Annotated in this window: 34 protein-coding genes, 2 tRNA genes and 1 riboswitch; of the genes, 17 read left to right on the top strand and 19 right to left on the bottom strand. The window is 73.8% G+C overall.

Annotated elements, in window-relative coordinates; all coding sequences use genetic code 11:
* Window positions 1-86 precede the first annotated feature (86 nt).
* Complete coding sequence (locus tag BIV57_RS07635) at window positions 87-2,165, bottom strand: asparagine synthase-related protein (protein ID WP_071655902.1); 2,079 nt, start codon at window positions 2,163-2,165, stop codon at window positions 87-89.
* A 900-nt stretch (window positions 2,166-3,065) separates the two neighbouring features.
* Here BIV57_RS07635 and BIV57_RS07630 point away from each other — a divergent pair.
* The 4 genes from BIV57_RS07630 (at window position 3,066) to BIV57_RS07615 (ending at window position 7,922) form a co-directional block, all read left to right on the top strand.
* On the top strand, window positions 3,066-4,430 hold the full coding sequence (locus BIV57_RS07630; protein WP_107409501.1) for an NsdA family TPR-like regulatory protein: 1,365 nt from the start codon (window positions 3,066-3,068) through the stop codon (window positions 4,428-4,430).
* Between the two features lie 33 nt (window positions 4,431-4,463).
* Window positions 4,464-5,699 (top strand): L-2-hydroxyglutarate oxidase, encoded by a 1,236-nt coding sequence (gene lhgO, locus BIV57_RS07625; protein WP_071655900.1) that lies wholly within the window; start codon window positions 4,464-4,466, stop codon window positions 5,697-5,699.
* A gap of 12 nt (window positions 5,700-5,711) precedes the next feature.
* Entirely contained in the window at window positions 5,712-6,425 is a 714-nt protein-coding gene (gene trmB / locus BIV57_RS07620) for a tRNA (guanosine(46)-N7)-methyltransferase TrmB (protein WP_071655899.1), read from the top strand.
* A 258-nt stretch (window positions 6,426-6,683) separates the two neighbouring features.
* Window positions 6,684-7,922 carry a PrsW family intramembrane metalloprotease gene (locus BIV57_RS07615; RefSeq protein ID WP_175548690.1) on the top strand — a complete coding sequence of 413 codons (1,239 nt, stop codon included), beginning with the start codon at window positions 6,684-6,686 and terminating at the stop codon, window positions 7,920-7,922.
* Between the two features lie 112 nt (window positions 7,923-8,034).
* On the opposite strand, the gene BIV57_RS07610 is transcribed toward BIV57_RS07615, so the two are convergent.
* Window positions 8,035-8,823: a M23 family metallopeptidase gene (locus BIV57_RS07610; RefSeq protein ID WP_245797473.1), complete on the bottom strand. Its 789-nt coding sequence runs from the start codon at window positions 8,821-8,823 to the stop codon at window positions 8,035-8,037.
* A gap of 66 nt (window positions 8,824-8,889) precedes the next feature.
* A riboswitch (cyclic di-AMP (ydaO/yuaA leader) is annotated at window positions 8,890-9,038 on the bottom strand.
* Between the two features lie 361 nt (window positions 9,039-9,399).
* Here BIV57_RS07610 and BIV57_RS07605 point away from each other — a divergent pair.
* From BIV57_RS07605 to BIV57_RS07595, 3 genes are all read left to right on the top strand, one after another.
* Window positions 9,400-11,559 carry a carbon starvation CstA family protein gene (locus BIV57_RS07605; RefSeq protein WP_071655897.1) on the top strand — a complete coding sequence of 720 codons (2,160 nt, stop codon included), beginning with the start codon at window positions 9,400-9,402 and terminating at the stop codon, window positions 11,557-11,559.
* A gap of 87 nt (window positions 11,560-11,646) precedes the next feature.
* Window positions 11,647-12,825 (top strand): pyridoxal phosphate-dependent aminotransferase, encoded by a 1,179-nt coding sequence (locus tag BIV57_RS07600; protein WP_071655896.1) that lies wholly within the window; start codon window positions 11,647-11,649, stop codon window positions 12,823-12,825.
* Between the two features lie 117 nt (window positions 12,826-12,942).
* Entirely contained in the window at window positions 12,943-15,873 is a 2,931-nt protein-coding gene (locus BIV57_RS07595) for an AfsR/SARP family transcriptional regulator (protein WP_071655895.1), read from the top strand.
* 75 nt (window positions 15,874-15,948) lie between these two features.
* Here the strand turns inward: BIV57_RS07595 and BIV57_RS24980 are convergent, their stop codons facing one another.
* Together BIV57_RS24980 and BIV57_RS07590 are read right to left on the bottom strand one after the other, a co-directional pair.
* Window positions 15,949-16,104, bottom strand: coding sequence for a hypothetical protein (locus tag BIV57_RS24980; protein WP_175548689.1), 156 nt, complete (start codon window positions 16,102-16,104; stop codon window positions 15,949-15,951).
* Between the two features lie 102 nt (window positions 16,105-16,206).
* Complete coding sequence (locus tag BIV57_RS07590) at window positions 16,207-17,979, bottom strand: SpoIIE family protein phosphatase (RefSeq protein ID WP_079170112.1); 1,773 nt, start codon at window positions 17,977-17,979, stop codon at window positions 16,207-16,209.
* A gap of 157 nt (window positions 17,980-18,136) precedes the next feature.
* On the opposite strand from BIV57_RS07590, the gene BIV57_RS07585 reads away from it, so the two are divergent.
* Window positions 18,137-18,751, top strand: coding sequence for a nucleoside deaminase (locus BIV57_RS07585; RefSeq protein ID WP_071655894.1), 615 nt, complete (start codon window positions 18,137-18,139; stop codon window positions 18,749-18,751).
* A gap of 150 nt (window positions 18,752-18,901) precedes the next feature.
* Here BIV57_RS07585 and BIV57_RS07580 read toward each other — a convergent pair whose 3' ends face one another.
* From BIV57_RS07580 to BIV57_RS07540, 9 genes are all read right to left on the bottom strand, one after another.
* Window positions 18,902-20,743, bottom strand: a complete 1,842-nt coding sequence (locus BIV57_RS07580) for a hypothetical protein (RefSeq protein WP_071655893.1) — start codon at window positions 20,741-20,743, stop codon at window positions 18,902-18,904.
* A 43-nt stretch (window positions 20,744-20,786) separates the two neighbouring features.
* Window positions 20,787-21,245: a MerR family transcriptional regulator gene (locus tag BIV57_RS07575; protein WP_071655892.1), complete on the bottom strand. Its 459-nt coding sequence runs from the start codon at window positions 21,243-21,245 to the stop codon at window positions 20,787-20,789.
* A gap of 18 nt (window positions 21,246-21,263) precedes the next feature.
* A complete protein-coding gene (locus BIV57_RS07570) occupies window positions 21,264-22,319 on the bottom strand; it encodes an MDR family NADP-dependent oxidoreductase (RefSeq protein ID WP_175548688.1) in 1,056 nt (351 codons plus the stop codon).
* 135 nt (window positions 22,320-22,454) lie between these two features.
* Entirely contained in the window at window positions 22,455-23,498 is a 1,044-nt protein-coding gene (locus BIV57_RS07565; RefSeq protein WP_071655891.1) for a hypothetical protein, read from the bottom strand.
* 127 nt (window positions 23,499-23,625) lie between these two features.
* On the bottom strand, window positions 23,626-24,420 hold the full coding sequence (locus tag BIV57_RS07560) for a hypothetical protein (protein ID WP_139275505.1): 795 nt from the start codon (window positions 24,418-24,420) through the stop codon (window positions 23,626-23,628).
* A 213-nt stretch (window positions 24,421-24,633) separates the two neighbouring features.
* Window positions 24,634-24,706, bottom strand: a tRNA-Lys gene (locus tag BIV57_RS07555).
* A gap of 73 nt (window positions 24,707-24,779) precedes the next feature.
* The gene (tatA, locus tag BIV57_RS07550; RefSeq protein ID WP_071655889.1) at window positions 24,780-25,058 is read right to left on the bottom strand and encodes a Sec-independent protein translocase subunit TatA; all 279 of its coding nucleotides are present in this window, start codon (window positions 25,056-25,058) and stop codon (window positions 24,780-24,782) included.
* A gap of 167 nt (window positions 25,059-25,225) precedes the next feature.
* On the bottom strand, window positions 25,226-26,002 hold the full coding sequence (locus BIV57_RS07545) for an ABC transporter permease (protein ID WP_071655888.1): 777 nt from the start codon (window positions 26,000-26,002) through the stop codon (window positions 25,226-25,228).
* Window positions 25,999-26,853: an ABC transporter ATP-binding protein gene (locus BIV57_RS07540; protein WP_071655887.1), complete on the bottom strand. Its 855-nt coding sequence runs from the start codon at window positions 26,851-26,853 to the stop codon at window positions 25,999-26,001. The genes BIV57_RS07545 and BIV57_RS07540 overlap by 4 nt, the downstream gene beginning before the upstream one ends.
* 68 nt (window positions 26,854-26,921) lie before the next feature.
* Here BIV57_RS07540 and BIV57_RS07535 point away from each other — a divergent pair, with 68 nt between their 5' ends.
* On the top strand, window positions 26,922-27,602 hold the full coding sequence (locus BIV57_RS07535) for a TetR/AcrR family transcriptional regulator (protein WP_245797472.1): 681 nt from the start codon (window positions 26,922-26,924) through the stop codon (window positions 27,600-27,602).
* A gap of 85 nt (window positions 27,603-27,687) precedes the next feature.
* Here the strand turns inward: BIV57_RS07535 and BIV57_RS07530 are convergent, their stop codons facing one another.
* The 5 genes from BIV57_RS07530 to BIV57_RS07510 all read right to left on the bottom strand — a co-directional run bounded on the left by BIV57_RS07530 (window position 27,688) and on the right by BIV57_RS07510 (window position 34,881).
* Window positions 27,688-29,895: a DEAD/DEAH box helicase gene (locus BIV57_RS07530; protein WP_079170110.1), complete on the bottom strand. Its 2,208-nt coding sequence runs from the start codon at window positions 29,893-29,895 to the stop codon at window positions 27,688-27,690.
* Window positions 29,896-30,158: 263 nt separating this feature from the next.
* Entirely contained in the window at window positions 30,159-30,710 is a 552-nt protein-coding gene (locus tag BIV57_RS24975; RefSeq protein ID WP_175548687.1) for a hypothetical protein, read from the bottom strand.
* Between the two features lie 88 nt (window positions 30,711-30,798).
* Entirely contained in the window at window positions 30,799-31,149 is a 351-nt protein-coding gene (locus tag BIV57_RS07520) for a metallopeptidase family protein (RefSeq protein ID WP_071655885.1), read from the bottom strand.
* A gap of 79 nt (window positions 31,150-31,228) precedes the next feature.
* A complete protein-coding gene (locus BIV57_RS07515) occupies window positions 31,229-32,950 on the bottom strand; it encodes an ABC transporter family substrate-binding protein (protein WP_071655884.1) in 1,722 nt (573 codons plus the stop codon).
* Between the two features lie 239 nt (window positions 32,951-33,189).
* On the bottom strand, window positions 33,190-34,881 hold the full coding sequence (locus BIV57_RS07510) for an ABC transporter family substrate-binding protein (RefSeq protein ID WP_071655883.1): 1,692 nt from the start codon (window positions 34,879-34,881) through the stop codon (window positions 33,190-33,192).
* 223 nt (window positions 34,882-35,104) lie between these two features.
* Between BIV57_RS07510 and BIV57_RS07505 the strand changes: the two genes are divergently transcribed.
* From BIV57_RS07505 to BIV57_RS07475, 7 genes are all read left to right on the top strand, one after another.
* The gene (locus BIV57_RS07505) at window positions 35,105-36,088 is read left to right on the top strand and encodes an ABC transporter permease (RefSeq protein ID WP_071655882.1); all 984 of its coding nucleotides are present in this window, start codon (window positions 35,105-35,107) and stop codon (window positions 36,086-36,088) included.
* Window positions 36,089-36,169: 81 nt separating this feature from the next.
* Window positions 36,170-37,186, top strand: a complete 1,017-nt coding sequence (locus BIV57_RS07500) for an ABC transporter permease (RefSeq protein WP_079170108.1) — start codon at window positions 36,170-36,172, stop codon at window positions 37,184-37,186.
* Window positions 37,183-39,336: an ABC transporter ATP-binding protein gene (locus BIV57_RS07495; RefSeq protein WP_245797471.1), complete on the top strand. Its 2,154-nt coding sequence runs from the start codon at window positions 37,183-37,185 to the stop codon at window positions 39,334-39,336. The genes BIV57_RS07500 and BIV57_RS07495 overlap by 4 nt, the downstream gene beginning before the upstream one ends.
* Before the next feature lie 96 nt (window positions 39,337-39,432).
* Window positions 39,433-39,505 (top strand) — tRNA-Glu (locus BIV57_RS07490).
* 326 nt (window positions 39,506-39,831) lie between these two features.
* Window positions 39,832-41,265: an ATP-binding protein gene (locus tag BIV57_RS07485; RefSeq protein WP_071655881.1), complete on the top strand. Its 1,434-nt coding sequence runs from the start codon at window positions 39,832-39,834 to the stop codon at window positions 41,263-41,265.
* 131 nt (window positions 41,266-41,396) lie between these two features.
* Window positions 41,397-41,714 (top strand): hypothetical protein, encoded by a 318-nt coding sequence (locus tag BIV57_RS07480; RefSeq protein ID WP_071655880.1) that lies wholly within the window; start codon window positions 41,397-41,399, stop codon window positions 41,712-41,714.
* 31 nt (window positions 41,715-41,745) lie between these two features.
* Complete coding sequence (locus BIV57_RS07475) at window positions 41,746-42,936, top strand: hypothetical protein (RefSeq protein WP_071655879.1); 1,191 nt, start codon at window positions 41,746-41,748, stop codon at window positions 42,934-42,936.
* Window positions 42,937-43,506: 570 nt separating this feature from the next.
* Here the strand turns inward: BIV57_RS07475 and BIV57_RS07470 are convergent.
* Window positions 43,507-44,163 (bottom strand): mycothiol-dependent nitroreductase Rv2466c family protein, encoded by a 657-nt coding sequence (locus BIV57_RS07470; protein ID WP_175548691.1) that lies wholly within the window; start codon window positions 44,161-44,163, stop codon window positions 43,507-43,509.
* Here BIV57_RS07470 and BIV57_RS07465 point away from each other — a divergent pair.
* A complete protein-coding gene (locus BIV57_RS07465; RefSeq protein WP_245797470.1) occupies window positions 44,162-44,668 on the top strand; it encodes a MarR family winged helix-turn-helix transcriptional regulator in 507 nt (168 codons plus the stop codon). The two genes, BIV57_RS07470 and BIV57_RS07465, sit on opposite strands and share 2 nt — an antisense overlap.
* The last annotated feature ends 205 nt before the right edge of the window (window positions 44,669-44,873 follow it).

Here is a 44,873-nt window from a genome sequence, read left to right as displayed (position 1 = left end):
CGCACGACGCGGGGTTCGCCGCCCCGAACCCCGGCACCCCGCCCCCTCCGCGGCGCGGGACGCCGTCGGCTAGTGCCGGGACGGCGCTAGAACGCCGTCACGGCCATCCGCCGCGGCGGGCCCGTCCCCGTCCAGCAGGACCCGCGCCGCGACAGCAGCCTGCGCAGCCACACCTCGACGGCGATCAGCTCCGCGAGCCCCTCCGCCGGCACGTCCTCCCCGTCCGCCGCCGCCCGCAGCGCGGCCCGCACCGGACGCGGGTCGACGAGCCCGGCCTTCTCCAGCACCGACGCCGCGAACATCTCGTGCAGCTCCTCGGCGGCCACCCGCAGCCCGGTGCGCATCGCCAGCGCGGTGTCCGGCCGCGAGGACGCCCCGAAACCTTCCGGCAGGCCCCGAACCCCGCAGGCGTCCAGCACCGCGCGCAGCAGCTCGGGCCGTGCGCCCGGCTGCACCCGCACCGTCTCGGGGATCTCCCGGCAGGCGCGCACCACCACGTTGTCCAGGAAGGGCGCGTGCAGCCGCTGGCCCGTCACCTCCGCGGCCTGCTCCAGGGCGCGGTACTCCTCGGCGGCCCGGCCCAGCGCCTGCCAGCTGCGGTGCCGTCCGGGGCGGTCGGGCGGGTCGGGGACGCGGGCCGCGTGGTCCAGCGAGCCGGCGATGTCGGCGAGCACCTCGCCGGTCAGCCAGCGCGCCGCCGGGCCGGGGGTGCACCAGGCGAAGGAGGCGCGGGCGAAGGCCTTGCGCGGGCCGCCCGCGCCGGCGGCGCCCGAACCGCCGTTGCCCGTCCCGCCCTTGGCGAGCAGCGCGGCGAGGTCCTCCAGGCCGTGGCGGTAGGGGGTGTGCGCGGCGCGGGAGACGGACCGCCACAGCAGGGCGCTGCCCAGCAGCTGCTGGCCGCCGCCGACCCGGGCCAGCGCCCGCAGCGGCTTGACCATCGCCCGGCGGCGGCGGTCGAGGTAGAGGTCGACGAGGCGCGCGGGGTGCCCGTCCAGGGCCTGGCGGGCGCCGTGGCCGGTGAGGTGGTCGTCGCCGCCGGCCTCGCTCGCCGCGGCGAGCCGGTGGCGCTCGCGTCCCGCGTGGACGAGGGCGGGTGACGGCTCGTCGGTGAGCGGGCCGTCCTCCAGGCCGGTGAAGGGCAGCGCGTCGGCGCCGCCGGGCACCACCACGTGCTCCAGCCGGCGGTCGGCGGCCATGGTGCGGGCGAGTTGGAGCTCGCGCTCGGTGCCGGGGCCGCCGGGGGTGGCGGTGTCGGTGAAGGTGACGGCGAGCAGCGGCGGGGCGGTGCGTCCGCCGGGGAGGCCGCCGGGGCGTCCGGCGGCGAGCAGGGCGAGGGCGGCGGACGCGGTGCCGCCGGAGAGGTCGGCGCCCGGCCGGTGCAGTTCGCCCAACTCGGCGAAGCCGCGGGCCTGGACGGCCTCCTGGAGGGCCTCGCGGAGCCCGTCCAGCGCCTGGGCGCGGCTGGGCTCGGGGGCGGGGCCGGCCATGTGCGAGCGGCGCTGCTCCAGGGACGGGACGTCCGGCTTGCCGTCCCGGACGACGAGGGCGTGCCCGGGCGGGACGCGCAGCACGCCGCGGTAGGGGGTGGTGAGGGCGGGGCGCCCCTGCCCCTGTGCGCCGGCGTCGATGACCTCGGGGGACTCGGGGCAGGCGAGGCGGGCGGCGAGGTGGCCCAGGTCGAGGTCGGACTCGAGGAGGTCGGCGAGCGGCAGGCCGGCGGTGGCGTAGGCGGTGCCGCCGGCCCAGGGGGCGTGGAAGACGGGGCGGGCGCCGACCAGGTCGCCGACGACGGCGGTGCGGCGGCCGGCGCGGATGACGACGGTGTAGCTGCCGGGCCAGGCGGCGAGGTGGCCCAGCGCGCCGGCGGCGGCGCGGACGAGGGCGCCGCGCAGCTGGTCGTCGGAGGCGGGGCAGCGGCCGAGGACGGCGAGGCGGGCGATGCCGTCGCCGACGGGGCCGGCGTCCCCGGCGGACGCCGGGAGGTGGGCGGGGCGCGGCGGCCGGGGCAGGGTGACGGTGCGGATCTCGTCGTCGCGCCAGTCGCCGACGGCCCACAGGGGGTCGGGCGCGGACCATATCTGGCGGGCGCCGACGGGGTGCACGGCGGGCGTGTCGTGCGGGCCGTAGCCCGCGCGGGTGCCGCTCCAGCCGACGAGCCAGCGCATCTGCGTGTGTCCCCTCTTGGTGCGTCAACGGCGTTGCGCCGCAGGGAACATGCTGCCATTACCCGTCACACTTCGCGTGCACGCCGTCGCCGCCCATGCGCGGCCGCCGGGCCCGCGCGACGCCGGCGGTCCGCACCGTCAGCCACCGCCCCGTCCCCGAACGGCCGCGGCCACAGGCCCTGGCAGGCGGCTGACGGGCCGTTGCACACCGTCCGCGCAGCGGCGTCGCCACGAGCCACCACGAGCCGGACCGGCGAGACGGCACCATGGCGTCGCCTCGGACCGCCCCCGGTCGAGCCGCGTGGCGGGGGACGGAGCGGCGAGACGGCGCAACGCGGGCCCGGACGCGGGCCCGGACGCGCACGCGGCGCGCACGCTGACGCCGGGCGTGTCGAGCAGCCGTGTCCGCACGACGAAGCCGCCAGGTGGGCCCGCGGCCGGAGCCGCTCCGCCGGAGCCGCTGCGCGGGGCCCGCGCCGCAGAGCGATAGGCGGCCCGGGGGCGTCCGCTCGCCCCCGGGCCGTTTCCGCCGCCCGCGGGGAATGAGACGGCGGAGAACCCCCGGCCCACCGTGCCCTCGAACGGTGGGCCGACCCACGGTGCGATGCAACTACCGCCGCGGGCGGCCGAGAAGGTCGCACGGACCGGCGCACGACGACACGCCCCGTCGCACGACCGCCGCCCGGCGGGTCGTCGCGGACCGGCCACCGACGGGGGGCATTGTCGACGTTTTCCGCCATCCGGAACGAATCCTCTTAACCGCTGGGATGCATCGAACTACGCTGGGTATCTAAGGATGTGGGCGCAGGGTGCTGCCCAACTTCCGTCCCGGCACCTGCTTCTGGGGGTGGCACAGGCGTGAGCGGTCGGACCAGGAGCCCCAACGAGAAGCTCGGCGCGATGCTAGCGGTGGCCGGCATCAGCAATGCCGGGCTGGCCCGCCGCGTCAACGACCTCGGCCGGCAGCGGGGGCTGACGCTGCGTTACGACAAGACGTCGGTGGCGCGCTGGGTCACCAAGGGCATGGTGCCCCAGGGCGCCGTGCCGCATCTGATCGCCGCGGCGATCGGCGGCAAGCTGGGCCGGCCGGTCCCGCTGCACGAGATCGGCCTCGGCGACGCGGACCCCGCGCCGGAGCTGGGCCTCGCCTTCCCGCGGGACGTGGAGGCGGCCATAAGGTCCGCGACCGACCTGTGGCGGGTCGATCTGGGCGAGCGCGGCTCCGCGGGCGGCGGCCGGTACTGGCAGTCGCTGGCCGGCGCGTTCTCGGTGGCCGCGTACGCGACACCGGTGTCGCGCTGGCTGATCACGCCCGCGGACGGCGCGGTGGCGCGCACCCTCCAGGACCCGTCCACCCGCCGGGTGGGCCACGCGGACGCGCAGAAGCTGCGCGAGGCCGCGGAGGACGCCCGGCACTGGGACAGCAAGTACGGCGGCGGCGACTGGCGCGCCGGCCTGGTCCCGGAGTGCCTGCGCAACGAGGCCGCGCCGCTGCTCACCGGCTCCTACAGCGACGAGGTGGGCCGCGCGCTCTTCCAGGCGACGTCCGAACTCTCCCGCCTCGCCGGGTACATGGCGTTCGATGTCGGCCAGCACGAGGCCGCGCAGCGCTACTACATCCAGGCGCTGCGGCTGGCCCGCGCGGCGGCGGACGTGCCGCTGGGCGGCTACGTCCTGGCGTCGATGAGCCTGCAGGCCACCTATCGGGGCTTCTCCGAGGAGGGCATCGACCTGGCGCAGGCCGCCATCGAGCGCAACCGCGCGGTGGCGACGGCCCGCACCATGGGCTTCTTCCACCTGATGGAGGCGCGGGCGCACGCCCGGGCCGGCGACGAGGCGCTCTGCGGGCAGTCGCTGGCGAAGGCGGAGACGTTCCTGGAGCGGTCGCGTCCCGGCGACGAGGACCCGCACTGGATCGACTTCTTCAACGTGGACCGCTTCGCCGCGGACGCGGCCGAGTGCTACCGCGACCTGAAGCTGCCGGGGCAGGTGCGGCGCTTCACCCAGCAGGCGCTGGCCAAGCCGCAGGAGGGCTTCATCCGCACGCACAGCCTGCGGCTGGTGGTCGCGGCGGTCGCGGAGCTGGAGTCGGGCGACCTGGACGCCGCCTGCGCGATGGGCGAGCAGGCGATGGACGTGGTGGAGCGGGTCTCCTCGGCGCGCAGCCGGGAGTACGTCAAGGACTTCCTGCTCCGCCTGGAGCCGCACCGCGCGGAGCCCCAGGTGGCCGCGCTGGCGGCGCGCGCCCGGGCGCTGGTGTCCTGAAGGACGCGCTACCGGTTGTCCGTGCGCGGTGGAATGATCCGTGGGGTGGACAGCTGTGATGTGGCCGTGGTGGGGGGCGGGATCGTCGGGTTGGCGACCGCGTACGCGCTGACGCGGGCCGCGCCGTCGCTGAAGGTGCTCGTCCTGGAGAAGGAGGACGCGCCGGCCCGGCACCAGACGGGCCGCAACAGCGGGGTGATCCACAGCGGGGTGTACTACCGCCCAGGCAGCCTCAAGGCGAAGTACGCCGTCACCGGCGCGCGCGAGATGACGGAGTTCTGCGCCGAGCAGGGCCTGCCGCATCGGGTGACGGGCAAGCTGATCGTGGCCACGTCGTCAGGGGCCTCCGCGCAGCTGCCCCGGCTGCACGCGCTCGCCCAGCGCGGCCGGGAGAACGGCATCCCGGTGCGGGAGTTGGGCCGCGGCCAGCTCGCCGAGCGGGAGCCGCATGTCGCGGGGGTGGCCGCCCTGGAGGTGGCGACGACCGGCGTGGCGGACTTCGCCGCGGTGGCGCGGCGCCTCGCCGAGCTGGCCGGGGAGGCCGGCGCCCGGCTGCGGACGCGGGCGGAGGTGCTGCGCATCACCCCGTCCGGCGGCGGCTCCCGCACGGTGCTGGAGACGGCGTCCGGCGAGGTCGCCGCGCGGGCCGTGGTCAACTGCGCGGGCCTGCACTGCGACGCGGTGGCGCGCGCCGCCGGCGACGACCCGGGCGTGCGGGTGCTGCCCTTCCGCGGCGAGTACTTCGAGCTGGTGCCGTCCCGGGAGGGGCTGGTGAAGGGCCTGGTCTACCCGGTGCCCGACCCGGCCTTCCCGTTCCTGGGGGTGCATCTGACGCGCGGGGTGCACGGCGGCGTGCACGTCGGCCCGAACGCGGTGCCGGCCGCGGCGCGCGAGGGCTACGGCTGGTCGGTGGTGCGCGGCCGGGACGTGGCCGGCACGCTCGCCTGGCCGGGCTTCTGGCGGCTGGCGCGCCGCCACTGGCGGTACGAGGTCGGCGAGTTGCACCGCTCCGCCTCGCGGACGGCCTTCACCCGGGCGGTGCGCGAGCTGCTGCCGGAGGTGGAGGAGCGCGACCTGGTCCGCTCCGGCTCGGGCGTGCGGGCCCAGGCGGTGGATCGTTTCGGCGCGCTGGTGGACGACTTCCTCATCGAGGTGGGCGCGGGCGGCCGCGTCGTCCATGTGCTCAACGCCCCGTCCCCGGCGGCGACGGCCTCGCTGCCGATAGGCCGCGAGGTGGCGGGGCGGGTGCTGGCGGTGCTCGGCGATTAGGATTGCGGCCTTGTGAGCGCACATCCCCCCTCCCCCGACGCCGCCGATCCCGCCCATCCGCACCACCGCCAGGTGCACAGCTTCCACGCCCGGTCCGGACGCATCACCCAGCTGCAGGCGGGCGCGCTGCGCCGGCTGTGGCCGCGGTACGGGGTGGAGATCGACGGGACGCCGCTGGACCCGGCCGCGCTGCTGGACGGGCGCCCGGTGGTGGTGGAGATCGGCTCGGGGATGGGCGACGCCACCGCGCGGATGGCCGCGGACGATCCGTCCACCGGCCTGCTCGCGGTCGAGGTGCACCGCCCGGGCCTGGGCAGCCTGCTGCACCGCATCGAGGCGGACGGCCTGGCGAACGTGCGGGTCGCGGCGGGCGACGCGGTGGTGCTGCTGCGCGACATGCTGCCGGAGGGCTCCCTCGCCGGGCTGCGGATCTTCTTCCCGGACCCGTGGCCCAAGAAGCGCCATCACAAGCGGCGGCTGGTGCAGCCGGAGTTCGTCCGGCTGGCGGCCTCCCGGCTGGCGCCGGGCGGGGTGCTGCACTGCGCCACCGACTGGGAGCCGTACGCCGAGCAGATGCTGGCGGTGCTCTCCGCGGAGCCGCTGCTCGCCAACACCGGTGGCGAGGGATGGTCGGAGCGGCCCGAGTGGCGCCCGGTGACGAAGTTCGAGCGGCAGGGGATGCAGAAGGGGCACGTGATCCGCGATCTGCTCTTCGCGCGGCACTAAGCGGGTTTGGCGAAGTAGGGTGCGCTTTCCGCGTCGTTCGGTGCGTGCAGCTGCAAGGCGCCCGAGCTCGTTCGTAGTGGTTCTTACGTGCGTGCTTGGGCAACGCCGCAGATGTGCGTGCCGGGCGGCGCGGGAAGTGTGCCCTGCTTCGCCAAGCCCGCTGAGCAGGAAGGGCCGGGTATACCGCGAACGGGCCAGATCGAAGGCGGTCGCGAACGCCCGCTTTTGCGGTCCGACGTGCGGTTCTATCGTCGTGATGTGACCACCTTGCCGCGCGCCCCGGGGAAGCCGCGGGGCCGTGCGCCCCGGCGGCGGATACCCGGGTGGGCGCGGGTGCTGGGGGTGGTGCTGGCGCTGGCCGGCTGCGCGGTGACGATCCTGGCGCTGATCGAGCGTCAGACCGGGGGGACCGGGTTCACCGTCGGGCTGCTGCTGGCGGTGCTGCCGGTGCCGCTGGTGGTGGGCGGGTTCCTGTGGCTGGACCGGACGGAGCCGCAGCCGCGCCGCCGCCTCGCCTTCTGCTTCGCCTGGGGCGCGTTCGCGGCGACGCTGATGGCGCTGCTCGCCAACAGCTGGACGACGAGCCTGCTGGAGCAGCGCAACGGGGCGCGCGGTGAGATGGTGGGCTCCTCGACGCTGGTCCCGCTGGTGGAGGAGACCGCCAAGGGCCTGGTGGTGCTGGGGCTGTTCCTGCTGACGGGGCGCCGCGGGGGCGCGCGCCGGGTGGTCGGCCCGGTGGGCGGGCTGGTGCTGGCGGGGGTGACGGCGGCGGGCTTCGCGTTCACCGAGAACGTGCTCTACCTCGGGCGGGCGTACGCCTCGGGGGCGCATCTGATGGACGCCGTCCAGCTGACCTTCGGGACGCTCTTCGTGCGGGCGGTGCTCTCGCCGTTCGCGCATCCGCTCTTCACCTGCATGACGGGCCTGGGGCTGGGGCTGGGCACGGTGGCGCGGCGGCGGGTGTGGCAGGTGCTGGCGCCGCTGCTGGGGTGGACGGGCGCGATGGCGCTGCACGGGCTGTGGAACGCGGCGGCCGGCGGGGGCATGGACGGGTTCCTGCGGATGTACTCGGGGCTGATGGTCCCGATCTTCCTGGGGATGCTGACGGTGGTGCTGCTGTCGCGGCGGCGGGAGCTGCGGCTGGTGGTGCGTCATCTGGCGCCGTACGCGGGGGCGGGGTGGATGGCGGGGCACGAGCCGGCGGTGCTGGGGTCCGCGGTCGGGCGGCGGGCGGCGATGCGGGCGGCGCGGCGCGGGTGGGGGGAGGCGGGGGCGGTCGCGGTGCGGGAGTACACCCGGACGGCGGTGGAGCTGGCGCGGCTGCGGGCGACGGGGGCGCAGGGGGCGCGGTTCTTCGAGCGGGAGCAGGAGCTGCTCCACAGGCTGTGGATGCGGCGGGCGGTGGTGGGCCCGGTGCTGGCGGCGGTGCCGCCGCCGGCGGAGTCCGACCGGGGGTGCGGCCCGCGGCGCCCCGCCGCGGCGGGCGGGACGCGGTAGCGCGCCCGGACCTGCGGGCCGCGGTGGCGCGCCCGGGCGGGTGGGGAGAAGCCGACGGTCCCGGCGTCGGGGGGGGTGGTCGCCGGGACCGTCGGGTCTGTGGGGGCCTCGCTCAGGTGCGGAGGCCGTGGTCGGCGAGCCACACCTTGGGGTCGACGGCCGCGCCGCCGCCGGGGTGGATCTCCAGGTGCAGATGCGGGCCGGTGACGTTGCCGGTGGCGCCGACGCGTCCGATCTGCTCGCCCGGCACCACCGTGCCGCTCGCCTTGGTGATGGCCGAGAGGTGGCAGTACCAGCTGGTGGTGCCGTCGTTGTGCTTGACGACGATGCGGTAGCCGTAGGCGTTCGCCCAGCCCGCCTCGACGATCCGGCCGCTGCCGATGGACTTCACCGCGGTGCCGGTGGGCGCCGCGAAGTCGAGGCCGGTGTGGGTGGTGGCCCAGTGCGCGCTGGACTCGCCGAAGCCGGCGCTGATCCAGAAGTTGTGCACCGGCAGCACCCAGCCGGCCAGGAACTTGCGGCGGGCCTCGGCCTTGGCCTTCGCGGCGGCCTCCGCCTTCGCCTTGGCCTCGGCCTTCGCCTTGGCGGCCGCGGCGCGTTCGGCGGCGGCCCGGCGGGCGGCCTCGGCGCGGGCCTTGGCCTGCGCCTCCTGCTGGCCGGCCTGGGCGATCATCTGGGTGTGCAGCGAGGCGCCGGCGTGGGCGACCTGCTGCAGGCCGGTGGAGGTGTGGACGGAGCTCGTGTCGGCGGAGTCGCCGATGGAGATCGGCAGGCTGGGGTCGACATGGCCCTGGGAGGCGGCGACGCCTCCGGCCGCGACCGCGCCGATGGCGGCGACACCCAGTACGGCGGATCCGCCGCGCCTGGAGCGGGAGTTCACCGACCGGGGCTTGCGGTGCACGCGGTGCCGCCCTCGGGCGGCATCCGGCTCCCAGACAGGCTCATTGGACGCCAAGACCGGCGTACTCCTTTCCTTCCTTCTCGCCTACCGGGTTAGCTGACGGGTTCGGAGCAGGAAGGTCTCCTACGGCCCTTGCGGGCCGATTCACCCCATGTTCACCAGGTGTGGGAACGGTGGTTCCCCGGCTCCCTCGCGGGATTCGGCGATGCATCGCGGTGCCGTCGCAGGTACGGCGTTGCCGACCGCGGTGCGTTACCAGACGTTAATAGAACCGGCCGGTAGTTCCAAGCGGATCCCGCCAACTGGCCCCGAAAACTTGCGCGATCACCGGTAGTCGGCCATCCCAAAAAGGGTCATTCCCGCACCAAAACCAGTTGCGCGACCAGCCGTCGCGGTGGCATACGCCACAGGTCGCGCGCCGGTCACGGGCTCCCGCGGAATCACGGATTCAACGCTCCGTCACCCCGCATGGTGACGCACCTCACTCGGCGACCGCGGCGCGTCCCTGATAGGAAGTCAAGGTTCCGTAAACTTGCACGTTCTGTTGAAGGGAACCCCGACTTGAGCCGCTCGACGATGCGCGGTGTGGTGACCTGGACCCTGGTGGCGCTGGTCGGCGCCGCCGGATGGACGGTGCTCGCCCTCGCCCGCGGCGAACACGTCTCCGCCGCCTGGATGCTCGCCGCCGCCCTCGGTTCCTACGCCATCGGCTACCGGTTCTACGCCCGCTTCATCACCCGCCGCGCGCTGCGCCCGGACCCGACGCGGGCCACCCCCGCCGAGCGCCTCGACGACGGCGTGGACTTCCATCCCACCGACAAGCGCGTGCTGTTCGGCCACCACTTCGCGGCGATCGCGGGCGCCGGCCCGCTGGTCGGGCCGGTGATGGCGGCGCAGATGGGCTATCTGCCGGGCACCGTCTGGATCATCGTGGGCGTGGTGCTGGGCGGCGCCGTCCAGGACATGGTGACGCTCTTCTTCTCGATGCGGCGGGACGGCCGCTCGCTGGGGCAGATCGCGCGGGACGAACTGGGCCCAGTCAAGAGGGCGCGCGGAGCGCTTCCTTGGAGGGGCGGCGGCGGGTGGCGGGTGGGCGGCTACGCCGCGCTGGTCTCCGTCCTGGCGATCATGATCATCATCCTGGCGGTGCTGGCGCTGGTCGTCGTCAACGCGCTGGCCTCGTCCCCGTGGGGCACGTTCTCCATCTCGATGACCATCCCCATCGCGCTGCTGATGGGCGTGTGGATGCGCTTCGTGCGGCCCGGCCGGGTGCTGGAGGCGAGCATCGGGGGCGCGGTGCTGCTGCTGATCGCGATCGTCGCCGGCCGCTGGGTCGCCGAATCCCCGGGCGCGGCGGGCGTCTTCACGCTCTCCCCCAAGACCCTGGTGGTCTGCCTGGTGGTCTACGGGTTCGTCGCCGCCGTGCTGCCGGTGTGGACGCTGCTGGCGCCGCGCGACTACCTCTCCACCTTCATGAAGATCGGGACGATCGCGCTGATGGCGATCGGCGTGGTCGTGGCGATGCCGAGCCTGGACCTCAGGGCCCCGGCGATCAGCAGCTTCGCGCACACCGGGAGCGGCCCGGTCTTCGCCGGCTCGCTCTTCCCGTTCGTCTTCATCACCATCGCCTGCGGGGCGCTCTCCGGCTTCCACGCGCTGATCTCCTCGGGCACCACCCCGAAGATGATCGAGAAGGAGACGCAGGTCCGGCTCATCGGCTACGGCGGGATGCTCGCCGAGTCGTTCGTCGCCATCATGGCGATCATCGCCGCGACCGTGCTCGACCCCGGGCTCTTCTACGCGATGAACGCCCCGGCGAGCGTGCTCGGCGAGACGGTGCAGTCGGCCTCGCACGCGGTGGCCGGCTTCGGCTTCAGCATCCGCCCGCACGAGCTGGCGCAGGTCGCCAAGGACGTCGGGGAGAACTCGATCCTGGCGCGCACCGGCGGGGCGCCGACCTTCGCCGTCGGCCTCTCCTTCATCCTGCACACCGCGTTCGGCGGCAACATGCAGGCGTTCTGGTACCACTTCGCGGTGATGTTCGAGGCGCTGTTCATCCTGACGACGGTGGACGCCGGCACCCGGGTGGGCCGCTTCATGCTGCAGGACCTGCTGGGCAACGCCCACCGCCGGTTCCGCGACCCCAGGTGGCGCACCGGGCAGTGGCTCACCACCGCGGTGATCGTCGCGGCCTGGGGGTACTTCCTGTGGGCCGGGGTGACGGACCCGCTGGGCGGCATCAACCAGCTGTATCCGCTCTTCGGCATCGCCAACCAGCTGCTGGCGGCGGTGGCGCTGGGCGTCTGCACGGTGCTGATGGTGAAGTCCGGCCGCGCCAAGTGGGCCTGGATCACCGGGCTCCCGCTGGCCTGGGACGTGGCGGTGACCATGACCGCGTCCTGGCAGAAGCTGTTCTCCGCCGACCCGAAGCTGGGCTTCTTCGCGCAGGCGGACACCTACCGGGACGCGATCGCCGCCGGGAAGGTGCTGCCGCCGGCGAAGACACTCGGGGACATGCACACGGTGGTCACCAACTCCACGGTGGACGGGGTGCTGCTGGCGGTGTTCGTGCTCCTGGTGCTGGTCGTGCTGGCGGACGGCCTCCGGGTGTCCCTCGCCGCGCTGCGCCTGCGGCGCTCCGGCCTCCCGGTGCCCACGGCGGAGGCGCCCTACGTGCCGTCCGCACGCGCCGCGGAGGATGCGCGGCGGCCGGAGCCCGCCGCCGCCGAACGCTGAGCGCGGTGCCCTGTTCGCCGCCCTGGACCCCGGCACCCCTCCCCCTGGGGCTGGGGTGCCGGACCGTGCGCGCGATAGCGTTCCGGTATGAGTGAACGTCCGCTGCTGAACCGGCGCCTCGAGGGGCTGGGCACGACCGTGTTCGCGGAGATGTCGGCGCTGGCCACGGCCACCGGCTCGATCAACCTGGGGCAGGGCTTCCCGGACACCGACGGCCCCGCCGAGGTGCTCGAGGCGGCCGTCCGGGCGATCCGGGAGGGCCGCGGCAACCAGTACCCGCCGGGCCCCGGCATCCCGGAGCTGCGCCACGCGGTCGCCGACCACCAGCGCGCCCGCTACGGGCTGGAGTTCGACCCGGACCGCGAGGTGCTGGTCACCGCGGGCGCCACCGAGGCGATCGCCGCCGCGCTGCTGGCGCTTCTGGAGCCCGGCGACGAGGTGGTGGCGCTGGAGCCGTTCTACGACTCCTACGCCGCCTGCGTGGCGATGGCCGGCGCGAAGCTGGTCGGCGTCACGCTCCGCCCGCCGGAGTTCGCGCTGGACCTGGACGCGCTGCGGGACGCCGTCACCGACCGCACCCGGCTGATCCTGCTCAACACCCCGCACAACCCGACGGGCGCGGTGCTCACCAAGGACGAGCTCGCCGCAGTCGCCGAACTGGCTCTGGAGCGCGACCTGCTGGTGGTGACGGACGAGGTGTACGAGCACCTGGTCTACGAGGGCGAGCACGTGCCGCTCGCGACGCTGCCGGGCATGCGGGAGCGCACCGTCACCATCGGCTCGCACGGCAAGACGTTCTCCTTCACCGGCTGGAAGATCGGCTGGGTGACGGGGACGCCCGAGCTGGTGGGCGCCGTCCGCACCGTCAAGCAGTTCCTCACCTACGTCTCGGGCGGCCCGTTCCAGTACGCGGCCGCCGAGGCGCTGCGGCTGCCGGAGGCGTACTACACCGCGCTGCGCGCGGAGTTGAAGGCCCGCCGCGATCTGCTGGCGGCCGGGCTGGAGGAGGCCGGGTTCACCGTCTACCGGCCGCGCGGCACGTATTTCATCACCACCGACGTGCGGCCGCTGGGCGAGTCGGACGGCGTGGAGTTCTGCCGCCGGCTGCCGGAGCGCTGCGGGGTGGTGGCGATCCCCGCGGCGGTCTTCTACGGCGACGCGGAGGCCGGCGGCGGCACACCGCTGGTGCGGTTTACCTTCTGCAAACAACCGCAGGTTCTCGCCGAGGCCGTGGACCGCCTCAAGGCGGGTCTTGCCCGGGGTTGACCCGACCGCCCGCTAAACAGGCCCGTTTTGACCATCCGTCACCCGACCCGGAACCTCATATCATCCGTTGATACGTATCCGTCTTCGACGGCGTCTTCGACGGCAGGGACTTGGGGCATGGAAGGTGAGGGAACGGGCCTGCGCTTCGCCGCGCTGGGTCCCGTCCGCGCATGGCGGGACGGCGAGCCCCGGGCAGCCGGCTCGCCGCAGCAGCGTGCCGTGCTGGCCGTGCTGCTGCTGCGCACCGGGCGCACCGCCACCACGCAGGAGCTGGTGGACGCGGTGTGGGGCGAGGACGCCCCCTCGGGCGCCGTCGCCACCCTGCGCACCTACGCCTTCCGGCTCCGCAAGGAGCTCGGCCCGGACGTCTTCGCCTCCGAGGCCGGCGGCTACCGGCTCCGCTTCGAGACCCACCAGCTGGACCTCGCCCGCGCGGAGGCGCGCGCGGACGAGGCCGAACGCGCCCGGGACGGCGGCGATCCGGCCAAGGCCCGCGAGCTCCTCGGCGCCGCGCTGGAGGAGTGGGAGGGCGAGACGCTGGCCGGCGTCCCCGGCCCCTACGCGGAAGCGCAGCGCTCCCGCCTGGAGGAGTGGCGGCTCAACCTGCTGGAGGTCCGGCTGGAGCTGGACGTCGAACTCGGCCGCCACGCCGAGGTGGTGGCCGAGCTGACGGCGCTCAGCTCGGCGAACCCGCTGCGCGAGCGGCTGCGCGGGCTGCTGATGCTGGCGCTCTACCGCAGCGGACGGCAGGCCGAGGCGCTCGGCGTCTACGCCGACACCCGGCGGCTGCTCGCCGACGAGCTGGGCGTCGACCCCGGCCCCGAACTGAGCGAGCTGCACCAGCGCATCCTGGAGGGCGACGAGGAGCTCGCCCCCGCGGGCGGCTTCGGCGCCAAGGCGGGACGTCCGGTGCTACGACCCGCCCAACTGCCCTCGGCCGTCGCCGACTTCACCGGGCGTGCGCTGTACGTCCGCGAGCTGACCGCCCGGATGGTCGGCGAGGGCATCGAGGACGGCGCCCACGCCCTGGCCATCTCCGCGGTGGCCGGCATCGGCGGCGTCGGCAAGACGACGCTCGCCGTGCACGTCGCCCACCAGGTGCGGGAGTCCTTCCCGGACGGGCAGCTCTACATCGACCTGCAGGGCCAGGGCATCCGCCCGCCGCAGCCCGAGTCGGTGCTCGCCTCCTTCCTGCGCGCGCTGGGCATCCCCGACGCCGAGCTGCCCGACTCCGAGGGGGAGCGCTCCGCGCTCTTCCGCTCGGTGCTCGCCGACCGCCGGGTGCTGGTCGTCCTCGACGACGCCAAGGACGCGGCGCAGGTCCGCCCGCTGCTGCCGGGGGCGCCCGGCTGCGCGGTGATCGTCACCAGCCGGGCCCGGCTCGCCGAGCTGCCGGGCGTCTACCAGGTCGCGCTGGACGCGATGAGCGCGGCGGAGGCGCTGGAGTTCTTCGGGCGGATCGTCGGCGCCGAGCGGATCGCCGCCGAGCGGGCGGCGGCGCTGGAGGTGGTGCACGCCTGCGGGCGGCTGCCGCTGGCGATCCGCATCGCGGGGTCCCGGCTGGCGGCGCGTCCGGGCTGGTCGGTGGCGTCGCTGGCGCGGCGGCTGCGCGACGAGCACCGCCGGCTGGACCACCTGCGGGTGGGCGACCTGGCGGTGACCGCGACGTTCGAGCTGGGCTACCGCCACCTGGAGGAGCTCCAGGCGCGCGCGTTCCGGCTGCTCGCCCTCCCCGACGGCCCGGACGTCTCCGTCCCGGCGGCGGGCGCGGTGCTGGAGCTGGACGACCCCTTCGAGGTCGAGGACCTGCTGGACGGGCTCGTCGACATCGCCATGCTGGAGTCCCCGACGGAGGGCCGGTACCGCTACCACGACCTGCTCCGTCTCTACGCGCGGCGCAAGGCGGCCGAGCAGGACCCCAAGCCCGAACGCCGCGCCTCGCTGGTGCGGTTGACGGACCACTACCTGGCCACCGCGCGCGACGCCTACCGCCTGGAGAACCCCGGCGACCGCCTGGTGGAGCACCTCGTCGAGACCTCCCAGCCCGGCCTCCACCTCGACGAGCCCGAGGAGGGCCGCGACTGGCTCTACGAGGAGGCCGAATGCCTGCTGGCGGCGGTCCGCCAGGCCGCGGAGGCCGGCGGCCGCCTGCTCACCTGCGCGGCCGACCTCCTCCAGGTCACCCAGGACCTCGGCGACTCGGGCGGGTACGCCCGGGAGTACGAGTCCGCGGCGCGCGGCGTCGCCGACCAGGCGTCCGCCGCGGGCGACACCCGCGCGGAGGGCCGCGCACGGGGGATGCTGGGTCAGGCGATGCAGATGGAGGGCCGCTTCGACGAGGCGGTGACCGAGGCCGGCCGGGTGCTGGAGTCCGGCAGCGACGACCCGGTGGCCCTGGAGGCGGCCTACAGCCTGCTGGGCTCGGTGGCCCTCTACCGCCAGGAACTCGACTCGGCGGGACGGCACTTCACCGCCGCGCTGGAGGTCGGCGAGCGCGACGACAACCCTTTGACGGTGGCGGTGGCGCTCGGCAACCTCTCACGGGTCTACCTCGCCGTCGGAGAGGCTGAACGAGCTGTGGAGTCGAGCAGACGAGTCGTCGCACTGCAGCAGGATCTGAGGTCGTCGCTCCAGCTCGGAATCGCCCAGTACAACCTCGGCCTGGCGCTGTCCGCCGTCGACGACCACGACGCGGCCCTCGAAGCCCTGCGAACCGCCCTCGACCTGTTCCGGCTGACCCGCCAACGCCTGTGGGAGGGGATGACGGTCTTCCGCATGGCGGAGATCCACGCTTCCTCCGAAGACGACCGGACGGCCGTCGAGCTCGCCGAACAGGCTCTGGTCCTGCTCAAGGAGATCGGCGGCGACTGGCGCCGGGGCCTCGTCCTGGCGCTCCTGGGCGACGCGCTGCACCGCCTCGGCCATGCCGATCGGGCACGCGCCTGCCGCACCGACGCCCTGCGGGTCTTCGACGAACTCGGCGCAGCCGAGGCCGACGACGTGCGCGCCGCACTGGCGGCGGCGACCGCCGTACCCGAAGGACGCTGACGGGGACGACCACCCCACCGATGGCCGCCCCCGTCATTCCCCCCACACCGCCGGCCCCCGGGCCGGCGGCCGGTCTCACTTGTTCTCGGTACCGGTGCCGGTCGGCGAGATCTTGCCGTCGGGCGAGGCGGTCGCCCCCTCGTCCTTCGTCGGCGAGATCTTCCCGTCCGGCGTGACAATCTCCTCGTCCTTGGTCGGCGAGATCTTCCCGTCCGGCGTGACGTCCGCCATGATGTTCTCCCTTGGCTCGTTCCATCGGTTCACGAACTGACGTTCACGAACCTAGAGGAGTTCCCCCGGGCAGCAGGTTGCACCCCTGTGATTGACGTCTCCTCAACCGGCGTTGAACGGGCCGGTGGTGGGCTTGCCCGCGGCTCGCACCCGCGCCGCCAGGAGTGCTACGTCGTCGGCCAGCGGGAACGTCACCAGGCGGCCGGCGACCTCGTCGAGGAGGTGCTCCAAGGGGGCGGCCGGGGGGAGTTCGAGCGAGGCGAGCCGGCCCAGGGAGACGTCGATGTCCTCGCTGCGGCGCTCGACCAGGCCGTCGGTGAACATCAGCAGCGTGCCGCCGCCCGCGCAGGGCCCCTCCGCGACCGGGTACACCGCCGCACGGCCCGCGCCCGCGCCCGCGCCCAGCGGGGGTCCGGGGAGCACCTTAAGCAGCCGCACCGTCCCGTCCGGGTCGACGACCGCCGGGGGCAGGTGCCCCGCCGAGGCGTACGTGCACCGCTCGTGCGCCGCGTCGACGACCGCCAGCAGGCACGTCGCCGGGCGCTCGCCCGCGGCCACCTCCGCGTTGCGGTCCATCATGGCGAGCAGCTCGTCCGGCGGCAGATCCCGCTGCGCCGAGAGCCGCAGCAGCATCCGGTAGTGGGTCATCGCCGCGGCCGCCGCCACGCCGTGGCCCATCACGTCGCCCATCGCCAGCAGTGTCCGCCCGCCCGGCAGCGGGATCGCGTCGTACCAGTCGCCGCCCACCAACTCCGCCTCGCCGGCCGGCAGATAGCGGGTGGCCAGCTCCAGGTCGGGGCTGGTGCCGCGCGGATCGGGCAGCAGCGCGCGCTGCAGCTCCAGCGCGATGCCGTGCTCCCGGGTGAAGCGCCGCGCGTTGTCCAGGGCGATCGCCGCACGGCGGGTGAGGGCCTGGGCGGTGGCGGTGTCCTCCTCGTCGAACGGCGGCGAGTCGCCGACCCGCACCAGGGTGACGGTGCCCAGGTCGCGGCCGCGGGCCGCGAGCGGCACGATCATGCCGGAGTGGATGCCGTTGGCCCGGTACGCGTCGGCGCGCGCCCGGCTGGGGGCGGAGCCTTCGAGGCGGTCGTCGTCGAGGTAGTCGTTCATGACGACCGGCAGCCCGCCGTCGATGCAGCGCGGCACCGCCGAGCCGGGCTGATAGTCGATCAGCTGGCCGGGCTCACCGAAGGATTTGGCGAGATCGAGCAGGTCGGGGTGGGTGGCCAGCGCGGCGCGGCGGAGCCGGACGACGCCGGGCGGGGGCGGCGGCCCGAGCGCACCGGCGCCGTCGCCGTCGCCGCGCACCGGGAAGACCTCGACGCCGACGATGTCGGCGACCGTCTCGGCGAGCAGGTCGGCCAGCTCCTGGCAGGTGCGGTCCACCTCGAGGGTGGTGCCGATCCGGGTGGCGGCGGCGTCCACCAGCAGCAGCCGGCGCTGGGCGCCCTCCAGCTCGCGCATCGCCCGGCGGTCCTCGGTGATCTCGGTGATGACGACGGCGTAGCCGAGGACGGTGCCGTCGGAGCGGTCCACGCGGTGGTAGGTGCAGAACCACTCGCGCTCCTCGACGCCGACGGGGGCGCGGGTGTGGCCGCGGGACCAGGCGTTGCGGGGGACGCCGTCGGCGATCACCGAGCGCAGCACCCCGGGCGCGACGTCGACGCCGGGGACGACCTCGTGGATGGTGCGGCCCACGTGCTCGTCGGCCGGCAGGCCGTTCATCGCGGCGAGGGCCTCGTTGACGAAGAGGTAGCGCAGGTCGGGGCCGAGCAGGGCGACGCCCGCCATGGTGCCCTCGACGATGCGGCGGAACGCGTCCTCGGGGAGCGGCTCCCCCGGGCGGAGGCCGCGGTGACGGTGCCGGCGGTCCATGGGCACCCTCCTCCAGCGGGTCCTCTGCGGCCTGTGCGCGCAGGATTCGCGCACCGACATTCAATCAGACCTTTGCCGACATAGCGCCCAATCCACTCAATCTCCCCAATCTCCTCATCGCCCGCGGAACCCCGGCTCGCTCTGCTCCAATCGGCGCATGGGAGACGCGACGCTGCCCGAGACCTGGCGGGAGCCGTTCGAGCTGGCCTGGGAGGGGTTCCTGGCCGGCTGCCTGCCGATCGGGGCGGTCGTCCGGGGCCCGGACGGACGCACGGCGGCCGCGGGCCGCAACCGCGGGCTGGACGCGGTGGCGCCGCCCGGCCAGCTGGCCGGGGTGCACATCGCGCACGCCGAGATCAACGCCCTCGCCCAGCTGCCGATCGGCGGCGACCACGCCGGCCATGTGCTCTGGTCGACGCTGGAGCCCTGCCTGATGTGCCGCAGCGCGCTGCTCCACGCGCACGTCGGAGGCCTCGTCTACGCCGCCGCGGACGGGGTGATGGGCGGGCGCATCGAGCAGGTGCCCCAAGTGGGCGGATTCATCGCGGAGCGGTGGGTTGCGACGGTGGACGGCACCTCCCCGGCGGCCGGCGTCCCGGGGGTGCTGGGGTCGCTGCTGATGGACCTGTGGCGGGAGGTCTGGTACCCGCGGGCCCGCCGCGACACCGGCACCCGCGCGCTCGCCCGCGAGGCCGTCCGCACCCTCCCCGACCTCCGCACCGCCGCCACCCTCGACGACGCCCTCCCCCTGCTGGCACCGCTCCTCGGGTGACGCCGCGGGCGCGCCTCCCCGCCCCCGCCCGGCCCGTCCGGTAGGACGGGTGCGCGCACTCCCTGCCTGCCCGCGCCCGGCCTCCCCGGCACCGACCGCCGGAGGGGCCACCCCCCAGGGCCGCTCCCGGCGCCCGTTCGCGCGCCGCCCTCAGCGGCGGCGCTTGCCGGTGTGGCGGCGGCGGGTGTCGGCGGCGTTGGCGCGGGACTGCTGGGCGGTGGCGCGGGCGGTCTCGGTGAGGAGGGCGGCCAGGGCCGCGATCGCCTCGGTGTCGGGGTGCGGGGAGTCGGCGAGGGCGGCGTGCATCTCCCGCGCGGTGGCGGCGTTCTCGGCGCGCAGCAGGGCGCGGATGCCGTCCGGGCCGGTCGCCTCGTGGAGCTGGAGCAGCTGCTCGGCGACGGCCAGCCGGCGGTCCCGCTCGGAGAGCGTCGCCGCGACCGCCCCGCCGTCCAGATGCAGCAGCGCGGAGAGGGCGACGGGGCCCAGCGCGGCGTCGGCGCGCAGGGCGTGCAGCAGCTCGGTGCCGTCCGGGGCGGGCAGCGCGCCGGCGAGGGCGGCCAGCAGGCCGGCGCGGCGGGCCCGGAAGGGGGCCCGGCCGACGGCGGCGACCAGCTGCGGGACGGCCTCGGCCGGGCCGCCGCGGGCGGCCACCCAGGCGGACAGCTCGGCGCGGGCGCTCTCCTCGTCGTAGTGCTCGGCGAGCGCCCCCAGCAGCCCGGCCGGCGGCGCCGCGGCCAACTCGCCGACCAGCGGGGCGATCCGGCCCGCGGCGCGCAGCCGCAGCCGCACGCCGTGGGTGCCGAGCGGGGTGAGGGCGAGCAGCGGAACCGGGCCGCGCTCCAGCTCCTCGCGCAGGCCGCGGTAGGGGTCGTCGGCGTCGGCCGCCTCGTCGAACGCCGCCAGCGGCGGGAGCGCCTCGACGAAGCAGGCGTCGGCCCGGCCGATGGCGCACTCGGCCGCGCCGAGCAGCTCCAGGCCGCGGGCGAGCCGGACCAGGTCGGCGTCGAGCAGCGCCCGCTCCTCCGCGGAGCAGCCCTCCCCCGCCGCCGCCAGCGAGGCGCGCAGCCGGGGCAGCGGCATCGGCGCGGGCAGCGCGTAGAGCGCGGAGAGCACATCGGGCAGGGCGCGCTCCCAGTTCTCCCGGAGCGCGGAGGGGAACGGCGACGGGAACGCCGCCCGCTCCCCGTCGGCGAGCAGCAGCGCGCCCGGCTCGGGGGCGAAGAGCGCGTCGAAGCCCTGCTGCCAGCGCCGCAGCGGATCGGCCGCACCGTCGTCCGGGCACCCGGCCCACTCCGGCAGCGGCACGGCGGCCGCCGCCGCGCGCAGCGCCGCCTCGTCCGGCAGCGCGACCGGCGGCTGCGGCAGGACGCGCGCCGGCCCGGCGGCGTCCAGCTCGGCGCGGCGGGCCAGCACCCGCCGCCACTCCTCCGGGTCGGCGCCGGTGCCCGGCTCGCCGGCGAGCGCCCGGCGGGTGAACGCGCCGAGCGCCGCCTCGTCGTCGATGTCGACGCCCCGCTCGGCGGCGGCCGTCACCCAGTACTTGGCGATGCCGTACCGGCTGCGGTCGGCCATCGCCGCGGGGTAGCCGGCCGCGGCCTCGTCCACCGCGGCGAGCGCCGCGGCCTCGGAGGGGGCGAGCGGGTCGGCGAGTTCATGGGCGTGGACGTAGCCGATCAGGGCGCGGAGCGCCTCGGGCGCCTCCGGCAGCGGGTCGCCGGGCAGCACGGTGCGCTGCCGGGGCAGCCACTCCAGCAGGAAGCCGCGGGCCTCGGCAGAGCCCCAGCGGCCCAGCCGGCCGTCGGGGGTGTCGGCGTGGCGGTACTCCAGGGCGTCCCGCACCAGCTCGGCCTCGACGGGGCGGCCCTCGGCGGCGGCCCACTCCTCGACCCGGTCGGCGAGCAGCACCCGGGCGGCGGTCAGCTCGCGCAGCTCGCGGAGGCCCTCCTCGTCCTCGGGGTCGGCGCCGTCCACGGCGTCGTAGTACATCCGCATCGGAACGGCCCCTTGCCCTCGCGCGCAGAAATCGGACGAATGGTCAGATCCCCGACGCTACCGTCCGGTCGGCCCGGTCCGGGGCGCCCGCCTCGCCACGATCGGGTGAACGGCCGTCGGGTCCGAGGTCGACCTTGGCGAGCAGGGTGTCGCGGATCCGGGTGAGCCGGGCGATCTCCGCGTCCAGCGCGGCGACCCGGCGGAGCACCACCGCGGTCGCCCCCGCCTCCGACCCCGGCGCGGGGGAGGAGGCGGGGCCGCAGCGCATCGCGCCGCCGTCCTCCAGCAGCGGCAGCCGGTCGACGAAGCGGCCGATGTCGTCCAGGGTGAGGCCGATGGCGAGCAGCTCGCGGATCACCCGCACCCGGCGCAGCGCCGCGCTTCCGTAGCGGCGCTGGCCGGCGGGGGTGCGGTCCGGCGGGGGCAGCAGCCCGCGCGCCTCGTAGAGCCGCAGCGCGCGCGGGGTGGCGCCGGTGGCCGCGGCGGCGTCGCCGATCCGCATCCGTCCTCCCGAGGTGGGCTACGACGCGCCGTCGAGGTCGACGACGACCGTTCCGGTATGGCGTCCCGTCAGCAGGTCCTGCAACGCCCGGGGCGCGGCGGCTATGCCCGGGACCTCGGTGACGGGGAAGGTGATCGCCCCGTCGGCGAGCCAGCGGGCGAAGCGCTCCGTCCATGCGTCGGTGACGTCGGGGTGCGCGGTGGCCTGATAGCCCGTCAGCGTCAGCCGGCGCAGCACCGCCGCGAAGGAGTCGAAGCGGACCGGGCGCCCTCCCCCGTCCGAATCGGCCGCGAGCTGGCCGGAGAGCGCGCCCAGCAGCACCACCCGGGCGCCGGCGCGGGCGTGGTCGAGGGCCGCCTCCAACTGCTCGCCGCCGACGTTGTCGAGCACCACGTCCACGCCGTCGGGCGCCGCCTCGGCGAGCTGGTCGCCGATCGAGCGGCCCGCGGCGGCCGGACCGCGCAGCAGGGCGGCGTGGTAGCCGTACCGGCGCACCATCAGCTCGGCCTTCTCCGGCGAGCCGGTGGTGCCGATCACCCGGGCGGCGCCCAGCAGCCGGGCGATCTGGCCGGCGAGCGAGCCGACCGAGCCGGCGCCGCCGGTGATCAGCACGGTCTCGCCGGGGCGCAGCCCGGCGACGCGGGTGAACGCGCCGTAGGCGGCCTCGCCCTGGGAGAGGTGCGCGGACGGGTCGGGCAGCGCCGCGGTGTCCAGCACCCGGGCGGCATCGACGGGGACGGCGGCGTACTCGCGCCAGCTGAGCGGGTGCGCGACCAGTTGCCCGGGACGCGGGCCGTCGCCGCCGGCCGCGGCGACCACCTCGCCGACGGCGAGGCCGGGGAGCGTCCCGCCGGGCGCGATCGCCGGCAACGGCGTGCCCGGCACCGCGGCGATCAGCGTGCGGATCCCGGGGTGCAGCAGGAACCGGCGGTTGCGGACCAGCAGTTCGCCGTCCCCCGGCACCGGCAGCGGCACCTCGGCGACGGCGAAGTGCTCCGCGGCCGGCACCCCCTCGGGCACGGCGGCCAGCCGCACCTCGCGCACCGTCTCGGGCAGACGTGTCTCCACGGTCATGGCATTCCCTCCTCGTCGGCCGGCCGGGCGGATCGGCCGGAGCGGAGGGACGCTAACCCCTGCCCCGTGGGGCAGGGGCAAGCCCCGGGCGGTCCGCCGACCGCCCGGGGCTCGTTCGGGCCGGGCCTGATCAGCTCAGAGGAACAGGCCCGGGGCGGATGCCGCGGGGAGGCCGTCGAGGGCCGGGCCGCCCACCGTGTAGACGGCGGTGAGGGCCGGGTCCGTCACCGCGTAGACGGGGGCCGTGTTCGGGCCCGCGGCGGAGTAGACCGGGGCGAGGGCCGAGCCCACCAGGTTGTAGACCGCTCCGGGGCCGGCCGCCGTCCCGAGCCCCTCGGGGTGGACGCCCAGCGCCGCCGGAACCGCGACGGGCAGGTCGGACGGGATGGACGGCACCGACGGAACCGACGACACCGACGGCAGCGACGGAACCGAGGCGAGGCCGGGCAGACCCGGGAGGCCCGCCGCCGGCAGCGCGCCCGCCCCGGCCTTCAGGGTCCTCGCCGCCTGGAGCGCCTTCGACAGCTCCTGCAGCCGGGTCGCCGTCGCCGGCAGGCCGGCGGGCGCACCGGTGTTCGGGGTGGCCGGCACCGGCAGGGCCGAGAGCGTCGGCAGGATCGGCAGGTTCGCCGGGGTCGGCAGCGTCGACGGCATCGACGGCATCGACGGCGCGGGCAGCGCCGGGATCTCGGGCAGTCCGGCGGTGCCGAGGTCCGGCACCCGCTGCGCGGCGCTCTTCACGTGGCCCACGGCCTTCGCGTGCTTGAGGACCAGGTGGACGGCACCCGCGCGGACGCCGCCCGTCGACGGGAGCTGAGCCCGCCCGGGCACCGCCGAGCGCGTCCCGGCGCCCATCGGGTGCTCCACCGTGCCGCCCCCGCCGAGCGCCGAGCCGGCCTTGTCGCCGAGCCCTCCGACCGCGCCGTGCACGGCCTTGGCGGCCCCGCCGACGGCGCGCCCGACGGTCCCGGTCGCGTCCGGCGCGGCGCCCGACGCGAGAGCGGACGGGACCGACGAGACGGACGGGACGGACGAGGCAGACGGGACAGCCGGCGCGGACGGAACCGGCGTCGCCGCGTTGGCGGCGGTGCTGCCCAGCGCCCAGAGCCCGGCCGCGGCGGCTGCCACGGCGGCACTGCGGCGGAGGAGGACGGAGCGGGGCGTGCGGATCTTACGCATGATCAAAAACCTTCCCTGCACAGGAATCGAAGAGCATTCGGGGGATGCGGCGTACGGGCCGGCTCCGTCGCGGCACGGTGGGGTGCCGGGGAGCGGGATCGCCGCCGCCGGTGTGTGCGGGGAGGTGCTAGCCGGGTCGGACGGTGACGTCCGCGGCACGCCCCGGCGCGGGCGCGTGCCATGGCGTGCGGACGGCATCCGCCTGCCGCGCGAGGCGGGGGCCGGAGGCGGCCGGGAGACCCGGGGCGCCGCCGGACGCCGGGTGGGCCGCGAGGCCCTGGTCCGTCCGGTCGGCCCCCTGGGAGGGCCCGGCGGGGGCGTGCGTCCCGCCGTCGGCCACCGCCGGACGCGCGGCGGTCGGCAGGCCGGTGTCGGACGCCGTCGCGGCGCCCGTCCCGGGGCGGGCCGCCGTCGTGGCGGTGCCCCGGTGGGCGGCCGCGGCATGGCCGGCGGCCGCGGGCTGCGCGGGACCGAGGTGCCGGGACCGGCCCGGGCCCCGGGGCGCCGCGCCGCCGGGGGACGGAAGGCGGACGGGCAGCCGGTCGAGCGTGCCGCGGACGGCGTGCACCGCCGTGCCGACGGCGGCGCCCGCGGTGCGGACGTCCCGGACGGCCCGGTCGGTGGTGGCACGGCCTCGCGCGTGCACCCCGGAGAGCTGCGAGCGGATCCGCGCGGCCTGCCGCCTCGGGCCGGAGCCGGCGGTGTGCCGCACCGCGGAGTGCGTCCGGGCGGCGGCGGTGTGCGCCAGGTCCGAAGCGGTCCGCACGGCCGGGACGCCGTGCGTCGCGCCGGCTCGCGGCGCCGCGGCGTGCGCATGCCCGCCGAGGAGCAGCCCCAGCGCGACGAAGCCCGCCGTCAGCAGCAGCACCCACAGAGCCCGGCGCGCCGCCGGCGCGGCAGACTCGGCTGCGGCTGCGGGCAAGGCGTGAACCTCCGGGCGTACGGTGCGATTTCGGGCTGGGGCACAGGTGTCGCCCGGTGCGACCGGTACGGAAGGTTCCGCGGCGACGCGGACGATCCTTGCACACCCGCCGGGGCGGCCCGCAACCCCTTCGGGAGGATCGATCGACACGCGGACGCAGAAAGGCCGCAGGCCGATTTCTCGACCTGCGGCCTCGGTTCGCGGGGAACCAGGTGGGCCACCAGGGGCTCGAACCCTGAACCTACGGATTAAAAGTCCGCAGCTCTGCCAATTGAGCTAGTGGCCCCGCAGCCTCGGCTAGCGTACCGGTTCGGCTGGGGGCTTGGGCGAGGGGATATCGGGTTCGGAAGCGGCGGGCGCTACTGCGCCGCGGCCTTGTCCGCGGGCTGGGCCTCGGTCTTGGTGACGGTGACCTTCTCGGCCGTGCGGGCCTCGGCCGACTCGGCCTGGCCCTCGGCGGAGCCGGCCTTGAAGCCTTCGGTGGTGTCGGACTTGAGGGCCTTCGTCTCCGCCTTCAGCACTCGCATCGACTTGCCGAGGCCGCGGGCGACGTCGGGCAGCCGCTTCGAGCCGAAGAGCAGGGCGATGACGGCGACCAGCAGGATGATGTGCCAGGGCTCGAACGCGTTCCGCAGCATGGGTGGCGACCTTCCTCAGGACGGTGGCGCCGGCGAATCTCGACGGCCTCCGCTCCACATGATGCATCCGCCGCCCCCGCTGTGGCCAGACGCAGTTGTCGCTGGTGTCCGCAACGGGTCCCCGCGGACGACGTGCGGTGGAGCGGTTCCCGCGGCCGGGGCATTGCTCAGACGTGTGTGCGAGACCACGTCAATCTGCGTCCCGCGAGCACCGCGGCCACCACCCCGAGGGCGCCCAGCACGGCCGCGTCGCGCCCCGTCGCACCGGGCGATCCGGCGAGCGCGGAGCGCAGCATCCCGACGGCCCAGTACCCCGGCGAGGCGGGCGCCGCGGCCCGCACCCAGTGCGGCAGCACGGTCAGCGGCACGAGCGCGCCGCCGACCGCGGTGCAGAGCAGGCCCACGATGTCCTGCACCGACGAGAGCGCGGCCGGGCTGCGCACCAGCGATCCCAGCAGCGCCCCGACGCAGAGCAGCACCGCGCACCACACCGCGATCGCGGCGGCGAGCAGCACGGGATGGCGCAGCGGCATCCCGAAGACGGCGACCGCGAAGGCGACCACCAGCGCCTGCTGGAGGAGCAGCAGGGCGTAGGCGGGCAGCGCCTTGGCGAGCAGGATCTCGGCGGGACGGGCGGGGGTGGCGTGCAGCCGCGTCCAGGTCCGCCAGAGCCGCTCGACGAGGATCCCGGAGCCGATCACCGAGACGGCGAGCATGGCGAACATCACCATCATCCCGGTGGCCGCCTCGGCGGTGGTGCCGACGGTGCGGTAGAGCGGCTGGAGGACGGCGAGCAGCACCAGCGGCATCACCAGCCGGCTGATCTGCGGGCCCGGCTCGCGCCGCACCAGGAGGAGGTTGTGGCGCAGCAGCGCGGCGAGGCGGATCAGGCAGGGCGCGAAGCGCTCGTCGAAAGGGCGGTGGCGGGTGGCGGGCGGGATCATGCCGGGACTCCCTCGGTGAGCTCCAGGGCGCGGTAGAGGTCGTCGAGCTGGGGCTTCAGGACCTCGACGGAGACCGGGGCGCGGCCCTCGCCGGCCAGTTCGGCGAGGAGTCCGGGCAGCCGTCCGCCCGGATCGCGGGAGGGGTAGCGGTGCGGCGGCGCGTCCGGGGCGTCGTCGGCGAACCGCAGCCGCAGCTCGCCGGGGAGGCCCTCCAGCAGCTCGGCGCGGCTGCCGCGGGCCACCAGCCGCCCGGCGCGCAGCACCGCGATGGTGGCGCCGAGTTCGTCCAGCTCGGGCAGGTAGTGGGTGGTGTAGAGGACGGCGGCGCCGTCCTGCTCGGCGCGGCGGCGGACGGCGGCGAGCAGCAGCGCCCGGGTGGAGGGGTCGGCGCCGGCGGTGGGCTCGTCCATCAGCAGCAGCCCGCCGGGCCCGGTGAGGGCGATCAGCGCGCAGCCGGCCTGGACGCGGCGCTGCTGGCCGCCGGAGAGCACGGCGGCGCGGCGGTCGGCGCACTCGCCGAGCGCGAGCTCGGCGAGCAGGGCGTCGGCGCGCTCCTCCAGCGCGCGGCGGCGCAGGCCGGCGAGGCCGCCGAAGAGGCGGAGGTGCTCGCGGGGCGTGGCGGTGGGGTAGAGGGCGATCTCCTGCGGGGCGAGCGCGGGTTGGGCGCCGCCGGTGTCGATCCGGCCGCCGTCCGGGCGGAGCAGGCCGGTGACCAGGCCGACGAGGGTGCTCTTGCCGGCACCGTTGTGGCCGATGAGCCCGGCGATCTCGCCGGGGCGGACGGAGAGGGAGAGGTCGTGCAGCACGGTGCGCGACCCGAAGCGCTTGCGGAGGTTCTCGATGAGCAGCATCGCCGATCTCAACTCCCGGGCAGGCGGGCATAGTTGATCTACGCCGTATAGGTATACAGTGTAGACCCATGATGCGCGGCACCGGCAAGGGCACGGACACGAGCAAGGGCACGAGCAAGGGCAAGAGCAAGAGCAAGGGCAGCCGACGGGACGAGATCGTCGGCATCGCCATGGAGTTGGCGGACGATCAGGGCCTGCGGGCCGTCAGCATGCGGGCGATCGCCGAGCGGATGGGGGTCACGCCGATGGCCCTCTACGCGCATGTGGACGGCAAGGAGGGGCTCCTCGACGAGCTGCACGGACGCGTGCTGGGCGAACTCCCCGTGCTCGACCGCGACCTGCCCTGGGACGAGCAGCTGCGCGCGGGCGCGCGAGCGGTGCGGGCGTCCATCCGGAGCCATCCGGGCGCGTCGCTGCTGATCTTCGAGCGGCCGGCGATGGGGCAGACGGCGATCCGGGTGGTGGAGGAGCTCTACCGGGTGATGCTCGCCGCGGGGGTGCCCGCGCACGACGTGGCGCGGCGCGAACGGCTCTTCTCCACCTGGCTGCTGGGGTTCGCGGTCTCCGAGGGCGGGGGCCGGTTCTCGCCGGGCCGGCTGAGCACCCGGGAGCGGCGGGCGACGGCGGGCGGCGCGGCGCTGCCGGTCCACGAGGGGCTCGCCGAGTGGCTGGACCGGCCCGTCGACTGGGACGCGGAGTTCGAGGCCGACCTGGAGGACATGATCGCCCTCATCCGCGGCGCCCGCTGAACGCCGAACGCCCCGGCCCCCGCCGTCCCGTACTACAGGGACGGCGGGGGCCGGGGCGCAGGGGTGGCCGACTGCTGCGGGAGCGTCAGCCGTTGCGCTTCCAGCGCGGCTTGCGGTCGCCCGCGCCGGCGCCGGCCGGGCGGTCGCGCCGCGGGTAGCCGCTGCCGCCGCGCGCCGGGCGGTCCCGGTCGTCGCGCCGGTAGGACGGACGGTCGTCGCGGTCGCGGCGGTACGACGGGCGGTCGTCCCGGTCCCGGAAGTCGCGGCGCGGACCGCGGTCGTCGCGGAACTCGCGGCGCGGGCCCCGGTCGTCCCGGAACTCGCGGCGCGGACCGCGGTCGTCACGGTCGTCGCGGCGCTGGTAGGGGCGGTCGCGGTCCTCGCGCCGCTGGTACGGGCGCTCGTCGCGGTTCCGGTCGTCGCGGTTCCGGTCGTCGCGGTTCCGGTCGTCGCGGTTCCGGTCGTCGCGGAAGTCGCGGCGCGGGCCGCGGTCACCGCGGTCGTCGCGGCGCGGACCCCGGTCGTCACGGAAGTCCCGACGCGGGCCCCGGTCGCCCCGGTCACCGCGGTCGTCGCGCGAGTCGCGGCGCGGGCCGCGATCGTCACGGAAGTCGCGGCGCGGGCCCCGGTCGCCCCGGTCGCCCCGGTCGCCCCGGTCCCGGTCGAAGGACCGGTTGCCGCCGCGGTCGTTGCGGCGGAACGGCTTGCGGTCGAACTCGCGCTCGTCCTCTTCCACGAACTCGCCGTTGGCGACCGCCACGGCCTCCGCGTCGGCCTTGGCCTTCAGCTCGCCGGCCTCGGCCTCCAGCGTCTCGGCGCGCTTCTGCGCCCGCTCCAGACGGCGCGTCAGGTCCTCGACCTCGCCCTGGGCCGACTCGGCGGCCTTCTTCGCGGCCTCGGCCTGAACGTCCGTCAGCGACCGGGCGCCGGTGATCTCCACCAGCTCCGGGCTGAAGTGGCGGCCGACGAGGTGGCGCTCGGCCTCCACGCCCGCCTCCTCCAGCAGCCGGAACATCGAGCGGCGCTGGTGCGGCAGGATCAGCGCCGCGACCGTGCCGGAGCGCCCGGCGCGCGCCGTGCGGCCCGCGCGGTGCAGGTAGTCCTTGGGGTCGGCCGGCGGGTCGACGTGCAGCACCAGGTCGATGTCGTCGACGTGGATGCCGCGCGCGGCGACGTCCGTGGCGACCAGGACGTTGATCCGGCCGTCCTTGAAGTCGTTGAGCGTGTGGGTGCGCGCGCCCTGCGTCATGCCGCCGTGCAGCGCGTCGGCCTTGATGCCGGCGTCCCGCAGCTGGTCGCAGACCCGGTCGGCGCCCAGCTGGGTGCGGACGAAGATGATGGTGCGGCCCTTGCGCGCCGCGATGGCCGCCGTCACCGGGGCCTTGTCCTTCGGCTTCACGACCAGCACGTGGTGGGACATGGTGGTGACGACGCCCGCCGACGGGTCGACCTCGTGGGTGACCGGGTCGACCAGGTAGCGCTTCACCAGGGTGTCGATCTCGTTCTCCAGCGTGGCGGAGAACAGCAGCCGCTGGCCGCCGGCCGGCACCTGGTCGAGGATCTCGCTGACCTCGGGCAGGAAGCCCATGTCGGCCATCTGGTCGGCCTCGTCGAGGACGGCGATCTCGACCTCGTCGAGCGAGCAGGAACCGCGCTCGATCAGGTCGCGCAGCCGGCCCGGGGTGGCGACGAGGATGTCCACGCCCCGCTCCAGGGCGAAGATCTGACGCTGCATCGAGGTGCCGCCGCAGACGACCTTCATCTCCAGGTCGAGGATCCGGCCGTACGGCTCGAGGGCGTCGCTGACCTGCATGGCCAGCTCGCGGGTGGGGGTCAGGATGATGCCGCGGGGGCGCTTGGCGCGGGTGCGGCCCTCGGCGAGGCGGACCAGCAGCGGCAGGCCGAAGCTGAGCGTCTTGCCGGAGCCGGTGCGGCCGCGGCCCAGGATGTCCTTGCCGGCCAGGGCGTCCGGGATGGTCGCGGCCTGGATGGGGAAGGGGCTGGTGACGCCGCGCGCGGCGAGCGCCTTGACGACCTCGGCGGGCAGGCCGAGCTCGTCGAAGGACGGCACCTCGGGCGCCTCGTCCTTCACCTCCTCGTCCTTCGTCTCCCCGGCAGCGGCCTCGGGAGTGTTCTCGACCTCGACCGCCTCGACTGCGGTCCCGTCGATCTCGGCGACGGTGGTGTTCTCGGCCGCGGCGTTCTCGGCGGCGTTCTCGGCGACGACGCCCGCGGCGTCGAGCTCGATCTCGTTTTCGGGCAGGGCAGTGCTGTCGGACACAGCGAGAGTCATGCAAAACCTTCCGGGAAGCGGCACGCGCCAAGCCCCGCGGTTCGCATAAGCCGCCTCGTGCGGCCTGCCACGGAGTCACCGGGAACGCGCCATCGGCACCGTTGGAATGTGGTCCTCGGGGGTGCCGGGCAATGGGTCAATCGAAGGGGATCAAACGGCCGCCCAATGTACGCCTCGGTGGGCAGGGTGGGCAAACCGTTACCAGCGTACGCCATCCGGCGCCCGGTTCGTCCTCGTTATCCGCGAATGTGACGTGACGCTCGCTACGAGGGGGACGCGGACGGGTCCGGCGAGTCGGAGTGGCTCGGCTCGGGCGTCGGACCGGTCGGCGTCGGGTCGGTGGTCGGCGTGGGGGTGGGCGGCGTCGGCCTGGCGGTGGGCGGCTTGCCGCCCGTCCCGCCCGAGGGCGAGGAGGACGACGAGGACGAGGAGGAGGACGGCGAGCCCTTGGACGACGACGCCCCCGGCTTCGCCGGCCTGCCCGGCGCGGACCCGGCCGACGGCGTCCCCGTCCCGGTGCCCGTCCCACCGGACTCCGCGGACGGGCCGGCGCTGGGCGCGGGCGCGTTCGGCGCGGTGCCGCCGCCGGTGCCGTGCCGGGTGTCGTTGGAGGTGTCGGCGTACGAGGAGCCGTCGTGCGAGACGTTGTCGCTGCCGCCGTGCGGGGCGTGCTCCGTCGATGATCCCCCGTGTCCTCCGACCGTCATGCAGCCGGAGACGGCGAGCAGCGCGCAGGCGGTGGCCGCGGCCGAGGCGAGGCGGCGTCCGCGGGTGCGCAGGCCGACCCGGGGGGTTGGCGTTCTGTGGCTCGTCATGCCTGGTTCAACGGGTGGGGCGGAGGGGAGGACACGGGATTCGGCTGACTATCACCCCGGGTGAGCGGTGACGGAGCGTCAACGCCCGTCAGCCGTAGCCCAGTTCGTGGAGCCGCTCGTCGTCGATGCCGAAATGGTGGGCGATCTCGTGCACGACGGTGATCCTGACCTCCCGGATCACCTCCCGGACGGTGGGGCACATGCGCAGGATGGGGCCCTGGTAGACGGTGATCCGGTCGGGCAGGTTGCCGGCGTACCACTCGCCGCGCTCGGTGAGCGGGGTGCCCTCGTAGAGGCCGAGCAGGGTGGGGCCGCCGGGCGGCGGCTCGTCCTCGACGAAGACCGCGACGTTGTCCATCAGGCGCGTCAGCTCGGGGGGAACGGTGTCGAGCGCCGCCGCCACCAGATCCTCGAACGCCTCCCGCGTCATCTCCAGCACAGGTTCCATTGTGCGGGGCGCGGGAGGCGTTCGGCGGGTCCGAGGGGCCCGGAGGGGTCCCGGTGGGGACGGGTCGGAGCTACTTCAGGAAGCCGACCTTCGCCCAGTCGACGTCGCCGAGGCCGGAGGCGCCGAAGTTGGCGATGTTCTTGCGGACCGCCAGCACCTGGGGCCGCTGGTAGTACTCCAGCGAGTGCCCGGCCTGCCAGATCAGCTTGTCGGCCTGGTTGTACAGGGCCCGGGACTGCGACTCGTCGACGGTGGTGCCGGCCTGCTGGAGCAGCTTGTCGATCTGCGGCGAGGAGACCCGGCCGTAGTTCTGGTAGACCTGGTTGCCCTTGGGCTGCTGGAAGACCGGGTAGAGCGTCGACGGGAAGACCGCGTCCACGTTGCGGAACGAGGTCAGGTCGAAGTTGCCGACGTTGACGTACTTGTCGAAGAAGTCGTTCATCGGGACCTTCTGGATGGTCATCTTGATCCCGACCTGCATCAGCATCGCCTGCAGGGCCTCCGCCTGGTCGGCGGACTGCTGGGTGCTGCCGTCCGACATCACGTAGGTGAGCTGGAGCGGCTTGCCGCCCTTGGTGCGCGGCTTGCCGGTGCCGGCGGACTTCCAGCCGGCCGCGTCCAGCAGCTTGCCGGCGGCCGTCGGGTCGTACTTGCCGTACTGGCCGGCGTTGTCCTGGTAGCCGGCCTGGTTGGGCATGAAGAAGTGGTTGTCGAGCAGCGGCGCCTTGAAGGGCATGCCCTTGGAGGCGATGTCGGCGAGGGCCTGCCGGTTGACGGCCTCCTCGATCGCCTGGCGGACCTTCACGTCCTGGGTGGGGCCGTGGTTGCCGTTGAGGGTGAGGTGGACCTCGTCCCAGCGGGCGCCGATGCGGATCGCGGTGGAGGGGTTCTTCTTCGCCCGCTGGTAGGACTCGGCGTCCGGGGTGCTGACGTAGTCGATCTCGTTGTTGAGGTAGGCGCCGAGCTGGGCGTCCTGGCCCATCGCCCGGAAGATCACCTTGTCGAGCTTCGGCTTCGTCCCCCAGAAGGACGGGTCGGGGACGACGGTGATGGCCTGCTGGGCCTTGTCCATCTTCCCGATCTTCCAGGCGCCGGAGGTGATCGGGACCGTCTGTATCCAGCCCTTGTTGAACTTGTCCGGGGTGTTGATCGCGGCGGCCGGCAGCATCGTCTGGAAGAGCCGCTGCCAGTCGGCGTAGGCGTTCTTGAAGGTGACCTTGACCTGCTGGGGGCTGCTGCCCTGGGCGACCGAGGCGATCTGGTCGTAGCCGGAGGAGTCGGCGACCAGGTACTTGGAGTCGGAGCCGTTGAGGGCCTGCCACTGGGCCTTGAAGTCGGCGGCGGAGACCTGCTTGCCGTCGGACCACTTGGCCTTGGGGTTGAGGTTGTAGGTGACGACCTGCTTGCCGCCGGCCGTCGCCGCGGAGGCGTTGAGGAGGAAGTCGGTGTCGGCGTGCGGGGTGCCCTTGGCGTCGTGCATCCACAGCTGCGGCAGCACCATCGAGGCGATCGAGGCGCCGTCCCCCTGGGTGCCCTCAACCTGGTACAGGTTGTACTGGGTGATCCACTGCTGGATCGACATCCGGAAGGTGCCGCCCTGCTTGATCTTGGAGAGCGGCTGCGGGTTGATGGCCTGGGCGCCCTGCACCGGGGCCGAGCTCTGCGAGGGTTCGGCGCCCTTGGCGCCGCCGCCGGAGGAGCCGCAGCCGGCGACCAGCGCGGCGGCGGAGAGCGCCGCGACCAGGGCGGCTGCGGAGCGGAAGTGTCTGCCGGACTGCGGCTTGGACGTCACGGATCGGTCCTTTCGGGCGGGTGGTCGTGCCCCGGGGTCGAGAAAAAGGGGTAAAGCGGTCGATCGGTATCGGATCGCTCCCGGTCTGGACCACGCTGTCCGGCCAGGTGTCGACAACCCGTCAATAACACAATGGGCCGTCACCGTTGGCAACGGTGACGGCCCATGTTTACTTCCGGAACGCGATCACATATTGATCACGACGGGGCGCGGAAGTTTCGGAATCCGAAGTGGATCTCTTACTTCTGCCAGCCGACCTTGGTCCAGTCCGGGGTGTCCAGGCCGAACGCGCCGTAGTTGGCGAGGCCGGTGCGCACCGCGTCGTAGGCGTAGTTCTGGAAGAGCGGCGAGGAGTTGCCGACCTCCCAGATCTGCTTGTCGGCGGTGTTGAAGTCCTGGATGCCCTGGGCCTTGCTGGTGGCGTTGATGCCGGCCCGGTAGGCGGTGTCGATCTGCGGGGAGCCGACGCCGCCGAAGTTCTGGAAGAGGTTGCCGCCCTGCGGGTTGCGGTAGCTGTCGAAGGAGCCCGACTTCCACAGCGCGCCGGTCCAGCGGAACATCGTGATGTCGAAGTTGCCGCCCATCACGTACTTGTTGGTGAAGAACGCGGCGTCGTCGACCTTGTCGATGGTGACCTTGATGCCGATCTGCTGCAGCATCGTCTGGACGGCGGAGCAGATGTCCAGACCGGTCTGCGAGGTGCCGGCGCTCATCACGAAGTGCAGCGAGAGCGGCTTGCCGCCCTTGGTGCGGGTCTTGCCGGCGCCGGCGGACTTCCAGCCCGCCGCGTCCAGCAGCTTGCCGGCCGCGGTCGGGTCGTACTTGCCGAACTGGCCCGAGGTGTCCTCGTAGCCGTTCTCCTGCGGCATGTACAGGTGGTTGTTGACGAGCGGGTTCTGCTTGGGCATGCCGTTGGACTGGATCTTGGAGAGGTCCGTCCGGTTGACGCCCATCATGATCGCCTGGCGCACCTTGACGTCCGCCATCGGGCCCTTGGAGCCGTAGACGAGGTTCAGCACGTCCCAGGGGGTGCCGACCCGGACCTGGAGGCCCTTCTTGCCGGCGACGCGCTTGTAGAACTCGGCGTTGCTGACGCCGGCGACATCGAGCTCGTTGTTGAGGACCGCGTTGACCTGCGCGGGGGCCTCCATCTCGGTGTCGACGATCTTGTCGAGCTTGGGCTTGGGGCCCCACCAGTTCGGGTCCGGCACCAGGGTGATCGCCTTGGCGGCGGTGTCCCACTTCTGGATCTTGAACGGACCGGCGGTGGCCGGCATCTTCTGCAGCCAGCTCTTGTTGAACTTGTCCGGCGTGTCGATCGTGTTCGCCGGGACCAGCTCGCCGAAGAGGTTCTGCCACTCCAGCTGCGGCTTGTCGTAGGTGACCAGGACGTCCTGGTCGTTCGCGCCCTTGGTGACGCTGGCGATCTGGTCGTAGCCGGTGGTGCCGCGGACCAGGAACTTGCTGTTCTTGCCGCTGTCCGACTTCCAGATCTGCACGAAGTCCTTGTACGAGATCGGGGTCCCGTCCGACCACTTGGACTTCGGGTTCAGCTTGTACTCGACGACCTGCTTGCCGCCCTTCATCGAGGACGTGGCGGACTGCAGGAAGTACGGGTTGGGCGTCGGGTTGCCCTTGGCGTCGTAGTTGAACAGGTTCGGCAGCGTCATCGACCGCACCCAGTCGGCGTCGGCGTTGGAGCCGTCCGTCTCGTACGGGTTCATGTTGGTGATGCCGCGGTTGGCGATCCGCAGCGTGCCGCCCTGCTTGACGTTGCTCGCCGGCTGCGGGTTGATGCCGGAGGAGTTGTTCTTGGGAGCGGCGCCCTTGACCTTGCCGCCGGACGAGCCGGAGGAGGAGCAGGCAGAGATCGCCAGCGTGCCGGCCAGTGCCGCCGCCACCAGGGCTGCGGACCTGCGAGACCTGTTCATCGGATGCCTCCCGATTGGTTGATCCGGGCCCGGGGCACGGTCCGCAGCGAGGGGCGGGGTGCGCATCGGCCTGTTCGAATGGTCAGGAGAGTAAGCGCCCAGTAACCCTTGCTTGAACGCCACTTGACCAACCGTGACAAGATCGAGACCTCGATAACCGTTCCCTTCCCGCGGATTGCTCCCAGACTGTTTACCGCCAGTCAGAGTGATGCAGGGAGGTCCCATGCTGGGCTATTTGGCCAAGCGGCTGGGCTATTACGTCGTGATGCTCCTGGTCGCAGTCGGGCTCTCCTACGCCCTGGCCTCGACCTCCCTCAACCCGAGGGCCAACTTCGAGGGACGGTCGCCCCGTCCCTCGCCGGCCTCGGTGACCAGGCAGCTGGACGATCTGGGGGTGAACCCGGACACGCCGCTGGCGGACCGGTTCGGCACCTGGGTCGGCCATCTGGCGCACGGCAATCTTGGCCAGACGATCAACAACACCCCGGTCACGGACGAGTTCAAGAACCGCGTCCTGATCTCGCTGCGGCTCCTCGTCGTCGGCACGATCCTCGGCACCGTCTGCGGGATCCTGCTGGGCGCCTGGACGGCCACGAGACAGTACAAATTCTCGGACCGGGCGGCGGCAGGGCTCTCGTTCCTGGTGATGTCGATCCCGACCTTCGTGCTCGCCCTCTTCGCGACCATCTTCGCGACCGGGCTGAACACCTGGACCGGGCACCAGATCATCAACTTCACCGGGCAGTCCACGCCGGGCCTCTCCGGGGGCTTCTTCACCCACCTCGGCGACTCCCTGGTGCACCTGATCCTGCCCACCCTCACCATCGGCCTGATGCTGATCGCCAGCTACAGCCGCTACCAGCGCAACACCATGCTGGACGTGCTGGGGTCGGACTACCTGCGCACCGCCCGGGCCAAGGGCCTGCCGTACCGCAAGGCGCTCTTCAAGCACGGCCTGCGTACGGCGCTCATCCCGATGTCGACGTTCTTCGCGTACGGCTTCTTGGGACTGCTCACCGGCGCCACCTTCACCGAGCTGATCTTCGGCTGGCACGGCATGGGCGAGTGGCTGGTGAACTCCATCAACCAGAACGACGTCAACTCCGTCGTCGCCTACAGCCTCTTCGCCGCCGTGATGGTGCTGATCGCCGGATTCCTCTCGGACATCCTGCACGCCGCGCTGGACCCGCGGGTCCGCCATGCGTAGCCGCACACCCGTGACGGGTGCCGCCCAGCAGACGAGCCCGCGCCCGGAGGGGCGCCTCGCCGCCCGAAGGAGGGCCGCACGATGACCGCCGCTCCCGAAGCCGTGCTCGCGGATCAGGAGTCCGGGGCCGCCGCCGGCCCCGGGCCGGCCGGCCGCGGCCGCGTGATCCTCCGCCGGTTCCTCTCCAACAAGGGCTCCGTGGTCGGCGCGATCGTCGTCGTCCTGCTCTTCCTGCTGGCCTTTCTCGGGCCGGTGATCTCCAAGTACAGCTACACCGAGGTGGACTTCAGCGCGCTGCGCGAGGCGCCCTCGGCGCAGCACTGGTTCGGCACCGACCGGATCGGCCACGACGAGTTCGCGCTGGTCGTCCGCGGCCTGCAGAAGTCGCTGCTGATCGGCCTGCTGGTGGCGTTCTTCTCCACCGTGCTCGCCTCGATCGTGGGCGCCTGCGCCGGCTACTTCGGCGGCTGGGCCGACCGGGTCTCGATGTTCTTCGTCGACCTGCTGCTGACCCTGCCGAGCTTCCTGATCATCGCGATCATGTCGCCGCTGTTCAAGAACAGCAGCTGGCTGATCTTCGTGGTGCTGCTCGCCGTCTTCGGCTGGATGATCACCGCGCGGGTGGTCCGCTCGATGACCCTCTCGCTGAAGAACCAGGAGTTCGTGCGGGCCGCCAAGTTCATGGGCGTGCACCCGATGCGGATCATCGTCCGGCACATCCTGCCGAACGTCGCCTCCTTCCTCATCATCGACGCCACCGTCGCGGTCGGCGGCGCGGTCATCGCCGAGGCGAGCCTCTCCTACTTCGGCTTCGGCGTGCAGCCGCCGGACGTCTCGCTGGGCACCCTGATCTCCGACGGCACCAGCGCGGCCACCACCTACCCGTGGCTCTTCTGGTTCTCCGCCGTGATGCTGGTGGTCTTCGTCCTCGCGGTGAACCTGATGGGCGACGGCCTGCGCGACGCGCTCGACCCGACCTCGGACCGCGTCAGCCGCAAGCAGCGCAGGATCGCGGCCCGGCAGGCCGCCGAGCGGCGTGCCAAGGCCGCCAACGGCGCCACCACCACCCCGAACACCACCGCAGGGAGCCCCGCGTGACCACCGCCGCGACCATCCCCAGCCCCGGCGCCGCCGCCGGCGGCAGCGGGCCGCTGCTGAGCGTCCGCGACCTGAACGTCCACTTCCGCGGGCCGCACGGCCTGGTGCCCGCCGTCCGCGGGGTCAGCTTCGACCTCAACCGCGGCGAGGTGCTGGGCATCGTCGGCGAGTCCGGCTCCGGCAAGTCCGTCACCTCGCTGGCCTCCATGGGGCTGCTGCCGCCGAGCGCGGTCGTCGAGGGCGATGTGCAGCTGGACGGGCAGCAGATGGTGGGCGCCACCGACGGCCGGCTCTCCCGGATCCGCGGCGACAAGGTCGCGATGGTCTTCCAGGACCCGCTCTCCGCGTTCACCCCGGTGTACCGGATCGGCGACCAGATCATCGAGGCCATCCGGATCCACCGCGACGTCGACAAGGCCACCGCCAGGAAGCGCGCCGTCGAGCTGCTCGACCTGGTCGGCATCCCCAACCCGGACGTGCGGGTGGACTCCTTCCCGCACGAGTTCTCCGGCGGCATGCGGCAGCGCGCCATGATTGCCATGGCGATCGCCAACGACCCGGACGTCATCCTCGCCGACGAGCCCACCACCGCCCTGGACGTCACCATCCAGGCGCAGGTGCTGGAGGTGCTCAAGACCGCGCAGCGCGAGACCGGCGCCGCGATGGTGCTGGTCTCCCACGACCTGGGCGTCATCGCCGGCACCGCGGACCGCGTCGCGGTGATGTACGCGGGGCGGATGGTCGAGACGGGCACCGTGGACGAGGTCTTCAGCCGGCCGCGGATGCCCTACACGCTCGGCCTGATCGGCGCCGTGCCGCGGGTGGACGAGGCCACCGAGGACGGCACGGCCGTCCAGCGCCGGCCCCTCGTCCCGATCCCCGGCAGCCCGCCGGCGATGCACGAGCTGCCCGACGGCTGCCCGTTCGCCCTGCGCTGCCCGATGGCCGAGGCGGCCTGCCGGACGGCCGAGCCGCCGCTGGCCCGCGTCCGGGGCGGCTCGGAGGGCCACGCGGTGGCCTGCCGGCGCGCGCCGGAGATCGTCGAGCGGGACCTCGGCCCGACCGACATCTACCCGCTGCCGGAGATCGGCGAGTCCGAGGTCGCCGAAGTGCCCCGCGAGCAGCGCGACTCGGTGCTCCGGGTGACCGACCTCGCCAAGACCTTCCCGCTCCTCAAGGGCTCGGTGTTCAAGCGGCGGGTGGGCAGCGTCTACGCCGTCGACGGCGTGGAGCTGGACATCCGGCGCGGCGAGACGCTGGGCCTGGTCGGCGAGTCCGGCTCGGGGAAGTCCACCACCCTCTTCGAGATCCTCGACCTGGCGAAGCCCGAGTCCGGTGTCATCGAGCTGATGGGCAAGGACACCACCAAGATGTCGAAGGCGGAGCTGAAGCAGCTCCGCGCCGACATGCAGATCGTCTTCCAGGACCCGATGGCCTCGCTCGACCCGCGGATGCCGGTCTCCGAGATCATCGCGGAGCCGATGCGGGCGCTGGGCCGTCCCAAGGAGGAGGTCCGCGCGGCGATCCCGCGGCTGCTGAAGCAGGTCGGGCTCAACCCGGAGCACGCGGAGCGCTTCCCGCACCAGTTCTCCGGCGGCCAGCGGCAGCGCATCGGCGTCGCCCGCGCGCTGTCGGTCGACCCGCAGCTGGTCGTCCTCGACGAGCCGGTCTCGGCGCTGGACGTCTCCATCCAGGCGGGCGTGCTGAACCTCCTTCAGCAGCTCAAGGCCGACCTGGGGCTGGCGTACCTGTTCGTCTCGCACGACCTGTCGGTGATCCGGCACATCGCCGACCGGGTGAGCGTGATGTACCTGGGGCGGACGGTGGAGGCCGGCGACGTCGACACGGTCTTCGAGAACCCGCGCCACCCCTACACCCGGGCGCTGCTCTCCGCGGTGCCCATCCCCGACCCGGAGCGGGAGCGGGCGCGGCGGCGCATCCTGCTGCCGGGCGACCCGCCGAGCCCCACCCAGAAGCAGACCGGCTGCCGCTTCCGCGGCCGCTGCCCGGTGTTCCTGGCGCTGGACGAGGCGGGGCAGCGGCGCTGCGCCGAGGAGGTCCCGGCCCTGGACACGCACGGCCCGGACCACGTCGCCGCCTGCCACTTCCCCGACGCCCGTCCGGCGGAGGAGCTGGTGGTCGAGGGCTGAGCCCCTCGGGATGCGGGCGGGCACGGAATGCGTTTTGCCGCGCCCGCCCGCATCCCATATGCTGCGCACGATCAGGCCCCACCTGGGGCCGGGCCCGCCCTCATCGTCTAGTGGCCCAGGACGCCGCCCTTTCAAGGCGGTAGCACGGGTTCGAATCCCGTTGGGGGCACCCCTTTGAACCGCCCTGACCCGCATGAACGTATGCGGGAGGGCGGTTTTTCGTGTGGACGTGTCCACACATGGTGTGGACACCTCGGTCGACGGTGCCGGTTGACCTGCGAGGTTGCACCACTTGGTCCGGGACGGCTCCCGTTGCTGGTGCCACACCAGGTCGCCCTCATCTGCAGCCCTCGGGCACGTTCACCGACGGCCGTCCGGCGTAACAACGCGCCAGAAGCTGCCGCCCCGCCGCGCCTTGGCGCCCTGGGGCCGAGACGGCACTCACAATGGTAGATTCAATCTACGTAAGTCTGGATCTAGCATTATGGAGCGGCGATGGAGTTTCAAGGGCGCGCAGGTGACCTCAAGCTGCTGCGACAGCAACTCCGTGATGTCGCCGAGGGACGTGGAGCCACCCGAGGGCGAGCAGTCACCGTGACCGGGCGCCGCCGGGTCGGGAAGTCCCGGCTGATCCAGGAGTTCTGCGACCGATCCGAAACCCCCTACCTGGTCTTCCAGGCCACACGGGGGCGGAACCCGGCCGCGGAGCGCGCCGATTTCACCGCCGCCGTGACCCACTCCGGGCTTCCGGGGGGCGAACTCGTGGGCGGGCTGCAAGCCGGCGACTGGAACCAGGCCCTGCGCACCCTGGCGCTGGCGGTTCCCGATGACACCCCCAGCATCGCGGTCCTCGACGAAGTCCCCTGGCTGGTCGAGCAGGACGCCGAGTTCGAGGGCGCCCTCCAGACCGTCTGGGACCGGCACCTGTCCCACAAGCCCGTACTGCTGATCCTCGTCGGCAGCGACCTCTCCGTGATGGAGGCGCTGCAGACCTACGGGCGCCCCTTCTTCGGACGCGCCACGACCATGACCGTCAACCCCCTCCACCTGGCCGATGTCCGGACCATGACCGGCCTGAGTGCGGCGGAGGCCGTCGACGCCCTGCTGATCACGGGCGGCTTCCCCGAGGTGCTCGCCTCGTGGCCGACCGGCACGCCCCGCTCGGAGTTCCTCGCCCAGTCACTCGCCGACCCGCTCTCGCCGCTGCTCGTCTCCGGTGAGTTGTCGCTGCTCGGCGAGTTCCCGGAATCCACCCGCACCCGGGCCGTCCTGGAGGCCGTCGGGAGCGGCGAACGCACCTTCTCCACTATCGCCTCCCAGGCCGGCGGCGGGTCCGCCCTGCCGTCCGGCACGCTTTCGCCCATCCTCGCGAGCCTCATCGGCAAACGCGTGCTCGCCGTCGACGACCCGCTGTCCACCAAGCCCGACACCAAGAACCGGCGCTACCGCATCGCCGACCCCTACCTCCGCTTCTGGCTCGCCTTCCTCGACCGCGGCATCCCGCTGGTCGAACGAGGCCGGGGCGACCTCCTCCTCACACGCATCGAACGCTCCTGGGCCTCCTGGCGCGGACGCGCCGTCGAGCCCGTCGTCCGCGACAGCCTGATGCGGCAACTGCCCGACGACGCCTGGCCCGAGACCGAGGCCGTCGGCGGCTGGTGGAACCGGCAGAACAACCCCGAGATCGACCTCGTCGGCGCCGACCGCGCCCCGGTCGCCAGGCGCCTGCACTTCGCCGGCTCCGTCAAGTGGCTCGACGACCGCCCCTTCGACCGCCACGACTACGACGACCTCGCGCGCGACGCCGCAGCCGTCCCCGGAGCGTCGGCCGACACCCCGCTGGTCGCCGTCTCCCGCAGCGGCGCCGCCGCCCGCCTCCCCCTTGTCCAGGTGTGGACCCCCGAAGACCTCGTCTCGGCATGGGCATGAGGTGGCACTCGGACCGGTGAGACCCTGTTCCCGAATCCCCGCCAGCAGGAGCTCCGGACCATCAACCCCCGCGGCAGGGAACCGTCTTCTCCGGCAGGGACGCGTGCACGGCAGCCAGTATTCTCGACCGCATGGCAGCCGGTGGCAGCGACGGACAGGACCTCGAAGCACTGGTCGGCGAAGCGGTGGTCGACGCCTGGACCGACGACGAACAACTCAGCGGCTTCCACGCCAAGATCGAGGAGAACCTCGCTCTGCCGTTCACCACCACCGTGCTGGGCGTCGAGGTGACGGTGACGGGTATCGACCTGCTGCCCGGGAGCGGGATCGTCGCCCACTGCGCTCGCGGCCCGCATCGTCAGACCATCGGCATCCTCGACCTCCCGCTGCCTGATCCCCCACCGGCCGGGAGCGAATGGATCGCCGCGCTGCGGAGATGGTCCCCATGACCACGCCGATCAGAAAGCACGGGAATCAGCCGTGAGCGAATACCAGTACTACGAATTTCTGGCGATCGACCACCCGCTCAGCGCACGCCAGCAGTCCGAGGTGCGCGCGCTGTCCACCCGCGCCCGGATCACCGCGACGAGCTTCACCAACGAGTACCAATGGGGCGACTTCAAAGGCGATCCGCCGACGCTGATGCGCCGTTACTACGACGCCCACCTCTACTTCGCCAACTGGGGCACCCGCCGGGTCATGCTCCGACTGCCGCGGGCCGTCCTCGACCCGACGCAGGTCGAGCTGTTCTGCGTCGACCCCTATTTCTCCGCACAGGCCACCAAGGACCACGTGATCCTCGACTTCCTCAGCGAGGACGAGTCCGGCGAGGTGGAGTGGTGGGAGGACGACACCCAACCGTCCCTGGCCGCGGTCACCGGGGTCCGGAGCGAACTCGCTGCCGGGGACCTCCGCCCCCTCTACCTCGCCTGGCTGGCGGCCTACGGCGCTTGGGAGCGCGACGAGGACGCTTTCGACTACGCCACGGAGGGGGACGAGGAGCCGCCTGTACCCGTCGGTCTCGGCCAGTTGACGGCGCCTCAGCGAGCGCTGGCCGACTTCCTTCGCCTCGACGAGTCCCTCCTCGCCGCGGCGGCGCAGGCGTCGCCCCCGCTCGCTCCCGCCCGGCGCGACAGCAGGCGGACCGCCGACGCAATCACCCACCTGCCCGCCGCCGACAAGGACGCGCTGCTGCTCGATCTCGCCGAAGGGCGCGGTGTCCAGGCGCAGATGGCGCTGATGCGCCAGCTCAGTGAAGGCCGCGCGGCCGGCAGCGGCGTCGAGGCCGCCTCCCGCCCCCGCCGTACCGTGGCGGCGCTGCTCGACGCCGCCACCGAGATCCGCTCCGCCGACAGGTTCCGGGAGCAGGCCGCACGGGCGGAGCACGAGGCACGACTCGTGCGGGAGCGGGAACAGCAGCGCCAAGAGCGGCTGGCAGCCCTCGCTCTCGATCCGGGAGCAGCATGGGACACGGTCGAATCGCTGATCGAAACGCGCCGGCAAGCCAACTACGATGCGGCAGTCGCCCTGCTGGTCGACCTCAAGGCCCTTGCCGAGCGCGACGGGCACGTCCACGACTTCGCGTCCGACTTCGACGAACTGCGCGAGCTGCATCAGCGGAAGTCCAGCCTCATGGACCGCTTCAACACCGTCGACCTCCACATCGACTGATCCGCAGCCACACCGACTCGTGGCGCTCCGAGGGCGTGTGGACGCGTCCACACCGCGGTGTGGACACGGTGTCGCCCCGAACAGAGGCAGTCAGCGGGCCCGCAGCTGCTTCAGAGCCAGCAGCTCCCAGTAGCCGTACCTCCTTGGACATCGAGGTTCTTCCGGATGCCGCTTGGCCGCCGCCCACCGCGTCGGCCTCCTCGAACGCCTCACCGTCCGCCTCTTCGGCCGCCCCCCTGGCGCAGGCCCACCAGCCGCCTCTCCGTCGTCGCCCCTGTAGTGGCGGTACACCCCTACTGGATCGCACCCGAGCGGCGGATCATCTTCCTCACGTGCTTCCGCAAGACTCGAAGCCACGAGGAGAAGCAGATCGCGTGCACAGTCCTCGCCCGCAAGCGCTGCGAGGCCGACCACGAGCCGGCGAGCCCGGACGGTGCCGCGTCGCCGTTCGCATGTTCTGCGCGCCCCGTTGGGGGTACCACCGCCCCGAAGCCCCCGACCGCCGCCGCACGGCGCGCCGTCGGGGGCTTCAGTGTTGCGCGGGGTGGTCACCCAGGTCGCCCCGGGGCGTCAACCGAAGTCCAGGTCGGCTCGGGGGCGCTTGAGTTCGGAGAAGGCGGGGTGGGCGGCGAGGGTGCGGACGGCGTCGAAGAGGTCGGCGGCGCGGTCGCCGCGCGGGATCGCGGAGAGGACGGGGCCGAAGTAGGCGGCGCCGTCGAGGGCGACGATCGGGGTGCCGGACTCCTCGCCGATGGCGTCCTGCGCGGTGCGGTGCGCGGCGCGCAGCGCGGCGTCGAACTCGTCGGTGGCGGCGGCCTTGGCGAGCGACGCGGGCAGGCCGGCCTCGGCGAGCGCCTCGGCGGTCACGGTGTCGAAGTCCTTGTTGCCGCGGGTGTGGATCCGGGTGCCGAGGGCGGTGTAGAGGTCGCGCAGGACGGCGTCGCCGTGCTGGGCGGCGGCCGCCGCGCAGACCCGGGCGGGGCCCCAGGCGCGGTCGTTGAACTCGCGGTACCAGGGCTCGAGTTCGCGGTGCTCGTTGAGGACCGAGAGGCTCATCAGCCGGAACCGCAGGTCGATCGGCCGCAGCGGCTCCACCTCCAGGAGCCAGCGGGAGGTGATCCAGGCGAAGGGGCAGGCGGGGTCGAAGTAGCAGTCGACGACGGTGCGCTCACGAGTGTCTTCCACGGAAGACAATATACCTTCCCGGGAAGATATAGTCCACGGCATGGAGATGGAGACTGATGCCACGGCCGGGATCGTCGAGCAGTGGCGGCGCGAGCGGCCCGATCTGGATCCGGCGCCGATGCTCGTCGTCGGGCGGCTCTTCCGGCTCACCGACGCCGTCGACCAATTGCTGCGCGCGCCGTTCGCCGAAGCCGGGCTGGGCAACGGGGACTTCGACGTGCTCGCGGCGCTGCGCCGGGCGGGTGCGCCGTACGCGCTGTCGGCGGGGGAGCTGAGCCGCACGGTGCTCGTCACCACGGGCGCCATCACCAAGCGCGTCGACCGCCTGGCGGCCCGCGGGCTGGTGACGCGGGCCGTCGCCGAGCACGACTCGCGGGGCCGGCTGATCACCCTCACCGACGAGGGCGTGGCCCTCGTCGACGAGCTGATCGCCGTCCATCTGGAGAACCAGCGCCGGCTGCTGGCCGGCCTCCCCGAGACCGACCGCGCCCACCTCGCGGCCCTCCTCGCCCGCCTCGCGGCGACGCTGCCCCTAACGGTGCCTTAAGCGCATCCCAAGTGGTGCGTGAAAGTGCGCGCGGGCGGGCAGTTTTGGAACGCCATCAGCATGACGGTGTCCCTTCAACTCGCCCGCCGCACTCGTCCGCCACCCAGGGAGGCACCCCCGTGGAACCCACCCCCGCAGCCCCCGCCCGCCACCGCCGCACCCGCTCCCGCCGGGCGCTGCTCGCCGCCGGCGCGGCCGCCGCCCT

This window comes from Mangrovactinospora gilvigrisea (assembly GCF_001879105.1).
GTDB classification, from domain to species: Bacteria; Actinomycetota; Actinomycetes; order Streptomycetales; family Streptomycetaceae; genus Mangrovactinospora; species Mangrovactinospora gilvigrisea.
Note: the sequence above shows the minus strand (reverse complement) of the source record. Positions and strands in the feature narration are given on the sequence as shown.

What these genes read in the sequence shown, in the direction of transcription:
- BIV57_RS07635 (WP_071655902.1), bottom strand. Translation starts at nt 2,165, where the DNA reads ATGCGCTGGCTCGTCGGCTGGAGCGGCACCCGCGCGGGCTACGGCCCG.
- BIV57_RS07630 (WP_107409501.1), top strand. Translation starts at nt 3,066, where the DNA reads ATGCTAGCGGTGGCCGGCATCAGCAATGCCGGGCTGGCCCGCCGCGTC.
- lhgO (WP_071655900.1), top strand. Translation starts at nt 4,464, where the DNA reads ATGATCCGTGGGGTGGACAGCTGTGATGTGGCCGTGGTGGGGGGCGGG.
- BIV57_RS07605 (WP_071655897.1), top strand. Translation starts at nt 9,400, where the DNA reads ATGCGCGGTGTGGTGACCTGGACCCTGGTGGCGCTGGTCGGCGCCGCC.
- BIV57_RS07600 (WP_071655896.1), top strand. Translation starts at nt 11,647, where the DNA reads ATGAGTGAACGTCCGCTGCTGAACCGGCGCCTCGAGGGGCTGGGCACG.
- BIV57_RS07595 (WP_071655895.1), top strand. Translation starts at nt 12,943, where the DNA reads ATGGAAGGTGAGGGAACGGGCCTGCGCTTCGCCGCGCTGGGTCCCGTC.
- BIV57_RS24980 (WP_175548689.1), bottom strand. Translation starts at nt 16,104, where the DNA reads ATGGCGGACGTCACGCCGGACGGGAAGATCTCGCCGACCAAGGACGAG.
- BIV57_RS07590 (WP_079170112.1), bottom strand. Translation starts at nt 17,979, where the DNA reads ATGGACCGCCGGCACCGTCACCGCGGCCTCCGCCCGGGGGAGCCGCTC.
- BIV57_RS07585 (WP_071655894.1), top strand. Translation starts at nt 18,137, where the DNA reads ATGGGAGACGCGACGCTGCCCGAGACCTGGCGGGAGCCGTTCGAGCTG.
- BIV57_RS07580 (WP_071655893.1), bottom strand. Translation starts at nt 20,743, where the DNA reads ATGCGGATGTACTACGACGCCGTGGACGGCGCCGACCCCGAGGACGAG.
- BIV57_RS07575 (WP_071655892.1), bottom strand. Translation starts at nt 21,245, where the DNA reads ATGCGGATCGGCGACGCCGCCGCGGCCACCGGCGCCACCCCGCGCGCG.
- BIV57_RS07570 (WP_175548688.1), bottom strand. Translation starts at nt 22,319, where the DNA reads ATGACCGTGGAGACACGTCTGCCCGAGACGGTGCGCGAGGTGCGGCTG.
- BIV57_RS07565 (WP_071655891.1), bottom strand. Translation starts at nt 23,498, where the DNA reads ATGCGTAAGATCCGCACGCCCCGCTCCGTCCTCCTCCGCCGCAGTGCC.
- tatA (WP_071655889.1), bottom strand. Translation starts at nt 25,058, where the DNA reads ATGCTGCGGAACGCGTTCGAGCCCTGGCACATCATCCTGCTGGTCGCC.
- BIV57_RS07545 (WP_071655888.1), bottom strand. Translation starts at nt 26,002, where the DNA reads ATGATCCCGCCCGCCACCCGCCACCGCCCTTTCGACGAGCGCTTCGCG.
- BIV57_RS07540 (WP_071655887.1), bottom strand. Translation starts at nt 26,853, where the DNA reads ATGCTGCTCATCGAGAACCTCCGCAAGCGCTTCGGGTCGCGCACCGTG.
- BIV57_RS07535 (WP_245797472.1), top strand. Translation starts at nt 26,922, where the DNA reads ATGATGCGCGGCACCGGCAAGGGCACGGACACGAGCAAGGGCACGAGC.
- BIV57_RS07530 (WP_079170110.1), bottom strand. Translation starts at nt 29,895, where the DNA reads ATGACTCTCGCTGTGTCCGACAGCACTGCCCTGCCCGAAAACGAGATC.
- BIV57_RS24975 (WP_175548687.1), bottom strand. Translation starts at nt 30,710, where the DNA reads ATGACGAGCCACAGAACGCCAACCCCCCGGGTCGGCCTGCGCACCCGC.
- BIV57_RS07510 (WP_071655883.1), bottom strand. Translation starts at nt 34,881, where the DNA reads ATGAACAGGTCTCGCAGGTCCGCAGCCCTGGTGGCGGCGGCACTGGCC.
- BIV57_RS07505 (WP_071655882.1), top strand. Translation starts at nt 35,105, where the DNA reads ATGCTGGGCTATTTGGCCAAGCGGCTGGGCTATTACGTCGTGATGCTC.
- BIV57_RS07500 (WP_079170108.1), top strand. Translation starts at nt 36,170, where the DNA reads ATGACCGCCGCTCCCGAAGCCGTGCTCGCGGATCAGGAGTCCGGGGCC.
- BIV57_RS07485 (WP_071655881.1), top strand. Translation starts at nt 39,832, where the DNA reads ATGGAGTTTCAAGGGCGCGCAGGTGACCTCAAGCTGCTGCGACAGCAA.
- BIV57_RS07480 (WP_071655880.1), top strand. Translation starts at nt 41,397, where the DNA reads ATGGCAGCCGGTGGCAGCGACGGACAGGACCTCGAAGCACTGGTCGGC.
- BIV57_RS07465 (WP_245797470.1), top strand. Translation starts at nt 44,162, where the DNA reads ATGGAGATGGAGACTGATGCCACGGCCGGGATCGTCGAGCAGTGGCGG.
- BIV57_RS07470 (WP_175548691.1), bottom strand. Translation starts at nt 44,163, where the DNA reads ATGCCGTGGACTATATCTTCCCGGGAAGGTATATTGTCTTCCGTGGAA.